This is a genomic window from Thioalkalivibrio sp. AKL19, from assembly GCF_000420165.1.
Taxonomy (GTDB): Bacteria; Pseudomonadota; Gammaproteobacteria; order Ectothiorhodospirales; family Ectothiorhodospiraceae; genus Thioalkalivibrio.
The window spans coordinates 1-54,623 of sequence record NZ_ATUK01000011.1; the positions used below are offsets into that span (position 1 = coordinate 1).

Here is a 54,623-nt window from a genome sequence, read left to right on the forward strand (position 1 = left end):
CTTGTATGTTTAACCCCGGCAGGCCTAGAAAGGGTCTGTCGGGGTGGAGGGACGAGGCCGGCATCTGGCCTGTGGCACAGACGGTAGGAGAATTCGTCCCACCCCTCACCTTAAACGCCGATAAGGAATCGATCGGCACGGGACCGACGATAGATGGCAAGCCAGCGTTCGGTGAGGCCCCGACAGACAACTCCAAGCTAGCTCGGGAGGTGTGATGATGGCAACGCATCGGATCGGGGTCGATGTCGGCAAGGCCGAGTTGTGGATCAGCATCGACGGTGAAACCGCACAGCCGTGTCCCAACGAGCTCCCGGCGATCCGCCGGTGGGTCCGTGGCTTGGAGGGTCCGGCCGACTTTGCCCTGGAAGCCACCAACGACTATCACTTGGCCCTGGCGCTGGAGGCTCATCATCAGGGCCACCGGGTGTATCTGATTAATGGCTATCGCCTCAATCGCTACCGCGAGAGCATCGGTGGCCGGGCCAAGACCGATGCCGGGGATGCTCGGCTTCTGGTGCGTTATCTGCAACGCGAACAGGACGAACTGCGCCCCTGGACACCGCCACCCGAGGGCTACCGGACCCTGCAAAAGCTGCTGCGCCGGCGTGCCACGCTGGTGCGGGCACGGGTCATGCTGGAGCAGAGCCTGCGAGGCGTACCCGAACTGCAGTCCAATCTGAAGGATCTGCTCCGGGAGATCGGTCGGCTGGACGCTGTCCTCCAGCGTGTGCTGCGCGAGACGGTCGGTCGCGCCGGCTGGTCGGATCACGCCCGACGCTGCCAGCAGATCGAGGGTGTGGGCCCGCTCACCGCCACCGGCTTGACGATGGCGTTCCATCGCGGCGCCTTCCGCAGCGGTGATGCGTTCGTTGCCTTCCTGGGGTTGGATGTCCGCATACGCGACTCCGGCACGAAACGGGGGCAGCGCAAACTCACCAAACAGGGCGATCCAGAGTTGCGACGGCTGCTCTATCTGGCCGCGATGCAGGCCAAGTCGAAAGCCGCCTGGAGCGACTACTACCAGCGCTGCCTGGACCGTGGCCTGGCGACGACCCAGGCACTGAACGCCTTGGCTCGAAAGCTGGCCCGCGTCGCCTTCGCCCTGATGAAAAATCAGACCGATTACCAACCTAAGATCCCTTGTGGAGAGACATAGAATCTCCTACAGGGTGGGGCCCTGGCTCGCCGGTGCGGCCGGATCAGCGCAGGGTGAGGAAGAGCGTCTGGTTGCCGCGACGCAGTTGCAGCTCCAGGGTCTGGTGTGCGGCCAGTTGTTGCGGCAGGTCGGACAGGCGCTGGATGCGCTGGCGGTTGATGGCCAGCAGCACGTCGCCCGCGCGCAGGCCGGCGCGCGCCCCAGGGGTGCCGGGCTCGACCGCGATCACCGCCACGCGACTGCCCCCGTCACGCCCGGTGGCCTCGGACAAGCGAACACCCTCCAGCCGCGGGTGCACGGCCGCGCCCTCGATGCGCCGCTCTTCGGGGCGATCCAGACGGGCCACGATCCGCTGTTCGGCCCCGTCGCGCAGGACATCCAGACGCACATCGGAACCGGCGCGCAGCAGGCCGAGCCGGTTGCGCAGGTCGCCGGCGCTGCGCACCGGCTGGTCGTCCGCCCGCAGCACGATGTCTCCGCTCTGGAGGCCGGCGCGTTCGGCCGCGGATCCACGCACCACGCGCGTGATCACGGCGCCCTGGGAAATATCCAACTCAAAGGCCTGGGCCAGCGCCGGGGTCAGATCCTGCATCTCCACGCCCAGCGCGCCGCGTTCGACACGACCCTCCGCCAGCAAATGGTCGCGAATCTGGCTGGCCATGTTGGCGGGGATCGCGAAGCCGATACCAATGTTGCCCCCGCCGCGCGCGAGAATGGCGGTATTGATTCCGACCAGCTCGCCACGCAGGTTGACCAGCGCCCCGCCGGAGTTGCCAGGGTTGATGGAGGCATCGGTCTGGATGAAGTCCTCGAAGCCGGCGCCGCCGAGACCGCTGCGTCCCAGCGCACTGACGATGCCGCTGGTCACCGTCTGGCCCAGGCCGAAGGGGTTGCCGATGGCGACCACGAAATCGCCCACGCGCAGGGCGTCGGAGTCCGCCAGCGGGATCGCCTGCAGGTCGTCCGCGTCGATGCGGATCACGGCGACGTCGGTGGCCGGGTCGGTGCCCACCACCTCGGCCTCGTACTGGCGCCCGTCATGGAGCGTGACCAGGATGGTGTCGGCGCGCGCGATCACGTGGCTGTTGGTCAGGATGGTGCCCGCCTCGGCGTCCACGATCACGCCGGAGCCCAGGCCCTGGCGCTCGCGTTCACGCGAACGCTCGGGGACATCGAAGAAACGGCGGAAGAAGGGGTCATCGAACAGTGGGCTGACGGACTCCACCACCCGCGCGCGGGTGGCAATGTTCACCACCCCGGGGATAGTGCGCTCGAGCATCGGCGCCAGCGAGGGCAGGGGCTGGCCATCGACCGCGGCCGGGAGCTGGGCGGTGGCCGGCGCGGCCCCGAGCAGGGCGAGGGCCAGGATCAGGAGGGGAATCAGCCGACGCATGGGCGCTCCTCGAGTTGAACGCGACGATCAGGGCGTCAGATTGGCGCGCGGAGCAAAGGAAGACTGCTCGGCCATCTTGCGGTACCAGTCACCGGCCTCGTCCTCCGGCGGCACCTGGACCATCAGCTTCAGGTAGAGATCGCCCGGCGGCTTGCCCGGAAGGCCCTTGCCCTTCAGGCGCATCTGCTTGCCCGACTGCGAGCCGGCCGGGATCTTCAGGTTGACCCAGCCATGCGGGGTGGGGACCTCGATGGTCGCGCCCAGCGCAGCCTCCCAGGGCGTAATCGGGATCTCGCGGTAGAGATTGCGCCCGTCCAGGGTGTAGCGATTGTCCGGCTTGACCCGAATCTCCAGCAACAGGTCTCCGGCGCCGCCACTGCCGACCCCCGGGTCGCCCTGGCCGCGCACGCGCAGGCGCGAGCCATCCTTGGCACCGGCGGGGATGCGCACGCGCTGAACCCGGCCCTCGGCATCCTGAACCGAGACCTCGGTGCCCTTGAGCGCCTGATCCAGGGTGATCTCCACGCGACCCTCGCGGTCGGCACCGCGCATGTTGAAGCCGGCACCGCCCGCGCGGCGGCGCCCGCCACCCATGCCGCCACCGCCGAAGATCGAGTCGAAGAAATCCGAAAAGCCGCCGAAGTCGGCCCCGGCCCCGGCACCCCCGCGGGCAGCGCCATGCTGGGTCCAGCCGTCCCAGCCGGGCGGCGGCCGGAAGTCCTGCCCCTGGCGCCAGTTGGAGCCCAGCTGGTCATAGGCCTTGCGCTTTTCCGGGTCGCCCAGCGCCTCGTAGGCCTCGTTGACCTCCTTGATGCGGGTCTCGGCGTCCGGGTCCTTGCTGACGTCCGGGTGATACTTGCGCGCCAGCTTGCGGTAGGCCTTCTTGATCTCGTCCTGGCTGGCGTCGCGGCTCACACCGAGGATCTTGTAGTAATCCTTGTATTCCATTGCGTTCCTCGAGCGGTTGCGGCTTCCTCGGGTGACACCCGGATCCCGCCACATGATAGCCGGGATGCGGCTGTCACCCCGGGAGACACGGGCCGCAGAAATAGATCCGTGTCTCCCAAGGCTTAAAAAGACGAGGCGCTACCGCGGGTGGCACCCGGGGCAGCGCCCGTGGCTGCGCACGCCGCGGGGATCCGCGACGCGCGACGGGAGGCCGGATCAGCTCTCGATCTCGATCCGGCGCGGCTGCACGCGCGCCTGCTTCGGAATGCGGACTTCCAGCACGCCATTCTCGCTGCGCGCGGAGATGTTGTCGGCGTCCGCCGTGTCCGGCAGGGAGAAGCGGCGGAAGAACGTGCCACGCACGCGCTCGATGCGCTTGTAGCCGTTCTTCTCTTCCTCGCTCTCGTGCTTGCGCTCGCCGCGCAGGGTCAGCACGCCGTTCTCCATGTGCAACTCGATATCCTTCGGGTCCACCCCGGGGATGTCGGCATGCAGCACGTAGGCATCGGTCTCTTCGCGGATATCCACCGCTGGAGCCCAGTCGGAGGTCGCGGCAGAGTCCTCGGTGCCGGGCATGTCCGGCATGCGGCCGAGTTCGCGCGACAGTTGACCAAGCAGGCTGAACGGTTCGTAACGGGTCATGGTCATGGCTTTCCCTCCTTGTGCGGGTGTCATCTGACTCATCCTTAGAGGTAGGGACACATCCCCCGTTTTCAAGGGCCTGGGGGGGGGACGCCCGTCATCGCAGACGGCGAAACTCGCGCAGCTTGTAGTCGTCGTCGGTGATCAGCTCGAACACGCCGTGCACGCCGCGCTGATCCAGGTGGCTGCGCAACAGCCGCGCGGGGAATTGCACGCTCTCGCCACTGTCGGCCTGCGCGAAGACCACCGCGGCGCGGCCGGTGTAGTAGTCCTCCATCTCCTGGCGCGATATCGCCAGGCGCAGGCGAAACCGGCGCATCGGCTATTCCAGATTCTGCACCTGCTCGCGCAGCTGCTCGATCAGGACCTTCATCTCCACCGTGGCGCGGGTGATCTCGAGGTCATGCGATTTCGACGAGATGGTATTGGCCTCGCGGTTGAACTCCTGCATCAGGAAATCGAGCCGCCGGCCACTGGGTCCGCCCAGGTCCAGGATCTCGTGCACGGCGGCCACGTGACCGTCGATGCGGTCCAGCTCCTCGGCGATGTCCATGCGCTGGGCCAGCAGCGCGACCTCCTGCTCCAGGCGCTTCGGGTCCAGGTTCAGATCCAGTTCGTGGATACGGGCGAGGATGCGGCTGCGCTGCTCGTCCAGCATTGGCTGGCGCCGCGCGCGGATCGACCGGGCGTGCCCGGCCAGCGCATCCAGCCGCGTGCGCATGCCATCGGCCAGGGCCGCGCCCTCGGTGGTGCGCATCCCGACCAGGGCGTCCAGCGCGGTGTCGAAACCGGCCAGCAGCGGCTCGGCCAGAGCCTCCCCGTCATCCGCCGCACCCTGCAGGACTCCGGGCCAGCGCAGCACATCCAGCGGCGATACCGGGGCCGGACTGCGCATCATCCGCTCGATCGCCATGCAGGCACCGATCAACGCCTGCGCCCGATCCGGGTCGAAGGCCTCCGGGCTGCTGTCCGCCTGACCGCGATCGCGCAATACCGCGTCCACCTTGCCGCGCGCCAGACGACCCTTGAGGCGGTTGCGCACCGCGCCCTCCAGCGAGCGCAGATGGTCGGGCAGGTGAATCCGCAGCTCCAGATAACGGTGATTGACGCTCTTGAGCTCCCAGTCGAACACGCCCGCGTCCAGCGTCATGGCGTGCCGGGAAAACCCGGTCATGCTGTTAATCATGCTTCCCCCCGTTGCGGTCCCTGCTGCGTATGGCGGTGGCGGCCCGTATACTGCGCCCCTCTCAAATCTAGCAAGGATCACAGCATGCGACCCAGTGGCCGAGCAGCCGACGCGATGCGCGACGTGCGTTTTACCCGCCATTTCACCCGGCACGCGGAGGGTTCCGTACTGGTGGAATTCGGGGATACGCGCGTGCTGTGCAACGCCACGGTGGAGTCGCGCGTGCCGCCGTGGCTGAAGAACAAGGGCCGCGGCTGGGTGACGGCCGAATACAGCATGCTGCCGCGCTCCACCCACGACCGCATGGTGCGCGAGGCCGCCCGCGGCAAGCTGGGCGGACGCACCATGGAGATCCAGCGCCTGATCGGCCGCTCGCTGCGCGCGGTGGTGGACCTGGAGGCCCTGGGCGAGCGCCAGATCATCGTCGACTGCGACGTCATCCAGGCCGATGGCGGCACCCGCACCGCCTCGATCAGCGGGGCCTACGTCGCGCTGTCCGACGCCATCCGCAAGGCCCGCGAGCAGGGCCTCATCCGCAAGGACCCGCTGCACGGTCAGGTGGCGGCGATCTCGGTGGGCATCTTCGGCGGCGAGCCGGTGCTGGACCTGGATTACGACGAGGACTCGCAGGCCGAGACTGACCTCAACCTGGTGATGAACGAGGCCGGCGGCGTGATCGAGATCCAGGGCACGGCCGAGGGCCACGCCTTCCGCCGCGACGAGCTGGACCAGATGCTGAACCTGGGCGAAAAGGGCATCCAGGAGATCTGCGAAGCCCAGCGCACCGTGCTGGCCGGGGGCTGAGCCATGGGCGAGGCTGGCCGCGTCGTTCTTGCTACCGGCAACCCCGGGAAGCTGCGCGAGATCCGTGCCCTGCTGGAACCGCTGGGACTGACGATCGAGGCGCAGTCGGAGCACGCCGTGCCCGAGGCCGAGGAGACCGGCCTGACCTTCGTGGAGAACGCCATCCTGAAGGCGCGCAATGCCGCCCGGCACACCGGGCTGCCGGCCATTGCCGACGATTCCGGGCTGGAGGTGGATGCCCTGCGCGGCCAGCCGGGGATCTACTCCGCACGCTATGCCGGCGCCGATGCCGACGACGCGGCCAACAATGCCAGGCTGCTGGAGGCGCTGGCCGGCATCCCGCCGGAGCGCCGCGGCGCGCGCTTCCGGGCGGTCGTGGTGTACCTGGAACACGCGGAGGACCCGGCACCGATTATCGCCGAGGGGGCGTGGCCCGGGCGGATCGCGGAGCAGGCCAGCGGTGCCGAGGGCTTTGGATACGACCCGCTGTTCTTCGTGCCGGAGGAGGGCTGCACCTCGGCCGAGCTGCCCCCGGAGACCAAGAACCGACTGAGTCACCGTGGCCAGGCCCTGCAGCAGCTCGTGGCCAGCCTGCGCAACCGCATGGGCAACCCGACGGCCTGAAATCCCCGGGCCCCATTCGGACCCGAGGCCCATCCAGGTTGCTCGCCACACCGCTGTGCGCCTCGCGATGACGGGGCCTTTGTGCCCGTCGTTGCGAGGCCCCACAGGGGCCGTGGCAACCTCCCGACGACACCCCGGCGCATGTTCGGGCCCGCGTCGGAGCCAAACCGGGGAGATCGCCGCGCGCCTGCGGCGCTCGCGATGACAGTGCTTCCTGTTCCCGTCATCGCGAGGCGCGCAGCACCGTGCCGGTCGGCACGAAAATCCAGACATCGCAGGCTGCAATGGCGGGACTGGGTGCTTTCGACGCCACCCGGAGCCTCGCCTATGCTTCGCACATGAACCCCGCGCTGACCCATCCGCCACCACTGGCGCTGTACGTGCACCTGCCCTGGTGCGTGCGCAAGTGCCCGTATTGCGACTTCAACTCGCACGAGCCCCGGGGCGAGGCGCCGTTCGACGACTACGTGGCGGCGCTGCTGAGCGACCTGGAAAGCCAGCTGCCGGACGTCTGGGGGCGGCGCCTGGAGAGCGTGTTCATCGGCGGCGGTACGCCCAGCCTGTTCCCGCCGGAGGCCATGGATGCGCTGCTCTCCGGCCTGCGCGCCCGGCTGCCGCTGCGCCCGGACTGCGAGGTCACCCTGGAGGCCAACCCCGGCACCGCCGATCGCGCCTACTTTCGCGGCTACCGCGAGGCGGGGGTGAACCGGCTCTCGCTGGGCATCCAGAGTTTCGACGACGCGATGCTCGCGCGCCTCGGCCGCATCCACGGGGCGGCCGAGGCGCGCAGCGCGGTGGAACACGCCCGCGCCGCCGGCTTCGAAGCGATCAATCTGGACCTGATGTTCGGCCTGCCGGGGCAGTCGGTCACGGCCGGGCTCGCGGACCTGCAAGCAGCGATCGAGCAGGATCCAGGGCACATCTCCTGGTATCAACTGACCCTGGAGCCGAACACGCTGTTCGCCGCGCGACCGCCCGAACTGCCGGAGGACGCCATGATCGAAGAGCTGTTTGCTCGGGGTCAGTCCGATCTGGCGGCGGCTGGCTATACTCGGTACGAGGTATCCGCCTATGCACGCGCGGGGCAGGCATGTCGGCACAATCGCAATTACTGGACCTTCGGCGATTATCTCGGTATCGGCGCAGGGGCCCACGGCAAGCTGACACAGGTGCACGAGGGCGCAATCCTGCGCCGGATGAAGCCACGTCAGCCCGAGGCCTACCTGGCGGCGCCCCGGCAGCACAAGGACCAGGCGGTGCCCCCGGCGGAGCGGCCCTTCGAGTTCCTGCTGAACGCGCTGCGCCTGGTGGACGGCGTGGAGGCCGCGAGCTTCGAGGCGCGCTGTGGCCTGCCCCTTACGGCGCTGGAACCGGCGCTTTCCGAGCTGCGCGCAGAGGGACTGCTGGTAGAAGGCACGGAGCGCCTGCAGGCCACGGAGCGGGGTTTGGCATTTCTCAATGACGTGCTGGAACGTTTTCTTCCGGAAGGGACTCCGCAGGAGTCGATCGCCACGCCGATAACCTGGCCCGCGGGCCGGGAGGAGAGTCGATGATGCGTCCCGTCGAGTTTGTCGGTTTTGCCTGCCCCTGGTGCGGCGAGCCCGGCGAGATCACGGTGGACATGGTCAGCAACGACCGCGAGTGGGTCGAGGACTGCGCGGTGTGCTGTGCCCCCATCGTGTTTCGCCGCGAGGATGCCGGCGACGAGGAGATCCCGCGCGTCGAGGCACAACGGGAGGGCGAGTGAGTTCGGCGCCGCCGTACACCCCGATCGCCTGCGAGCGCTACTCCGAGCTGGAGCTGGCGATCGTGCGCGGGCAGTTCCTGCGCACGCACTGGCGGCGCGGGGCGATGGACCGGATCGCGATCGTGCGGCCACTGGACCTGCGCACTCGGCGCGGCGCCGAGTACCTGATCCTGCGCGACACCGCGGGCCGCCGGCAGTGGTGGCGCCTGGACCGCCTGATCAGCTTCGAACCGGTCTCGGGCTAAAGCCCCCCGCAGTCAACACGCCCGCGGACGCGGAGAAAACCTATTTACAGGAAGATCGGAAGACTGGAAGCATGCCAGTGCAGTCGGCGTTTCCTGTGGTTCCGAACCCTCTTTTGCAGTCCCGAACCTTCCGTTCTTCCAGCCTTCCTTTGAACCGGTTTTCTCCGCAGTCCCGACGGCACAGGCCACCGGGCGCGAAGCGTGAAACGTCAGGCTGGGAGGCGCCGGGTCAGCTGCGCTTCATCTGGTCGAAGAACTCGGAATTGGTCTTGGACGACTGCATGCGGCCAAGCAGGAATTCCATGGCCTCGATGTCGTCCATGCCGTGCAGGAACTTGCGCAGGATCCAGAGCTTTTGCAGCTCGTCCGGCGCGGTCAGGAGTTCCTCGCGACGGGTACCGGAACGGTTCACGTTGATCGCCGGGTAGATGCGCTTCTCCGCGATGCGCCGCTCCAGGTGGATCTCCATGTTGCCGGTGCCCTTGAACTCCTCGTAGATCACTTCATCCATCTTGGAGCCGGTCTCGACCAGCGCGGTGGCGAGGATGGTCAGGCTGCCGCCTTCTTCCACGTTGCGCGCGGCGCCGAAGAACCGCTTCGGGCGGTGCAGGGCATTGGCGTCCACGCCACCGGTGAGCACCTTGCCGGAGCTCGGGGCCACGGTGTTGTAGGCGCGCGCCAGGCGGGTGATGGAGTCCAGCAGGATGACCACGTCGCGCTTGTGCTCGACCAGGCGCTTGGCCTTTTCGATCACCATCTCGGCGACCTGCACGTGGCGCTGGGCCGGCTCGTCGAAGGTGGAGGAGACGACCTCGCCCTGGACCATGCGGTCCATCTCGGTGACCTCCTCGGGGCGCTCGTCGATCAGCAGCACGATCAGGTAGCACTCGGGATAGTTGCCGGCGATGCTCTGGGCGATGTTCTGCAGCATCAGCGTCTTGCCCGCCTTGGGCGGGGAGACGATCAGCCCGCGCTGGCCCTTGCCGAATGGCGCAACGATGTCGATCACGCGGGCGGTGATGTCCTCGGTGGAACCGTTACCACGCTCCATGCGCATGCGTTCGTTGGCATGCAGCGGGGTCAGGTTCTCGAACAGCACCTTGTGCTTGGCGTTCTCCGGCGGCTCGAAGTTGATCTCCGAGACCTTCAACAGCGCGAAGTAGCGCTCGTTGTCCTTGGGCGGGCGGATCTTGCCGGAGATGGTGTCGCCGGTACGCAGACCGAAACGGCGGATCTGGCTGGGCGAGACATAGACGTCGTCCGGTCCGGCCTGGTAGGAGCTGTCGGCACTGCGGAGAAAGCCGAAGCCGTCGGAGAGGATCTCGAGGACGCCGTCGCCGTAGATGGCCTCGCCACTCTTGGCGTGGGCCTTGAGCAGGGCAAAGATGATCTCCTGCTTGCGCGCGCGGGACATGTTCTCGATGCCCTTTTCTTCGGCGAAGGCCACGAGATCGGCAGCGGACATCCGCTTCAATTCGGTCAGATTCATGCGTGGGATGCTGTGTTCAACGTGGATGATCGGCGACCGGGGGTGGTCACACGGATTGACTGGAAGGAGGCAGGGAATGACCTGGCGGCCACTCGAACTCGTTCGATGGTAAGCGAGGCAGCGGCCCGGGGCAAGCCCGGCGAACCCGCTCGCCTGCGAGGCCTGGCGGTTACCCGCCAGGCCCGGGTGTTACAGGTGCTGGTCCAGGAACGCCGTCAGCTGCGACTTGGACAGGGCACCGACCTTGGTGGCCTCGACATCGCCGCCCTTGAACAGCATGAGCGTCGGGATCCCGCGGATGCCGTATTTCGGCGGCGTGGACGGGTTCTCGTCGATGTTCAGCTTGGCGACCTTCACCTTGCCGGCGTATTCTTCGGCGATTTCGTCCAGAATGGGCGCGATCATCTTGCAGGGGCCGCACCATTCGGCCCAGTAGTCCACCAGGACGGGCTGATCGGCCTTCAGGACGTCCTCGTCGAAACCGGCGTCCGATGTGTACACAATTTTGTCGCTCACTCCGAGCCCTCATGACTTGGGTTGGGGGAGCAGCCCGCACCGCCGGCTGCACGGCCCTTACTATCGACCATCAGCGCCGGACAGTTCAAGTAACACGCAGGACCCGAGGAACCCCATGACCGAAACCGCGCAGGACACGACCCGCTTCGACCAGCTCGATCTGCCCGAACCCGTCCAGGCGGGCATCCGCGCGACCGGCTTCGAGACCTGCACCCCGATCCAGGCGCAGACCCTGCCGATCGCCCTGGCCGGGCGCGACGTCGCCGGCCAGGCGCAGACCGGGACCGGCAAGACCGCAGCCTTCCTGATCGCGACCTTCAACCGCCTGCTGCGCCAGCAACCCGCGCCGAACCGGCGGTCCACGGACGTGCGCGCCCTGATCCTGGCCCCGACCCGCGAACTGGCGATCCAGATCCACAAGGATGCCGAGTCGCTGGGTGCCGAAACCGGACTGAAGCTCGCACTGGCCTACGGTGGCACCGGCTACGACAGCCAGCGCGAGCAGCTGGAGGCCGGGGCCGACATCCTGATCGGTACGCCCGGGCGCATCATCGACTACTTCAAGCAAAAGGTCTTCGGGCTCGGGCACACCGAGGTGGTGGTGCTGGACGAGGCCGACCGCATGTTCGATCTCGGCTTCATCAAGGACGTGCGCTTCCTGATGCGCCGCTGCGCGCCGGCCCGCGAACGCCTTTCCATGCTGTTCTCGGCCACGCTGTCCTACCGCGTGATGGAGCTGGCCTTCGAACACATGAACAACCCGGAGAAGGTCCAGATCGAAAGCGAGACCCTGACCGCCGACCGCGTACGCCAGGTGATCTACTACCCGGCCAACGACGAGAAGATCCCGCTGCTTCTGGGACTCGCTCGCGACCTCGGGCCGGAACGCGCCATCGTGTTCGTGAACACCAAGCACGGCGCCGAGAAGGTCTGCGACTGGCTGAACGCGAACGACCAGAAGGCCGCACTGCTGTCGGGTGACGTGCCACAGAACAAGCGCCAGCAACTGCTGGAACACTTCACCGCCGGGGAGTACCGGTTCCTGGTGGCCACCGACGTGGCCGCCCGCGGGCTGCACATCCCGGCGGTCACGCATGTCTTCAACTTCGACCTGCCGCAGTCCGGCGAGGACTACGTGCACCGCATCGGGCGCACCGCCCGCGCCGGCGCCGAGGGCGACGCGATCAGCTTTGGCTGCGAGGACTCGGCCTTCTACCTGCCGGACATCGAGAGCTATCTGGGCGAACGCATCCCCACCGCGAGCGTGGACCCGGAACGGCTGTACCAGGATGCGGTGAAGCCGAAGCCGCGCCCGCGCAAGCCGCGCGATGACCGTCGCGGCGGTGGCCGGGGCGGCCCGCGCGCCAGCGGGGGCGGCCAGCCACAACGCGGCGGCAACCGGAACTGAACCGGGGCGGCAAGCCCCGCAGGAAAAGATGGTGCCGGCGAGAGGAGTCGAACCTCCGACCTATCGATTACGAATCGATTGCTCTACCAACTGAGCTACACCGGCGAAGCGCGACATGATAGCGGGGGCCGGGACCGACCACAATCCGGCGGGGCCGGACGACCGGATTCAGGAGCGGCGGCTGCCCACACGGATGATGACGTCCACCCCCTGCAACTCCTTGCCTTCCGGCAGGGGGGGCAGATCGGAGATGTCGATCCGCGCCGGGTCCACGTCTTCCAGTTCCCCGGTATCGGTGTGGAACAGGTGGTGGTGGGGATTCAGGTTGGAGTCGTAGAACAGCTTCGCGGGGTCGATCAGGACCTCGCGCACCAGCCCTTTCTCGGCGAACAGGTTCAGGGTGTTGTACACCGTCGCCTTGGAGACCCGCGAGGCATGCCGCATCAGCTGCGCGAGGATCTGCTCGGCGCTGAGGTGCTGATGGCGGGCGAACATCACGCGGGCAATCTCGACGCGCTGCTCGGTCGGGGAGATCGCATGATCGCGCAGCAGTTCGCGCGCCGCGTCGACCGACAGCAGTTCCGGATTGTGGGAGTCGAGGTTCATGTTTCCGACGATATAACAGGGGTCTGGAGCAAGTCCATATCCCGCCCCGGAGACAGGTCAGGGCGATCGATAGGGCCGGGAAGCCTGATAGAATAAGAAAAGATGGAGCGGGTGATGGGAATCGAACCCACATTAAGAGCTTGGGAAGCTCCCGTTCTACCATTGAACTACACCCGCTCGAGCCGGCGATTGTAGGCCTTGTCGGCCTCCGGCTCAACGGCAAACTGAGCAGTCGAAGAACCATGCAGATCCAGCTGAACGGCGAACCCTTCGAACTTCCCGGTGACCGCGAGGCGACCCTGGCCGCACTGATCGAGGCGCGCGGCCTTGGCGGCCGCCGTCTGGCGGTGGAGGTGAACGAAGAGCTGGTCCCGCGCAGCGAGCACGCGGCCCATCCCCTGAAACCCGGGGATCGCGTGGAGATCGTGCAGGCGATCGGCGGCGGATAGGAGGAAACCGTGCTCCCCAGCCGCACCGGCCTGCAATCACTTACAACGAAGGAAGCACCATGACCCAATCGGCCGCCGCAAAAGCCGACGACCTGTTCCGCGTGGGCTCGCGCGAGTTCACCTCCCGTCTGCTGGTGGGCACCGGCAAATACCGCGACCTGGACCAGACCCGCGACGCCATCGAGGCCAGCGGGGCGGAGATCGTGACCGTCGCGATCCGCCGCACCAACATCGGCCAGAACCCGGACGAGCCCAACCTGCTGGACGTGATCTCGCCGGAGCGCTACACCCTGCTGCCAAACACCGCGGGCTGCTTCAACGCCGAGGACGCGATCCGCACCTGCCGCCTGGCGCGCGAACTGCTCGACGGCCACAACCTGGTGAAGCTGGAGGTCCTGGGCGACGAGAAGACCCTGTACCCGGACGTCTTCGAAACCGTGAAGGCCGCCGAAACCCTGGTGGCCGAGGGCTTCGACGTGATGGTCTACACCACGGACGATCCGCTGCTGGCAAAGCGCCTGGAAGACATCGGCTGCCTGGCGATCATGCCGCTGGCCGCGCCGATCGGCTCCGGTCTGGGCATCCAGAACCGCTACAACATCCGCGAGATCGTCGAGAACGCCACGGTCCCGGTGCTGGTGGATGCCGGGGTCGGCACCGCTTCGGATGCCGCGATCGCGATGGAGCTGGGCTGCGACGGTGTGCTGATGAACACCGCGATCGCCGCCGCCGAGGACCCGGTGCTGATGGCCTCGGCCATGCGCCACGCCATCGTGGGCGGGCGCCAGGCCTTCCTCGCGGGACGCATGGCGCCGCGGCGCTACGCCTCGGCCTCCTCGCCGCAGACCGGCCTGTTCTTCAGCTGAACATGAACGACCTTGCCAACCGCGGGGCGGACGAGACGCCGTTCTACCGCCGCATCCGCAGCTTCGTGCGCCGCGAGGGCCGGCTGACGCCGGGCCAGCAGCGAGCGCTGGACGACCTGTTCCCGCGCTTCGGACTGCAGCTCCCGGACGCCGCCGAACCCCTGGACCTCAACACGGTCTTCGGCCGCACGGCGCCTGTGACCCTGGAGATCGGCTTCGGTGACGGCGAGAGCCTGGCCGAACAGGCGGCCCGCCAGCCGGAGCGCGACTTCATCGGCACCGAGGTGCACCGACCGGGCGTCGGCCACCTGCTGCGCGAGGTGGAGCAACGCGGCCTGACCAACGTGCGGGTCAGCGACGCCGATGCGGTGGAGCTGCTGGAGCACTACCTGACACCGGACAGCCTGGACTGCGTACAGGTGTTCTTCCCCGATCCGTGGCACAAGAAGCGCCACCACAAGCGCCGCCTGATCCAGCCGGCCTTCGTACAGCACCTGGCGACGCGCATCCGGCCGGGCGGACGCTTGCACCTGGCGACCGACTGGGCCGACTACGCCGAGCACATGATCGCCGTGATGGAGGAGTGCACCCCGTGGTTCGAGCCGGACGGTCCGGTTCCGGCACCCGGCCGGCCGCCGGATCGCCCGGAGACCAAGTTCGAGCGCCGCGGGCTGCGCCGCGGTCACACGGTCGCCGACCTGGTCTATCGCCGCACCCAGGCCCCGGCCGCCGCGGACGCGGGATCATTCGGGCGGGCGAGCCCGCAGGACGGAGAGCCGGTCAGACGTTCTTGACCACCAGCACCGGGCAGTCGGCGCCACCGATCACGCGTTCGGAGACACTGCCCATCAAAAGGCGCTTGAGACCGGTACGGCCATGGCTGCCGAGCACGATCAGATCGCGCTGGTCGCGATGGGCGATATCCACCAGCGCGAGTTCCGGGCGGCCTTCCTCGGTGGTGGCATCGGCCTTCCGCCCTTTCGCGCGGGCCTCGCCCTGCAGGCGCTGGACGGCCTCGACGCCCTCCTTGCGACGCTCTTCACTCTGGCCCGGAATCGCCACCGTGGCGATGGTGAGCGGCAGGTCGCAGTAGCCGGCCAGCTCGATGGCGGCCAGCACGGCCTGGTCGCCCAGTTCGGAACCGTCGGTCCCGACCAGCAGGCCGCGGTGCGGCGCCTGCGCCCCCCGCGGGACGACCATCACGTTGCAGGGCGCCAGCCCGATGACCTTGCGCGTGGCGTCGCCGACCATCAGGCGCGACAGGTCGCCACGATCACGGCGCCCGATCACGATCAGGCCGGCCTCGAACTCCTCGGCAATGGCGACGATTTCCTGATGCCGGTCGACCCCGTGACGCAGGATCATCGAGGCATCCAGCCCGGCCTCGCGGGCCCGCTTCTCCAGCGCGTCCAGGCCGGCCTGGCCGGCCACGCTCGCCTCGTGGCTGCGCGGCGGCGACAGGGCGTCGTGCTGGGTATCCGTGGGGATGATGCGGGCGACGACCAGACGCGCTCCGCAACGCTGCGCCAGGTCCAGCGCCACGTTCTCGGCGGATTCGCTGAATTCGGAGCCATCCGTCGCCAGGACGATGGTCTCGAAGCGGCACAGCGGGGCATCGGATTCGGACATGCGGGGTCTCCACCTAGGCTTTTTTTCAGCATAACCGAGATGCCGCGAAACGCCAGCAGGGATGGCCAGGATGAAACGCCGACGGCCCGTTTTTTGCGTCCGTGCCCGGGGGATGAAATAATCCCGCGCTTTCAAGGGAAAGGCGGAACCCGTTTCCTCCGACCCGCCTCGGCGCCCACGCCCGGCGCGCGTCCCCTTATCGGCTTCCGGCCACGTGCCGCCCGGCGCGGGTCTTCAGGACACGACTGGAACATGGAAAACCTTACGCTGACCACCGAGATGATCGTGGTGCTCGCGCTGCTCGCGTTCACGATCTTCCTGTTTGTTTCCGAGATCGTCCGGGTCGACCTCGCGGCGATCTCGGTCATGGTCCTGCTGGGCCTGCTGACCCTGGTGCCCGGGCTCGGGATGCTCGTCGGTCAGGAGGAGCTGTTCAGCGGCTTCGCTTCCAATGCGGTGATCTCGATCATCGCGGTGATGATCATCGGCGCGGGGCTGGACAAGACCGGGGTGATGCACAGGGTCGCGGCCTTCATCATGCGGGTGGGCGGCACCTCGGAGAAAACCATCATCCCGACCGTCTCCGGCACGGTCGGCGTGATCTCCAGCTTCATGCAGAACATCGGCGCCGCCGCCCTGTTCATGCCGGTGATGAGCCGCATCTCCAACCGCCTCAACATCCCGCTGTCGCGCCTGCTGATGCCGATGGGTTTCGCCGCGATCGTCGGCGGCACCATTACCCTGGTCGGCTCCAGCCCACTGATCCTGCTGAACGACCTGCTGCCTTCGGATATGGAGCCGTTCCAGCTGTTCGACGTCACCCCGATCGGCCTCGCCCTGCTGGCCACGGCCATCGTCTATTTCGTGCTGCTGGGTCGATTCGTACTCCCGTCGGTGAAGACCAAGTCAGCCCAGCGCGAGAGCGCCCAGGACTATTTCCAGCGCGTATACGGGTTGTCCTACGAGGTTCACGAGCTGTTCGTCCCGGAGAACGACCCGCTGGTCGGTCGCACCGTCGCGGAGATCGAGCGCGAGACCGGGATCGCGATCGTCGGGACCTACGCGCGTGACGAGCTACGCATGGCACCCTGGACCGGCTACGAGATCCAGGCCAACTCGCACCTGGCCGTGCTGGCCAGCCCGTCGCGCATGGAAAAGCTGTGCGAGGGCACGCGCAAGCGTCCCACCACCCGCCTGGACGTGTTCGCCAATGCGATGGATACCAGCCGCTCCGGGGTTGCGGAGGTCGCCATCGCCCCCGGCTCGAACCTGGTCGGCAAGACGGTCACGGAACTGGCGATGCGCCAGACCTACGGCCTGTCGGTCATGCGGATCCAGCGCGGCAACGAGATCTATGGCGAGGGGCTGCGGGAAATCCCGCTGGAGACCGGCGACATTCTGGTGGTGCACTGCACCTGGGAATCGCTGGCCCGCCTGGAGCAGGACCGCGACTTCGTGGTGATCACCTCGGACTACCCGCACGAGGAACTGGTGCCGTCCAAGGTACCGCACGCCCTGTTCTTCCTCGCGCTGACCGTGGGCCTGATCGTATTCACCGACCTGATGCTGTCGGTCGCGCTGCTCACCGGCGCGCTGGGCATGATCCTGACCGGCGTGATCAGCCTCGACAACGCCTATCGCGCGGTCAGCTGGAAAACGGTCTTCCTGCTGGCATCGCTGATCCCGCTGGGCATGGCCGTGGAGAACACCGGCACCGCCGCATGGATCGCGCAGAACACGCTGGAGATGCTGGGGACCGTGCCGCCCTGGGTGCTGCAGGCGACGATCTTTGCCCTGGCCACGTTCTTTACCCTGGTCATGTCCAACGTGGGCGCGACCGTGCTGCTGGTGCCACTGGCGATCAACTTCGCGATCGCCGCACAGGCCGCGGGCATGGATGCCGACCCGCGTGTGTTCGCGCTGACCGTCGCGATTGCGACCTCGAATTCCTTCCTGATCCCGACCCACCAGGTGAATGCCTTGATCATGGGCCCCGGTGGCTACCGGGTGAAGGACTACATGAAGGCCGGTGGCATCATGACCATTCTGTTTGCCGTGGTCGCCATGTTCATGCTCAACCTGATTTTCTAGACTCCCTTTCCACCACCTTTGCGCAACCCGTTTGCAAGGAGAAATCCCATGTCCCAGAAGCATCCCGTGATTGCGGTGACCGGTTCCTCGGGTGCCGGCACCTCCACCGTGAAGCGCTCCTTCGAGTCGATCTTCCGTCGCGAACAGATCAACCCCGTCGTCATCGAGGGCGACAGCTTCCACCGCTATGACCGCAAGGCGATGAAGGAGGCGATGCAGAAGGCCGCCGACGACGGCAACCACCACTTCTCGCATTTCGGGCCCGACGCCAACCTGTTCGAACGCATCGAGGGCCTGTTCAAGACCTACGGCGAGACCGGCCAGGGCGAGAAGCGCTACTACCTGCACTCCGACGAAGAGGCCGCTGCCCACAACGAGCGCCTCGGCACCAACCTGGGCCCGGGCGAGTTCACTCCATGGGAAGAGATCCAGCCGGGTACCGACCTGATGTTCTACGAGGGCCTGCACGGTCTGGTCGTGGACGGTGACGTGAACGCCGCGCAACACGTGGATCTGGGCATCGGCGTGGTGCCGATCGTGAACCTCGAGTGGATCCAGAAGATCTTCCGCGACAACGCCGAGCGCGGCTATTCCGCCGAGGCCATCGTCGACACGATCCTGCGCCGCATGCCGGACTACGTGAACTACATCACTCCGCAGTTCGGCTACACCGACATCAATTTCCAGCGCGTGCCGACCGTGGACACCTCCAACCCGTTTATCGCCCGCGCGGTCCCGACCCCGGACGAGTCCATGGTCGTCATCAGCTTCAAGGATCCGTCGAAGTTCGGCATCGACTTTCCCTACCTGCTGAACATGATCCCCGATTCCTTCATGTCCGACCCCAAGACCCTGGTGGTCCCGGGCGGCAAGATGAGTTTCGCGATGGAGGTCATCCTGGGCCCGATCATCCACGAGATGCTGTCGCGCCGCGGCTGATCGAGCAGCACGACGGAAGTTCCCCAGCCCCGCTCCGGCGGGGCTTTTTTCGTTCGGGGGCGAGCATTCGGCTAGGATTCGGGCTTTATCCGGATAAGGACGGAGTAGGCGTGTTGGGACTCTTCGGGCCACGGCCAGCCCAGCAGATGGAGCGCTTTCGCGGCCGCTATACCGGCCGCTCCCTGATCGTTCATCAGGGCTTCACCGGCGACTGGCTGGAGGAGCTCCTGAAGCAGCCAGGCGGCGGCGGTCACTTCCGCATCGACAGCCGGCCACTGCCACGGCGGCGGCCAAGCCCGGTGGAATGGCTGGTGCAAACCCACATCCTGGCCCTGGGACTGCCGCTACCCCTGTTTCTGGATGTGCGCGAGGAGGCGATCCTGATCCGTCACCTGAAGCGCGGAGAACATACGGTGCATCCCTCCGAGATCGCCTGGTTCCTGGAAGAACTGGACACCCGCCACCATGCCCGCCTGGTCTTCGCCGAAGACGGCGGCCTGAACGTGCACACCGGCCTGCCGGTCGACGACAACGAGGCCCTCAGCATGCTGGAGCATCTCGGTTTATGACCACAGCCTTTCGCAGTGCCACCGCCCGCGGCGACGAACCCCGGGCCCTGGCCGACGCCCTGATCGCCGAGCTGGGCGATCAGCCCGCGCGCGGCGAGGACCAGGTCCGGGTCGGCTTCATCTTTCTCTCCGACGCGCTCAGCCGCCACGCCCGCACCCTGCTGAACCACCTGCGCGCGGGGCTGGGCGTGGATCATTTCGTTGGCGGCATGGCCATGGCCGTCATCGGGCCGCACGACGAGGTCTACGAGCAACCGGGCGCGACCCTGATGGTCGGCGAGTTCCCGGCCAGCAGCGTCCGTGTCATCTACCACCCGGTGCGGAGCTTTGACGAACTGGCGAAGGTGCTGGACGGCTTTCTCGATCCGCAGACACCGGGCCGCCTGATCCTGAACGCCGATCCGCGCATGGAGGGCCTGGAAGACCTCCTGACCGAGATCGACCAACACACCGCCTGGTTTGCCACCGGCGGGGTCAACTCCGGCGACGACGGCGTGGTACAGATCGCCGACGGGGTCGCCGCCTCGGGCATCACCGGCCTGGCCCTGCGCGATGACGTCGGGATTGCCGCGCGCCACACCCAGGGCTGCACGCCGCTGCCCGGCCAGCACGAGCTGACCGAAACCTGGCGCAACATCATCGTGCGCCTGGACGGCCAGCAGGCCCTGCCGGCGTTCAAGGGCATCATTGGCGACGTCCTGTCGCGCGACCTGGAGCGGGCGCTGGGCTACATCCTGGTCGGTTTCCCCATTCCCGGCTCGGACACCGGCGACTATCGCGTGCGCAACATCATCGGGATCGACCTGGACCAGCAGGTGCTGGCGGTCGGCGAGATGCTGGAGCCGGGCTCGCAGATCCTCTTCGTGCGCCGTGACGGCCAGGCGGCCATCGAGGACCTGGAGCGCATGCTGGACCAGATCCGCACGCAGGCGCCGAACGGCATTCGCGGGGCCATCTACGTCTCCTGTGTCGGGCGCGGGCGCCACCAGTTCGCGCAGGAAGGCACGGAACTGGGTATCGTGCAGAAACACCTGGGCGACGTGCCGCTGGTCGGCTTCTTTGCCAACGGCGAGATCTTCGCCAACCGCCTGTACGGCTACACCGGGGTTCTGACCCTGTTCACCTGAACCATCAAGGGAACCGCGCATGCAATACCGCAGACTGGGACGGACCGACATCGAGGTCAGCCTGATCGGCCTGGGCACGATGACCTGGGGCGAACAGAACACCGAGGCCGAGGCCCACGAGCAACTCGACTACGCGCTCGAACAGGGCGTGAACCTGATTGACGCCGCCGAGATGTACCCCGTGCCCCCGCGTGAAGAGACCCAGGGGCTGACCGAGACCTGCATCGGGAACTGGCTGGCGGCACGCGGCAACCGCGACCAGGTCGTGCTGGCCAGCAAGGTCGCCGGCCCCGGCATGATCGACTACCTGCGCGGCGGCCCGAAGCTGGACCGCAAGCACATCGAGCAGGCCCTGGACGACAGTCTCAAGCGGCTGCAGACCGACTACCTGGATCTCTACCAGGTTCACTGGCCGGCCCGCTCCACCAACTTCTTCGGCCAGCTGGGCTATGTCCACAAGGCGGACGATGACGCGACCCCGATCGAGGAGACCGCCGAGGCCCTGAAGGCCGTGGTCGACAGCGGGCGCGTGCGCAGCATCGGTATCTCCAACGAGACCCCGTGGGGCTTCATGGAGTGGATTCGCGCGCATGACCGCGGGTTGTCCGAGCGCATCGTCTCCATCCAGAACCCCTACAACCTGCTCAACCGCAGCTTCGAGGCGGGCCTGGCCGAGATGGCCATCCGCGAGGACGCGGGGTTGCTGGCCTATTCGCCGCTGGCCTTCGGCATGCTCTCCGGCAAGTACCTGGACGGTGCCAAACCCGAGGGCGCTCGCCTGACGCTGTTCGAGCGCTTCCAGCGCTACAGCAACGAATCCGGTCTGGCCGCGACGGCCGAATACGCCAGGCTCGCCGCAGAACACGGCCTGACCCCGGCCCAGCTGGCGCTCGCCTTCGTCAACCAGCAGCCGTTCGTGACCAGCAATCTGGTCGGCGCCACCAACATGGAGCAGCTGCGCGAGAACATCGCGACCGTGGATATCACCCTGTCCGATGCCGTGCTGGAGGCCATCGAGACCATCCACGCCCGCTACACCTACCCCTGCCCATAGGAATCGGGAACCCCGGCGCCGTGTACCTGATCGACACGCATGTCCACCTGGACCTGGACGCGTTCGATCCGGACCGCCCGATGGTGCTGGACCGCGCCCGGGCCGCTGGCGTGGGTGAGCTGGTCCTGCCCGGCGTCACGCGCGCACGCTGGCCGGACCTGGACGCCCTGCACCGGCAGGACAGCGGCCTGCATGTCGCCTACGGTCTGCACCCGCTCTTCCTGCAGGACCATGCGGATGACGACCTCGACGCGCTGGAGGCCTGGCTGGACACACACCCGGAGACCGTCGCCATCGGCGAGATCGGACTGGATGGATACCAGGAGGGCCTCGACTGGGACCGCCAGTGGCGCTTTTACACGCGACAGCTGGCCATCGCCCGGGAACACGACCTTCCGGTGATCATCCACAGCCGGCGCGCGCTCGACGCGGTCCTGAAGGGTCTGCGCCAGTACCCCGGCGTAACCGGCATCCTGCACGCATTCATCGGCTCGCCGCAGCAGGCACAACAGGCCGTGGACCTGGGCTTTGCACTCGGCATTGGCGGACCCGTCACCTATGATCGGGCGAAGAAACTGCACCGCGTGGTGCGCGACGCGCCGCTGGCGGCCCTGGTGGTAGAGACCGACGCTCCCGATCAGCCGCTGGCCGGACACCAGGGCGAGCGCAACGAACCGGCCCGGGTGACCGAGGTCAACACGGCGCTGGCGACACTGCGGGACATGGCTTCGCAGGACATGGCTATAATAACCACACAAAATGCACGCCGGATCCTCCGGCTACCCAACGGCACCGCCCAATGAGCACGAACCCGCCCCCCGACTTCAACCCGTACACCGAGCGCACGGATCTGCTTCTGGGACGGGACGTGACCGCGCGCCTGCGCGACCGGCACGTATTCATCGCCGGGCTCGGCGGGGTGGGCAGCTACGCCGCCGAGGCGATCGCCCGGGCCGGGATCGGGCGCATGACCCTGGCCGATCACGACGTGGTCGGGGCCTCCAACCTGAACCGCCAGCTGGTGGCGCTGCGCTCCACCGTGGACCGGCCCAAGACCGAGATCATGACGGCCCGCATCCGCGACATTGATCCCGACATCGAGGTCACGATCCGCCACGACTTCCTTCAACCCGACACCATCGGCGACCTGGTGCCGGAGGATGCCGACTTCGTGCTGGACGCGATCGATTCCATTGTGTGCAAGGCCGCCCTGGTGGCAACGGCCCAGGCCCGCGGACAGGGCGTGATCTCGAGCATGGGGGCAGGCGGACGCATCGACCCGACGGCCGTGCGCGTCGGGCCGCTGGCCGAGACCCGCGTGTGCCCGCTCGCGCGGCAGATGCGCAAGCGCCTGCGCCGACTGGGCGCGCATCTCGACTACCCCGTGGTGTTCTCCATCGAGCAGCCGCGCAAGGGCACGGAGCACCGGCCGGTCGGCGATGGCGGACGCCCGCGCTCGGTCAACGGCACCATCTCCTACCTGCCGGCCATCTTCGGCCTGACTGCCGCCGGCCACGTGATCCAGAACCTGATCGCCCGCGCCTGACGCGCACGAATCCGCGCCGGAGAAACGGGCCAACTGGTCATTGCGAGGCGCAACGCGCCGCGGCAATCGGCGAGGGACACCCCTCTGCCGCGCCAGGCCGCGGGCACCCAACCCTAGTCGTCGAAGACGGCCTCGATACGGGCCTGGATGTGCTGGTCGGCGTCCGGGCCGAAGTGGGTGGTGGCGGGATCGAAGCGGTCGCAGAAGGCGTAGGCGAATTTCAGGTCCTTCACGCCCAGCGCGCCGAACAGGCGCGCCTCGAAGGAGTGATCCTCGGGGTTCTGGATCAGCGTGGGCCAGCCATCCGCGCCGGGGGACAGCGCGGGGCCGAAGAAGACCACGCCGGGCAGGTTCTTCAGGCGCAGCGCGCAGGTCCCGTCGGTCACGCCGGCCATCGGCAGAAAGTCGATGGTGCGCGACAGGCGCTGCTTGCGGTTGAAGGCGATGTCGATCTCGCCACCGGCGGCGCGGATTGCCGGGGCCTCGGCCTCGAACGCCAGGGTCTCGAGCCCCGCGGCACGCCAGGCATCCAGATCCTGCGCCCCGTGCCGGCTAGGCAGGAACAGGTAGGCGGGCTTGCGGATGGCCCGGATCGCCCCCAGGAGCGGCTCGGAGTAGACCGGCGCGTTCACCAGGATGCCGCCGAGCTCGAGGTCGTCGATCAACCAGACGGCCGGCTCCGAATCGCCGATCCGGTAGATCGTCCGGTCACGCAGCTCGACCAGCGGCGCGCTGATCACGGGTTCACTGGCCATTCGGCTTCTCCGCGGGCGTGCTGGCCGGGCGCGGCTCGATCCCGGCCATGGTGGTCTCGATCCAGTCCTCGGCCTCGCCGAGTACCTCGACCGGCTTGCGCCCGGCGGTCTCGATCGGCGGCCCGATCACCACCTCGATGGTGCCGGGGTAGCGCCGGATGCCCTTCTTGGGCCAGAAGCTCCCGCTGTTCAGCGCCACCGGCAGGACCGGATAGCCGGTACGTGCCGCCAGCATCGCGCCGCCCTGGCGATAGCGCCCGTGTTCGCCCGGGGCCACGCGCGTCCCCTCGGGGAACACGACCACCCAGCGGCCCGCGTCCAGGCGCTGCTGACCCTCGGTCACCAGGTTCTCCAGCGCCTGGCGCCCGCCCTCGCGGTCGATGGGCACCGGGTCGATCATGGACAAGGTCCAGCCGAACACCGGGATCCGCATCAGCTCGCGCTTGAGCACCCAGGTCTGCATCGGGAAGATCATGACGAAGGCCACCGTCTCCCAGGCCGACTGGTGTTTCGACAGCACCACATGCGGACGCGAGGGATCGATGTGCTCGGCCCCGTGCACCCGGTAGTCGATGCCGCAGGTGATGCGCAGCCACCAGACATTGAAACGCCCCCACTGGGTCAACACGCGGTAGCGAACCGGGCGCGAGAACGGCCAGATCAGCGGCGGCACCAGCAGCCCGAACACCAGCATCGAGCCGATAAACCCCGCCTGGAACAGCAGGCCGCGGATCAGGGGCAGCATGGAAGGGCCCTATCCAGTGGCCAAGCGGCCGATATCGGCCACCGTCTCGAAGGCGCGGCGCAACTCGCGCAGCAGGGCCAGGCGATTGCGCCGCTCGGTGGCGTCCTCCGCCATCACCATGACCTGGTCAAAGAAGGTATCCACGCGGTCGCGCAGGCCCGCCAGCTCGCCGAGGGCATGCAGGTAGTCGCCCGCGGCCACGGCCTGCTCGACGCCCGGGCGAACCGCCTGCAGCCCCTGGTACAGCTGACGCTCCTCGTCCAGCGCCAGGGTCTCCGGATCGAGTTCCGCCTCGGCCTCCTCGCCGGCCTTGCGCAGCAGGTTGTGGATCCGCTTGTTCGCGGCGGCCAGCGCCTCGGCCTCCGGGCGTTCGCGGAACAGGCTGACCGCGCGCACGCGGCGGGCAAAGTCCAGCGGGGCATCCGGCGCGACCGCGGCCACCGCCTCGATGGTCTCGTGCGCCTGACCCTGTTCCAGCAGGTACCCGCGCAGGCGCTCGAGGATGTACTCACGCACTGGCTCCACGGCCTGGTCGGCCTCCGGGACGCGTTCGCGGATGGGCTCGGCGGCGGCCTGCAGCAGCGGGGTCAGGGCCAGCGGCAGTTCGCGCTCGACCAGGATGCGCACCAGCCCCAGCGCGGCGCGGCGCAGGGCGAACGGATCCTTGGTGCCGGTGGGCTGCTTGCCGATGGCGAAGATCCCCACCAGGGTGTCGAGACGATCGGCCAGCGCCAGCGCCTGGGCGAGCGGGGCGTCCGGCAGCTCGGAACCGGACTGACGCGGCCAGTAGTGCTGCTCGACCGCGGCGGCGACGGTCTCGTCCTCGCGGTCGTGCAGGGCGTAGTAACGCCCCATGGTGCCCTGCAGCTCGGTGAACTCGAACACCATCTGGGTGACCAGGTCGCACTTGGCCAGTCGCGCGGCGCGCGCGGCGAGGTTCGCGTCCAGCTCCATCAGCCCGGCCAGGCGCTGCATCAGGGCCTCGAGGCGCGTGGACTTGTCGCGCAGCGTGCCCAGGCGCTTCTCGAACACGACCGAGTCCAGCGCCTCCAGGCGTTCCTCCAGGCGCTTGTTGCGGTCCTGCTGCCAGAAGAATTCGGCATCCGCGAAGCGCGGGCGTAGCACGCGCTCGTTGCCGTCGCGCACCGCATGCGGATCACGCGATTCGATGTTGCTGATCACGATGAAGTGCGGCTGCATGCGGCCGGCCTCGTCGACCACCGGGAAGTATTTCTGGTTGTCCTGCATGGTGGAGATCAGCGCCTCCTGCGGGACCTCCAGGAAGCGCGGGTCGAAACCGCCGGTTAGGGCCACCGGCCATTCGACCAGCGCCGTCACCTCGTCCAGCAGGTCCGCATCCACCAGTGCACGGCCACCCAGCGCCTTCGCCTGTTCGTGGACCTGTTCCAGGATGCGTTCGCGCCGCGCCTCGAACGACGGCTCGACGAAGCCCGGGCTGCGCAACCGCTCCGCGTAGTCGTTCCCACGCTTCAGTTCCAGCGCACCGGGCTGGTGGAAGCGGTGGCCGTACGTGGCGTGCCCGGCCGTTTGTTCCAGCACCGTCATCTCCAGCACCTCGGTGCCGTGCAACACCACCAGCCAGTGCGCCGGGCGCACGAACTCGGTGCGGCTGCTGCCCCAGCGCATGCGCTTGGGGGTGGGCAGCGCCTCCAGCGCGGCCTCGAGCATCTCCGGCAGCAGCTCGCCCAGCGCGCGGCCCGGCTGCAGTTGGCGAAACACCAGGTATTCACCCTTGTCGGTGGTCTCGCGCTCCAGGCGATCGACCTCGACCCCACAGGAGCGCGCAAACCCCAGCACTGCCTTGGTGGGCTCACCCGCATCGTCGAAGGCGGCGGCCACGGCCGGGCCGCGACGCTCCTGGAGCTGAGCCGGCTGCTGCGCCGGGACGTCCGGGAACAGCACGGCCAGCCGGCGCGGGGTGGCGAAGGTCTCGGGCGCGCCCGGCTCCAGCCCGGCCTCGCGCAGGCGGGTGGTCAGGCCCTCGGCCAGGGCATCGCGCAGGCGGGTCAGCGCGGTCGGGGGCAGCTCCTCGGTGCCGAGTTCGATCAGGAGTTCGCGGGCTTCAGCCATGTCGGGTCCGTGTCGGGTCCATCACGACCGCGCGGGTTGGCGCGGTCCGGGAAGAGAATTCAGGCGGCGTCGGGCTTGTTGCGGTCGTCGGCGGCGCACAGCGGGAAGCCCAGGGCCTCGCGCGACTCGTAGTACTTCTGCGCAACATTCCGCGACAGCTCGCGCACGCGCAGGATGTAGCGCTGGCGTTCGGTGACCGAGATTGCGCCGCGCGCATCCAGCAGATTGAAACTGTGCGAGGCGCGCAGCATCTGCTCGTAGGCCGGCAGGGGCAGGCCCAGCTCGATCATGCGATCGCTCTCGGTCGCGTGCTGGTCAAAGGCGGCGAACAGGGCGTCGCGGTCGGCGTGCTCGAAGTTGTAGGTGGACTGCTCCACCTCGTTCTGGTGGTAGACGTCGCCATAGGTGATCGCGCGGCCGTCAGGCCCGATCGTCCAGACCAGATCAAAGACGCTCTCCACCCCCTGCAGGTACATCGCCAGGCGTTCGAGGCCATAGGTGATCTCGCCGGACACCGGGTGGCAGTCCAGTCCGCCCACCTGCTGGAAGTAGGTGAACTGGGTGACCTCCATGCCGTTGAGCCAGACCTCCCAGCCCAAGCCCCAGGCGCCGAGGGTCGGGGACTCCCAGTTGTCCTCGACGAAGCGCACGTCGTGGGTCAGGGTGTCGAAGCCCAGCGCCTCCAGGGAACCGAGGTAGAGGTCCTGGATGTCCGGCGGCGAGGGTTTCAGCAGGACCTGGAACTGGTAGTAGTGCTGCAGGCGGTTGGGATTGTCGCCATAGCGCCCGTCGGTCGGGCGACGGCTGGGCTGCACATAGGCCGCGCGCCACGGCTCCGGACCGATGGAGCGCAGGAAGGTCGCCGGATGGAAGGTGCCCGCGCCCATCTCCATATCGTAGGGCTGCAGGACCACACAGCCGTGATCGTTCCAGTAATCCTGCAAGCGCCGGATCAGGTCCTGGAAGGTCGGGCTGCTGCTGGACGGGGTGCGTTCGTGCGACATGCGGGATCCCGGGTCAGGGCAAAGCCGACAGTATATCGGCCCGGCTTCGGCCGCGGCCACCGCCCGCGCGAAACGCGGGCCGACGGACCCGCTCGCCCGACCCCGTGTTAGCCGTGGCGCGGTGGGCGGTTTTGCACCGGGCGGGAAGGCGCCCATACTGGGCGCTTGATCCTGTTCGGGAGAGCGGCCCTGAGCGAGCCCCACGCCAATGCGGAACCGACGGTGACGGCGGCGAACGGCCAGCGCTATCGCGATACGCGCCGGGTCACGCTGGTGGGCGCGACCGTGAACAGCGTCCTTGCGGTCGCGCAGCTACTCAGCGGCTGGCTGCTGAACTCGCAGGCACTGGTGGCGGACGGCGTGCACACGCTGTCGGACCTGGTCACCGACGGGGTGGTGCTGTTCGCCGCGCGCAAGGCGTCCGCCTCCCCTGACCAGGACCACCCCTACGGGCACGCCCGGATCGAGACGCTGGCGACGGTGATCGTCGGGGTCTTTCTGGCATTCGCGGGCCTGGGGATCGCCTGGGCGGCCGGCAGCCGGCTGGTCGAGCCCGAGGCGATGACCGGTCCCGCGAACATGGCCATCTTCTTTGCCGCGCTGACGCTGGTGGCCAAGGAAGGCCTGTACCAGTACACCCACCGGGTGGCGAAGCGCCTGCGCTCGCGGATGCTGGATGCCAATGCCTGGCACCACCGCACGGATGCGATCTCGTCGCTGTTCGTACTGGTCGGGGTCGGTGCTGCGGTGGCCGGATTCCCGTGGGCGGATGCGCTGGCCGCGCTGATCGTGGCGCTGTTCATCCTGCATATCGCCGGGCGCCTGATCGTGCGCGCCGCGGCAGAGTTGATCGACACCGGGCTGGAACCGGAGAAGGTGGACCGCATCCATCGCACCATCACCGATGTGCCCGGGGTCAAGGATGCACACATGCTGCGCACCCGCCGCCACGGCAGCGACGTGGTGGCCGACGTGCATATCCAGGTCGCGCCGATGATCTCGGTCTCCGAGGGGCATCGCATCGCCGACGCGGTCTTCCATGCGGTGACCGACGAACATGACCGGATCAACGACATTACCGTGCACGTGGACCCGGAAAACGACGCGGAACAGGCGCGCAGTTCCGCCCTGCCACTGCGCCCGACGCTGGTCGAGGCCCTGCGCGAGGCCTGGGCCGACACGCCGGAACTGGACGCGGTGGAGCACTTGTCGCTGCACTATCTCGGCGGCCGGGTGCACATGACGGTGACGCTGCGCCTTGACGGGGCAACGGCTTCGGCAGACCTGGAGGCGCGCGCTCAGGCGCTCGCCGACCGGCTGCACGACCATCCTCGGGTAGGCGACATGCTGGGCGAGGTCACGCTACTCTATCGCCCATGCACTCATTAGGTGCGCACCCGTCCCGGACGCACGATCTTCGTGCACCCTGGGCACTACATTGGTGCAAAAAGGATGCGGCGGCGGGACACGGGTGCCCGTTTTTCGCGCGCCCGGGCCGGATCGGACCGAATGGCATGATGCCTGCATAGTGAATCGCGAAGCCGCGCTGGGACCGAAGAGCCGGCCGGCCACCATTGAAGACTTTATTAGTGAAGACCAAGGAGACCCCCATGTCCGCAGCCGACGTGCTGAACCAGATCAAGGAAAAGGAAGTGCGCTTCGTCGACTTCCGTTTTACCGACTCCAAGGGCAAGGAACAGCATGTGACCATGCCGGCCCACGACATCGACGAAGAGACCTTCGAGGAAGGCAAGATGTTCGACGGCTCCTCGATCTCCGGCTGGAAGGGGATCAACGAGTCCGACATGATCCTGATGCCGGACGCCGAGTCGGCCGTGATCGACCCGTTCTTCGAAGACATGACCATGAACATCCGCTGTGACGTGGTCGAGCCGGCCACCATGCAGGGCTACGACCGCTGCCCGCGCTCCCTGGCGCGCCGTGCCGAGGCCTACCTGCAGAGCACCGGCATCGCCGACACCGCGCTGTTCGGCCCGGAGAACGAGTTCTTCATCTTTGACGACGTGAAGTGGGGCACCAGCCTGTCCGGCTCCTATTGCCGCGTCGACTCCCAGGAAGCCTCCTGGAACTCCGAGCGCGTCTACGAGGACGGCAACATCGGGCACCGCCCGGGCGTGAAGGGCGGCTACTTCCCGGTCCCGCCGGTCGACAGCCTGCACGACATCCGCTCCACGATGTGCGAAGTCATGACCGAGATGGGCCTGGAGACCGAGGTGCACCACCACGAGGTGGCGACCGCCGGCCAGTGCGAGATCGGCGTGGGTCCGGCGACCCTGACGCAGAAGGCCGACGAGGTGCAGATCCTGAAGTACGTGGTGCAGAACGTGGCCCATATCCACGGCAAGACCGCGACCTTCATGCCCAAGCCGATCGTGGGTGACAACGGTTCCGGCATGCACGTGCACCAGTCACTGTCGAAGGATGGCAAGAACCTGTTCTCCGGCGACCTGTACGGAGGCCTGTCCGAGACCGCACTGTTCTACATCGGCGGCATCATCAAGCATGCCCGCGCGCTGAACGCCTTCACCAACCCGTCCACCAACAGCTACAAGCGCCTGGTGCCGGGCTTCGAAGCACCGGTCATGCTGGCCTACTCCGCGCGCAACCGCTCCGCTTCGCTGCGTATCCCGTTCGTGATGAACCCGAAGGGCCGTCGCGTCGAGCTGCGCTTCCCGGACTCCACCGCCAACCCCTACCTGGCGTTCGCCGCCATGCTGATGGCTGGCCTCGACGGTATCCAGAACAAGATCCACCCGGGCGACGCGATGGACAAGAACCTCTACGACCTGCCGCCGGAAGAGGAAAAGGGCATCCCGCAGGTCTGCCACTCGCTGGACCAGGCGCTGGAAGCCCTGAACCAGGATCGCGAGTTCCTGACCCAGGGTGGCGTGTTCACCGACGACATGATCGATGCCTACATCGACCTGAAGATGGAAGACGTCACGCAGATGCGCATGACCACCCATCCGATCGAGTTCGACATGTACTACAGCCTGTAAGGCACCCGCTTCCGGCCCCTCGGGGCCGCGAGGCCATCCGCCGCCGCGCCCGCCGGGCCGGCGGCTTTTTTGTGTCCGCCTGCCCGGCAGGCAGTCAGTCGGGAGCCGCAAATGAAAGGCCCCGCGGATCGACAATCCGCGGGGCCTGCGAGCGGGACAGGGGAGGAGTTCCCCGGACCCGCCTGGTCGTCGCCGGTGATCAGGCGTGCCAGCCGAACTCCTCGGCCTTTTGCTGCGCCAGCGCCGGGATGTCCGTGGCGACGAACTTCTCGTACAGCACCTGGACCCCGATCATGTGGTTGATCACCGCGTCCAGCTGGACCTGGGTGGCGGCCGGGGTATCCTCGGACTCGTGCAGCTCGAACACCTGGCGCACACCCTCCGGGTCGAGCAGGCCGGCCTGCTCGACCTTCTCCGGCGCGAGGTAGCGATCGGCGAGGGCCTTCATCGCGGCCCACTTCACCGGGTCGGTGTGCGCCGGCGGCGCCATGAACGCGAACTTCTCGCGCTCGTAGAGGACCTTGGGCAGCAGTCCCTTCATCGATTCGCGCAGCACGTACTTCTCGGTCTTGCCCTTGATGCGCATGGTCGGCGGCAGTTGGGCGGCGAACTCGGCCAGGTGGTGATCGAGGAACGGCGGACGCGCCTCCATCGAATTGGCCATGTCCATGCGGTCGCCACCCCAGGTCAGGATCTGGCCTTCCAGCATGGTCTTGATCCAGACGTACTGCGCCTTGTCCAGCGGATGCCGGCCTTCCAGCATGTCGTCGTCCAGGGCATCGGCGATGGCCTTGCCCGGCTGGTAGCCCTGCATGCGCGCGCGGCGCTTCGGATGCAGCAGGCCCGGGACGTGGTCGGCCGCGGCCAGCCACGGCTGCAGGCAGGACGGCGTGAACCCCATCATCTTCGTGAATTCGGGGTCATCCAGCTCGTTCTCGGCCAGCATCGCGCCGGATACCAGTTCGTTGGATTCGTTCAGCATCTGCTGCCAGGCCTGGCGATCGGCCTCCGGCAGGGTATCGAGGCCGTGCAGGAACATGTCGCGCCGGAAGGCCGGGTAGCCGCCGAACAGCTCGTCCGAACCCTCGCCGGTGACCACGACCTTGTAGCCGGCCTTGTTCACGTGGCGGCTCATCAGCAGCTTGGCCACGCCGAGCGTGTTGTAGATGGTGCGCTCGGCGTGCCACAGCGCCTCTTCGAAGTTGTCGTAGAGGTGGTCGGCGTTCAGGGTCATGATGTCCTGGTCGGCGCCGACGCTCTCGGCCATCTCGCGGGCGATCGCGGTCTCGTCGTAGTCGTCGTTGTCGAAGCCGATGGTGAACGCCTTGACCGGCGCCTGCTGGCTGGCCGAGGCGAGCCCCAGGGTGATGCAGGAGTCGATCCCGCCGGAGAGATAGCAGGCCACCGGCACGTCGGCCTCCAGGCGCAGCTGCACCGCCTCCATCAGCTTCTCGCGCACGCCCTCGATCCAGTACTCCTCGTCGGTCTCGCTCTCGGGCGGGCGCTCGGAGGCCAGCGGGAAGTCCATGTCCCAGTACTTCTCCTGGCGGATCTTCAGCTTCCCGTGGGCGCGCTCGACGATCACCATGTGCCCGGGCTTCACCTGGTGGATGTCCTCGAACGCCGTGGTCCCGGGCACCATCGTCTGCATCAGCTGGTGGTACAGGCCGTCGTCGGAGAACTGGCGCGGGACGTCGGGGTTGGCGAACAGCACCTTCAGCTCGGAGCCGAATACGAAGCTGCCGTTGGCCTCGGTGAAGTACAGCGGCTTGATGCCGAAGCGGTCGCGGATCAGTACCAGCCGGTCATGCTCGCGGTCGTACAGCGAGATCGCGAATTCGCCGCGGAAGTGCTTCACCGCGTCCTCCAGCCCCTCGCGCTGGTACAGGTGCATGACCATCTCGGAGTCACTCTTGGTGCGGAACTTGACCCCGCGAGAGGTGAGATCCGTGCGAATGCGCTTGTAGTCGTACAACTCGCCATTGACCGCGGTCATGATCTCGCCGTTGGTCATGCAGAACGGCTGGCGCCCGCGGTTCTCGTCCAGGTCGATGATCGACAGCCGCGCGTGGGAGAACCCCACGCCACGGTCATCCTGCGTCTTGTAGCCAAAGCCGTCAGGGCCGCGGTGATACTGGATCGCGGCCATGTTGACCAGGGTTTGCGGGTCGACCTTGCGGTTCGGGTCGGCGTGAAAGATTCCGGCGATGCCACACATGGCATGTCTCCTTGGTTATCCGTTCGGGGCGAGCGGGGCGCGGGCCGGACAGGCCGGCGCGCCACGCCGCTCGCGGTTCAGTGAAAAGGTTCAGCCTTCCGGGGTGTCCATCACCGCGCTGATGCGGCGCACCACCGTGGTCAGCAGCGCCATGCGCACGAACACCGCCCCGCGGGCCTGGGCGAAGTACCAGTTGTGCGGAGTGTCGTCGAGGTCGGTGGACAACTCGTTGCCACGCGCGAGCGGATGCATGACGATCGCGCCTTGCTTCAGCGGCGAGTTGCGATCCAGCTTCAGGCCCTCGCCCATGGATTCGAAGGTATCGCCGACCCAGGCAATGGCGTTGATGTAGACCACGTCCAGCTCCGGCAGCACCGGGTCCAGGTCGTGCACCACCCGCAGCGAAAGCCCGGCCTGCTCCAGCTCCTCGCGCTGGCCGGGGTCGAAGTTCTCGTCCTCGCGCGAGATGATCACCACCTCCTCGACCGCCTCCGGGAACAGGCTCAACAGGCGCAGCAGGGAACGGACCGTGCGCATCCGCGACGGCACTCCGATGATGCCCACCTTGACGCGGCTTTCCGGCGCGACCGTTTCGGCGAACAGCTCCGGGCGCCACTTGGCCAGGGTATAGACATCCGCCAGCGCCTGGGTCGGATGCTCGTCGATGCCGTTGCCGGCATTGACCAGCGGGATGCGCAGATTCTCCAGCATGTTGTGCGCGGCCTCGCCGTCGGAGGAGCGCAGCACCAGCACATCGCCGTAGTTGTTGAACATCTCGGCGATGTCCGCCAGCGATTCGCCCTTGGCAATACCGGTGCTCTTGGGGTCGGTAATCGACATGACCGACCCGCCCAGGCGGTGCCAGGCACTCTCGAACGACAGTCGCGTGCGCGTCGACGGCTCGTAGAAGGCGCTGATGAGGATTTTGCCCGCCAGCGGCAGGTGCATCAGCGCCGGGGTAGTCTCGTACTGCGCCGCCAGGCGGAACAGCTGCAGCAGCTCGTCACGCGAGAACTGCTGGCTGGAGACCACATGCGAGGCCGCCAACTTCAGCAACGGATCGGGGTCTTCCTCCACCGCGTCCAGCAGCGCCTTCGGCCGGTCGGTACCGGCGGCGCCGTCTTTCGGGTGGAGTACATGCAGGGGATCTTCGGTGTAGTTCACCAGAGGCATCCTTTTTTCCAGTCGCGGATGAACAGGGCAATCAGCAGGATCGGGGTCAGGGTCGCCACGCTGGTGGCGAGGACCACGATCACGGACAGTGCGGTAATCGAGATCGTCATGCCGGCACCTCGGCGTCCGAACGGGCCAGGCGGCCCCAGTCAAACGGCCGCGGCATCAGCCAGGTAGTCAGGACCATCACGGCCAGCGACACGGCGGCCCCGACCAGCGCGGCCACGTAGAACCCGATCAGGAAATAGCTGGTCAGCCCGATGCCGGACCCCAGTATCATCGACCAGGCGGCGCCCTGCGGGTTCGCCTTCTTCCAGTACAGCCCGGCGACGATGGGCCAGATCGCGGAGGCCACGAAGGCGCCGGTGAAGTACAGGAGCTCCGCCAGGGAGCCGACAATCGGGATCTCGCCGCGGTAGCTGGCCGCCAGCCAGGTCAACAGCCCCAGCAGCACGACGATCACCTTGGTCGCGTGGAACTGGTGTTGCTCGCTGGCCTGCGGGCGGATGTGCCCGCGATAGATGTCGCGCGTGACCAGGTCGGACGTGGCCGCCAGCAGCGAGTCGAGACTGGAGGCCAGCGCGGCGAACACCACGATGAACACCACGATCGCCCCGGTCAGGCCCAGCACCTCGGCGGCCACCAGCGGCCCGACCATGTCGGCTGCGGGCACGTTGATCCCCAACGCCGGCGTGGCCAGCGCGATGAAACCGGCGACGATCGGGATCGGCAGCCACAGCAAGCCGCCGAAGAGGTAGGCGCGAAAGCCCACGTTGCGGCCGAAGGCGAAGGCGCGCGACCACCAGACGTTGGAGTGGAAGATCTCGCCCACGCCGAACAGCAGGTTGTTGAACAGGAACATGATCGCGGCCGGGAACAGCAGGCTGAGCAGTTCCGGGCGCTCTTCCATCAGGTTGAAGTGGATTGCCTCGAAGCCGACTTTGTCGATGGTCAGCCAGGCGATGAACGCCGCGCCGGCGATGATGATGACGGTCTGGATGAAGTCGGTGCCGATCACCGCGCGCAGGCCGCCCAGCAGGGTGTAGAGCACGCAGACAGTCAGGATGACGGTCATGCCTACGCGGTAGTCGATGCCGGCCAGGGCGTTGATCAGCACGCCGCCGGCCATCGCCATCGAGACCAGCCAGCCGAAGGCGTAGATCAGTGACACCACCAGGAACACCCGCCAGGTGAATTTGCCGTAGCGCAGGCGGATGAAGTCGCCGGAGGTAAAGCCCTCGGGCATCAGTTCGCGGATGCGCCGCGCCAGCGGCGCGAACAGGATCAGTCCCAGGGCGCCCAGCGAGTAGCCGAGCATGCCCCAGACCCCCAGTTGCAGCGCCAGCTGCGGGGCCGTCATCGTGGTATTGGCAGTGACCCAGGTGGCCATCGCGGTGGCGGTGGCCAGCGCCAGACCGACGTTGCGCCCCGCCAGCATGTGATCCTCGGCGGTCTTGTTGCGACGACCCAGCCACCAGCCCAGCACGACCCAGAGGACGCTGAACGCCGCCAGCAGCCCCCAGGCGATGGAGGTCGGGAGGATCGGGTCATCGAGACCGGTCACGAAGCCTCCTGCACCTTCTTAATCTCGCGGATCGCCTCGTCGGTGGTCATCACGCGGGCGTAGCGGTCCTTGATGGTCGTGAGCGTGGCCTTCTGCATCTCCGGCGTCACCGTGGCCGTGGCGTCGTCCATCAGGGTGACATAAAAGCCCAGGTCACAGGCATCCCGCACGGCGGTGGAGACGCACTCGTTGGAATACACCCCGACGATGAACAGCGCGCTGATGTTCAGGTTGCGCAGGATGTAGTGGAGGTTGGTGGAATTGAAGACCCCGCTGGCGGTCTTGTCCAGCACGATCTCGTCGCCCACCGGGGCCACCTGCTCGACGAACTCGGCGTCCTTGGAACCGGGGGCCGCGTGCAGGTTCAGGCGCTTGTGGCCCGGGCTGCGGTCGCGGCCATCATGCGTCAGCGAGCGGATGCGGGTATGGATCACCTCCAGCCCCTCTTCGCGGAAGGCATCCTGCAGGCGGCGCACATTGGGCAGCACCGTCTGCTCCAGGCGATTGAAGTAATACTCCTGGGCCTCCAGCGGCACACCAGAGTCGGCGGAGTTCGCGAACACGCCGTGGCCGCGCGCGGCATCCAGATACTGCAAGTCGATGCACAGCAGGGCAACATGGTGCTCCCGCAACTCCTGACGCAGCACCGGCGTGGTGATCAGGCTTTCCTGGTACTGCTCGCGCAGCGGATCCAGGGAGTCGTAGTCGGTCAACTGGGTGACGTTGTCGTGTTCGGCCATTCCGGGCGCTTCCTCTCGTCGCGATTTATTGCCGAGCGGCCAACGCCAGGGCACTTTGCAGGGTCAGATTGGCGCCGGTCTCGATGTCTTCCCAGTTTGTCCATTCCGCGGCGGAATGGCTACGCCCCTGCAGGCTCGGCACGAAGATCATGCCGGTACGGGTGATGCGGCTCATGCTCTGGGTGTCGTGGGCCGCGCCGCTGGGCATGGTGATGTACTCCAGCCCCATGCGCTCGGCCTGCGCCTCGATGGTCTGGACGATGCCCGGGTCACAGCGCACCGGGTCGATCTCCGAGAGGACGTCGAACTCGAACATCAGGTCGCGCCGACGGGCCAGACTCGAAAGCGTGCGCCGGGCCGCATGGGCCAGCGCGGTCAGGACCTTTTCGTCGGTGTCGCGCACCTCGAAGGAAAAGGTCGCCATGCCCGGCACGGTGTTCGCCGCCCCCGGTGCCAGCTCCACGCGGCCGATGGTGGCGCGCGAGTTCGGGCTGCCATGCTCCTCGATCAGGCGATTGATCTCGCCGCCGAACTCCGCCAGCCCCTGGAAGGGATCGATGCGCATGTCCATCGGCGTGGTGCCGGCGTGGTTGGGCTGGCCCTTCAGGCGCACCTCCCACTTGAACAGGCCGGTGATCGCCTCGACCACGCCGACACTGAGGCCGCGGCGGTCCAGCACCGGGCCCTGTTCGATATGGGTTTCAATGAAGGCGTGCAGGGTGTGCGGGTCGCGCCGCGCGGCCAGGGCGTCATCGGCGTTCAGGCCCCAGTTGGCCATCGCCTCGACCAGGGTGACCCCTTCCAGGTCGCGGGCGTGGCTGATGCTCTCCGGGGTCAGCTTGCCGGCCATCGCCTGGGAACCGAACATGCCGCCGAACCGGCCTTCCTCGTCGGTGAAGTCGATCACCTCGAGGGGGTATTCGAGGTCGACCGCATTCTCCTTGGCAGTGCGCAGCACCTCCAGCCCGATCAACACGCCCAGCGCCCCGTCCAGCGGACCCCCACCGGGCACGGTATCCAGGTGCGAACCCATGGCCACTACCGGGCGCTTGCCGTCGTAGTCCAGGCGCCCATGCAGGTTGGCGGCACCGTCCTGCCAGACATCCAGGCCGGCAGCCTCGAGGCGCCCCCGAAACCACTCGCGCCCCGCGCGGTCGCCCTCACTGAAAGCGCGGCGATGCAGGCCGCGGTCGGCATCACGACCAATCTGCCCCAACTCGTTGATGTCCTGTTGCAGGCGCTGCATGTTGATCTTGAGATCCGTCATGGAAACCTCCTTTAGCGGGTCCACCCCGGATCAAGCGAAAACGTTCTACGCCAACACGGATCGACAGGACTGGACCGGGTGAATCAGTCGCGCGGACGGCCGCGCAGGATGGCCCCGATCAGGACCAGGAAGACGACTGCGCCCACCGCGAAAAAGCCGAAGGCGCGCGCCAGGCTGTGATGCTCGACCACGACCGTGGCCTCGTCGGCCCAGGCGTCGGCATCCGCGGCGCGCAGGCGGAAACGGTATTCACCGTCGGGCAGGCCGCTGATGACCGTGCTGGTATCACCGCCCTCGTAGAGCGTGCGCGCATCCCCATGATCCGGCCCGGTGGCCTGCTCCAGCACCACCGGCCCATCGGCCTCCCAGGCGAGTGTGAAGCCGCCATCCGTGGAGCGTTCGGGCGGTGCGTCGAATGCCGGCTGGGCACTCACGGCAAGCGGCAGCCAGAGCAGAAACGGCAGGAGGGGGCGAATGAGTCGCATCGGGGCCTCCGCGTCACCCCGGCTCAGGACTTGCCGTCGAACGGCTGCAGCCCGGCCTTGGGCTCGGTTGTATTCATCGCCTCGACCAACAGGTCCAGGCCCTGATCCAGTTCCTCGAGGCGGCCCTTCGGCAGCGACTGCAGGGCCCGGTTGAGCTCACCCTGCGGCGCGGCCGGTGCCTTGTCCAGCAACTCCATACCCGCATTCGTCACGTACAGGCGGACGATGCGCTGGTCCTTTTCCGGACGCCGGCGCTCGATCAGGCCACGGTGCTCCAGCTTGTCCAGCAGGTTGGAGGTGGTGGAGGCATGCACCGAGAGCCGGCGCGACAGGTCGCTGACGTTCAGCCCCGGTGTGCGCTGCAGCTCCCACAGCGCCCACAGCTGCGAGGCACTGATCCCGCAGGCTCGCTCCACGGTCCGCGAATGGCCCTGCAGGGCGCGGATGATCACGCGTAACTGGCGGATCACCGAGCGCGCGACATCCGGCTCGCCCTGGGTACTGGCCGCCGGGCCGCTCTCGTTTTCGGGTGCCTGGGGCACAGCCTGGGTGGATGCCATCAAAACTTCTCGCAATTGAATCACTCGGTTAGTTATTTTTGTACAAAAATAGTTCCATTGCAACTTACGCCCCGGCTGGCGAAATCGCGCCACGGGCTCTACACAAGTGGATTGGGGAGCCTGCTCCAGCGGAGAGCCCTTCCCGCTACGCCGGGGGAAGCCGGGCAGCTGCAGGCCCTCGAGCCAGAGAAGGAACACGGGGCGAGTGTCGTGGTCATACCACAGTGTGCGGGACTCACGTCGCCTGTTTACAACGCACCAGGAAGTGCTCATAAGCATTCCCCGCGTTGGATTCGGGAGGCCGGACGCACTGCGTGTCGGGCCGGAAGGCCACTGCGACACCCGACCCGCCCGACCAGAGAGGAATCGCAATGAAGAAGACGATGAGCTGGACCCTGGCACCCCTGTCCGGTGCCGTTGCCCTGGCCCTGTTCCTGGGCCCGAATGTCGCTGCCGCGGAATACGACAGCATCCAGGTTGGCAACCTGTCGATCGGCGGCGCCCTGCGCGCGAACTACGTAATCGGTGACTACCCCGACTCCGACCGCGAATCGTGGGACAAGGGCGGAAACTTCGTCCTCGACACCGCTCGCATCAACCTCGACTACGAGAACGGCCCCTGGCTCGGCAAGCTGGAGTACCGCTGGTACGACGGCTACAACATGCTGCACACCGGTTGGGTGGGCTACAACTTCGAGAACGAGAGCCAGTTGCAGGTCGGCGTGAACCGCGTGCCCTTCGGCCCGGGCCCCTACGGCGTCTCCCAGAGCTGGTTCTTCGACCAGCACTACTACGTGGGCCTCTCCGACGACATGGATCTCGGCGTCAAGTACACGATGCCGATGGGCGACTGGACCTGGGACTTCGGCTACTACGCTCGCGATGAGGGGCACTACTCGGGTGATACCCGGGACAGCGCCCGGTACTCCTACGATGTCGTCAACGAATCGGGTGACGGCTACGAAGAACGCAATCAGTTCAACGTGCGCGGGATCTACAGCATCCCGAATGCCGACACCGACGTCGGCTTCTCGGCCCAGTACGGCGAGCTGAAGAGCAAGGGTCCGCAAAGCGATGGCGACCACTACGCGGTCTCGGGCCACATGGTCAACAACTGGGGCAACTGGACCCTGGCCAGCCAGCTGACCTATTACAAGTTCGACGTGGACGCGAACCAGCCGCTTGGAACGGACACGCTCGTCCAGATGGGCGCGTATGACTTCCCCAATACCGTGGCAGCCGAGGGCTGGATTCCGGCCGTCTCGCTTAGTTACTACCAGGAAACCAGCAACATCCCGTGGCTGGACTACGTAATCCCCTACGCCGAGGTCTCCTCCATCGTGAAAAGCGAGAGTGACTTCAACAACAGCGACATGCTGGTGCTGGGCGCCGCCTGGGCGCGGGGCAACTGGTACATCTACACGGACCTGGCCTATTCCAACGGCAACGAGTTCGTGGGCGGCAACCGTCGCGGCGACAACCCGTTTGGCGATCGCCTTGGGGCCAACGAGGACGACAACTGGGAGGCCCGTTTCAATATTAACTTCGGGTATTACTTCTAAAGGCGGTCGCGGAAGGTCGTCGCCTGACGGCCTTCGGACGAATGGAGCCCGCACCATCCGGTGCGGGCTTTTTTGTGCTCGGGGCAGCGCCCTGGGTCAGGCGCTATTCGCGGCCTGCGGCTCGGGCACATCGGGCCGGCCGGGCTGGGGCATTTGGTCGGGGTTGGCCCAGCGCATCAGGGCAAGCGCCAGCAGGATGGTGGGGATCCCGATCAGGGCCGAACTGGCGAAGAACCAGACCCATCCGATGTGCTCGGCCAGCACGCCGGTGAAGCCGGCGAGGAACTGCCCCGGCAGGGTCATGATGGAGCTGAACAGGGCGTACTGGGTGGCGGTGTAGGCGCTGTTGGTCAGACTGGAGAGATAGGCGATGAACACCGAAATCGCCATGCCACCCGACAGGTTGTCGGCCATGATGGCGAACACCAGGCCGTAGGTCTCGGGACCGAGGGTCGCCAGCCAGGAGAAGGTGAGATTGGTCAGCGGCGCCAGGATCGCGGTCGCGATCAGCATGCGCATGATGCCAAAACGCACCACCAGCAGCCCGCCCAGGGCCGCGCCGGTCAGGGTCATGGCCAGGCCGAAGGCAGCGGCGATATTGGCGATCTCTTCCTTGGTGAATCCGATGTCCAGATAAAACGGGTTGGCCATCACCCCCATGAAGATGTCGCTGATGCGAAAGACCGCGATGAAGGCGATCACGACCAGGGCGATCTTCCCGAAGCGCTGCCAGAACTCGACAAAGGGGCAGACCACCGCGCCGATGGCCCAGGCCTTGAGGTCCCGCCACCAGCCGGTATCCGAGGTGCTGTTGAGGTAGTGGACCACGCGGTCCTCGAGCCGCGCCGTGGCGGAGTCGCGCCGGGCGACCTCGGGTTCGCGGACGATCAGGGTACAGACCACCCCCACGAGCATCAGCGCGGCCATGGCCCCGTAGGACAGGCTCCAGCTCCCGATGGCGGCGATATGCAGCGCCCCGGCCCCGGCGGTCAGCAGGGCCACGCGGTAACCGAACACGTAGGCCGCGGCCATCGCCCCCTGGCGCTCCTGGCTGACGGCCTCGATGCGGTAGGCATCGATGGCGATGTCCTGGGTCGCGGCGCCGAATGCGGTGAGCACGGCCCAGACGGCAACCAGCCAGAGGTGCTCGACCGGGTCGGTCAGGGCGATCCCGGCCAGGCCGAGGATGATCACCGCCTGGGCGAACAGCATCCAGGCACGGCGGCGGCCGAAGACCCGGGTCAGCACCGGCAGGGCCAGGCGGTCGACCACCGGCGCCCAGAACACCTTGATGCTGTAGGCCATGCCGACCCAGGACAGGAAGCCGATGGAGGCCAGCTCCACCCCGAGATCGCGCAGCCAGGCGGTAAAGGTCCCGCCGGTCAGCAGCAGCGGCAACCCCGCGGCGAAGCCGAGGAACAGCATCCCGATGACCCGTGGGTGGCGGTAGACCGCCAGGGCCGCGCGCCAGTCGCGGCTCGGGGGCCGTTGTGCTTCAGCGACTCCAGTCATGCGCCGACGTCACCGAATGCGAGGAACATGCCCCGATCAGGGCTGGTAGTCATAGTCGATCCAGAACGGCGCGTGGTCGGAGAAGCGATCGTCGGTATGGATGTACGGGTCATGCGCGGTGGCCGCGATGCCCGGCGTGGCGATCTGGTAGTCGATGCGCCAGCCCACGTTCTTGGCCCAGGCCTGGCCGCGGTTGGACCACCAGGTGTACCGCTCCGGGCGCTCGTCCAGTCGGCGGAACACATCCACCATGCCGATCTCGTCGAACAGATGGTCCAGCCAGGCCCGCTCTTCCGGCAGGAAGCCCGAATTCTTGCGGTTGGACTTGTAGTTGGTCAGGTCGATCTCCTTGTGGGCGATGTTCCAGTCGCCGCAGATGACCCATTCGCGCCCGTCCTGCATGCGCTCCGCCAGCCAGGGCCGGAAGAACTCCAGGAAACGCCACTTGGAATCCTGGCGATGATCGCCGGAGGAGCCCGACGGCAGGTACAGCGAGACCACCGACAGGTTGCCGAAACGCATCTCGGCATAACGGCCCTCGTTGTCCGCCTCCTCGAAGCCGATACGCGTGATGACCTCGTCCGGCTGGCGGCGGCTGTACAGGGCCACCCCGCTGTAGCCGGGCTTCACCGCATCGACATAGACACTGTGGTACCCGGGTGGATGGAAGGGCTCGCCCTGGATCTGGTGGATCTGGGCCTTGGTCTCCTGGATGCAGACCACGTCGGCCCCGGTCCCCGGGAGCCAGTCGAAGAAGCCCTTGCGGGCGGCGGCACGGATGCCGTTGGCGTTCATCGAGAGTATGCGCATGGCGGGGAACAATACCCGTGCGCGCGGGCGCGGAAAAGGGCCCCGACCGGCGCCGATGCCGGATTCGCGGGCGGGTGTGTCAGAATACGGCGTTTTATGACCGGAGCAGCCCGATGACCGCCCACGCCTTCCTGGAATATGCCCTGCAACGCGATGTACTGCGCTTTGGCGAGTTCACGCTGAAGTCCGGGCGGGTGAGTCCGTACTTCTTCAACGCGGGCCTGTTCAACCGGGGCTCCGACCTGGCGCGGCTCGGCGAATTCTATGCGCGGGCAATCAAGGACTCCGGCATCGAGTTCGACCTGGTGTTCGGGCCGGCCTACAAGGGCATCCCGCTGGCGGCGGCGGTGACCGAGGCGCTTTATCGCGACCACGGCATGGACCGCCCCTGGGCCTTCAACCGCAAGGAGGCCAAGGACCACGGCGAGGGCGGCAACATCGTCGGCGCCCCGCTGGAGGGACGGGTGCTGATCGTGGACGACGTGATCACCGCCGGCACCGCGATCCGCGAGTCGGTGGACCTGATCCGTGCCGCGGGGGCCACGCCGGTCGGGGTCGCGATCGCGCTGGACCGCGAGGAACGCGGCCGCGGCGAGCGCTCCGCCATCCAGGAGGTCGAGGCCGATCTTGGCCTGCAGGTGGTGCGTGTCGCCCGGCTTGGCGATCTGGTGACCATGCTGGAGGACACCGGCCGAGCCCCCGAACACCTGGAGGCCCTGCGCGCCTACCGCGCCGAATACGGGGTATAGGGGGCGCGTACCGCGGCATCCATGACCCCGTCATTGCGAGGAGTGCAGCGACGAAGCACAAAAGCAGCGAAGCTGCGTTGAACGGCCGCAGGCCGGCCCGCAGGGCGAGCGAAGCGAGTAACCTCCAGAAGCTGACAGGGGGCGGGCCGGGATCGGGTGGTTCCGGACGGAGGTTGCTTCGTCGGCTGCGCCTCCTCGCAATGACGGGAGGTCGGGGGATGCGGCGTGGTGCGGCATACGCCGCCCCGGACTACAGGAGCTCTGTGTCGTCGTGCGAGTATGCCGGCGAGCAGCTGCACAGGATGTGCAGCGGCTCGCTACCCGTGTTGCGGATGTTGTGCGGCGTGCCGGGGGCAATGCAGACGGTGTCGCCCACACTCACCGGGAAGGTCTCCTCGCCCAGACGCATCTCGCCCTGTCCGCGCGTGACGTGATAGAGCTCCTCGGTGCGGGCGTGGCGATGCAGGCGCGTAATCGCACCGGGTTCCACCACGGCCTCGGCCAGGCTCTGGGCGGCATTGCCATGCACGTCGGGGTGCATCAGCTCGCGGATCTCGGAGCCGTCCTTGGTGTCGTAGGCCGGGATGTCACTGTAGCGCGTGTGCATGGCTCCCCCTGCTCAGGCCGAGGCCGGCACTTCCTCGAGCAAAAGGCTGTGCCCGCCCATTGCGGCGGGCTTGGGCACCCCCATCAACTCCAGCACGGTCGGGGCCACATCGGCCAGCCCGCCGCCGGTGCGCAGGCGCCAGCGCTGCGAGTCGGTGATCATGCACATCACTGGATAGATGGTGTGCTGGGTATGCGGCGCCCCGGTCACCGGGTCGATGTATTCGTCGCAATTGCCGTGGTCGGCGGTCACGATCGCGGAGTACTCCAGTTCCTTGGCGGCATCCAGCACGCGACCGACCTCGCGGTCGAGGCTCTGGACGGCCTGGATCAGGGCCTCGCGCTTCGCGGTGTGCCCGACCATGTCGCCGTTGGCGAAGTTCACCAGGATGAAGCCGTAGCGCCCGCTCTCCATCGCCTGGATGGTCTCGTCGGCGACCTGCCTGGCGCTCATCTCCGGCTGTTCGTCATAGGTATCCACCGACGGCGAGGGCACCATCACGCGCTGTTCGCCGGCGTAGGGCTCTTCCTTGCCGCCGTTGAAGAAGAAGGTGACGTGGGCGTACTTCTCGGTCTCCGCACAGTGGAACTGCGGGATGCCGGCGGAGGCGATCGTGCTGCCCAGGGTCGTCGACGGGCGCTCCGGGGGAAAGGCGATCGGCGACAGGAAACGCGGGTCGTACTCGGTCAGGCAGGTTTCGGACACCGGATGGAAGTCGCCGCGATCGAAGCCGTCGAACTCGTCCATACCCAGGGCGGCCGTCAGCTGGCGCGGGCGGTCGTTGCGGAAATTGAACAGCACGCAGACCGCATCCCTCCCCAGCGGCGCGCCGCCGTTGATGATGCGCGGATTGATGAACTCGTCATCCTCGCCGGCGCCATAGGCGGCCTCGATGGCCTCGCGGGCGGATCCGGCGGCCTCGCCCTCGGCGTAGGCGATCGCGCGGAAGGCCTTCTCCGTGCGCTTCCAGCGCTTGTCGCGGTCCATCGCATAATAGCGCCCGCACACCGTGGCGATCGCGCCACCGGCATTCGCCAGCTCCTCCTCGAGCGGATCGAGGTAGTTGAGTGCGGAGCGGGGTGCGGTGTCACGGCCGTCGGTGATCATGTGCACCATCGGCCGCGCGCCCTCGCGCTGACAGATCTCGACCAGGGCGCGCAGGTGACGAATATGCGAATGCACACCGCCATCGGAGACCAGTCCGATCAGGTGGAGCGGCAGGTCGTTGTTGGCCGCCGCGCGTGCGGCGCTGACCAGGGCGTCATTCTCGTAGAAGCTGCCATCGGCAATGGAGTCGTCGATGCGCACCAGGTCCTGGTTGATCACCGTGCCCGCCCCCAGCGTGAGATGCCCGACCTCCGAGTTGCCCATCTGTCCGTCCGGCAGCCCGACGGCCCGGCCACAGGCGTCCAGCGTTGTATGGGCATGGGTGGAGAGGTACTCGTCGAGACGCGGTGTATTGGCCTCGGCGTAAGCGTTGTTCAGCTTGGAGGGGTTCACGCCCACTCCGTCCATGACGATCAGCAGGACGGGGCGGCGGGGGGTGGAACGCGGGTCTGCCATCGCGGGATCATTACCTGGGTCAATGGGTTACCCGGGTATTTTAGCAAGTTCCAATGCTTGGCGGGGCAGGGGCCGCACAAAACGTGCTTCGCACCGGAGGGTCAGCGATCCCGCCCGGCGTCGCGCCCCCCCGGTGCCGCATCCGCTTCACCCGGGGCGGCGGGCGGGCCGTCATCGCTCGGCGCACCGGAAGAGGCCGGCGGGCCGGCATCGGGTGCCGGATCTCCGCCGACAGCCTCGTCCGCATGCGCGGCAGGGTCACGCGGAGCCTCGCGCTGGCGCCGCAGCTCGGCCTGCTCTTCCTCGAGACGGTCGAGTTCGGCATCCATCTCCTCGTCCGTCAACGGAGTGTAGCCGGTACGCGCCGCCGCCGTGGTGCCTTCGCCACTGGCGGGCCCAGAGCGCCCCGATGCGGACGCCGTGGATGCCGCCGCGGCCTGCTTGCGCGAACCGCCGCCGCTGCCGCCACTACGCGGCGCACCACCGCCACCGCCCGGACCATCGTCGTCCGGCCCGTCATCATCGGCCCCGGCCGCATCGTCACCGCCCGCCGTGGCGCGGCGCTCGGCCTTCTTGCGCTCCATGATCCGCGACAGAATCAGGCCGATCTCGAACAACAGCCACATCGGAAGGGCCAGCAGCGTCTGCGAGATGATGTCCGGCGGGGTCAGCACCATGCCGACCAGGAACACGCCAACGATCACGTAGGGGCGCTTCTGCGCCAGCTTGGCCGGGGTCGTGGCCCCCATGGAGACGAGCAGGATGGTTGCGACCGGCACCTCGAAGGCGATGCCGAAGGCGATGAACAACATGATGACGAACGACAGATAACGCGAGATGTCGGTCATCACCGCCACGCCCTCGGGCGCCGTGGCCGTAAAGAACGCAAAGATCAGCGGAAAGACCACGAAGTAGGCGAACGCCATCCCCAGATAGAACAGCGCGGTGGACGACGCCACCAGCGGCAGCGCCATGCTCTTTTCGTGCGAGTAAAGCCCCGGGGCCACGAAGGACCAGACCTGATACAGCAGGTAGGGGATGCTGAGCACCACCGCCAGCAGCAGGGTCAGCTTGAACGGGATCAGGAACGGCGCGGCCACGTCGATCGCGATCATGCTGGTGCCTTCCGGCAGGTGCTGCATGAGCGGATCGGCCAGCCACGTGTAGATCGGGTTGGCGAACGGGAACAGGATCAGGAACACCACCAGGATGGCGATGAACATCCTGAGGATGCGGTCGCGCAGCTCGATCAGGTGCGTGAGCAGGGTCTCGGTTGCTTCCGGACTCGGCTCGACCCCCGGTTTGGTCTTGCTCATGAGTGCTTGTCAGGGGTCTGGTCGTCGTGAGTGGCGTCGCCGGCGGAATCCGGATCCTGGTTCGATGACGGGCTGGACGCATCCGGCGTGCGGCGCTCGCGCACGGCCGGCTTCTTGCGTTCCGGCCGCGGGCCATCGGCGCTGCGCGCCTTCTGCTCGGCGGCCAGGGCGGGATCGTCGGTCATCAGGTTGCCGTCCAGGTTGCCCTGGGTCGGCACGCGGCGAACCTCCGTGGGCTCCTCGGTCGTCGTCTTCTCCGACGTCTCCGGATCATCCTGCGCGTCGCCGGCAGCGGCCTCCGGGCTGCGCATGGAGGGCTTGTCCCGCACCGCGGGCTTGGACTTCTTCCCGGAGAGCGCCTCTTGCTCGCTGGAGGAGAGGTTCTTGCGCGTCTTCGGCGGGCCCTCGATGTCTTCCCGCAATCCGCGCTCGGTATCCTCGATATCCTCGCGCAGGCTGGTCTCGGTCTCGTCCATCATGTTCTTGAGCTGGCGGATCTCGCGGTCCTGGCTCTTCAGCATGTTGCGCAGCTCGTCGGTCTGCAGCTCCTGTTCGAAATCGGAGCGCACGCTGTGGACGAAGCGCCGGGTCTTGCCGACCCAGCGCCCGATCTCGCGTGCAAGACCGGGCAGCCGCTCCGGCCCGACGACCAGAAGCGCCACCAGCACGATGATGATGATTTCCCAGAAGCCGATGTCGAACATGGGCTACCGCCGCTCGAGCCGGTCCGTCGCGCCGGGCGCGACGTTCAGGACTTCTTGTCCGATTGCGAGGCGTCGGAATCCTTTTCGCTGCTCTTCTTGACCTCGGCGTCGACGACGCGGCCCTTCTCGTCGGTCTGGTCCTCGACCTCGGGCGGCTCGCCCTCTTCGCCTTCCTTCTTCTCTTCGGCGTCGGGATCCTTCACGGCCTGACGAAAATTCTTCATCGCCGAGCCGATATCCCCACCCATGTTGCGCAGCTTCTTCGTGCCGAACAGCAGCACGACGATCAACAGGATGATGAGGAGCTGCCAAATACTGATACCACCAATACCCATGGACTCTGTTCTCCAGTCATACAACTTTGGGGTTAGCCTGAACGGCGCCAGGCCCATAATCAACTCTGGGGCACACCCGCCACCGGGGACGTTCGTGCTGGAGTCGCTTTTTCTTCGCGGACAGGGCGCTGCGATTGCAGTGTAGCCGCGCCACATGAACGAACGCTTTACAGCCGGCGACTAAATGAGCCCCCGCGGGGAAACACCGCTTAATGTACACGCTACGAATGGTCGGACCGGCGACCACTGGTTTCGCGCGCAGCCTTCTCGGCGACGCCCGACAGGCCGAAACGCCGGCCCAGTTCATCGAGGACATCGTCCGGGTGTCGTCCGCGGGCCGCGAGCACTACCAGGGCATGAAACCACAGGTCGGCCATTTCTGACACCAGGGCGTCGGTGTCGTCATTCTTGGCCGCGATCAGCGTCTCCGCCGATTCCTCGCCCAGTTTCTTGAGCATCTCGTCCAGCCCGCGCGCGTGAAGCTTCGCCACGTAGGACTGCTCCGGGTCGGCCTGGCGGCGCTGCTCGATCACCTCGGCGAGCGCGGAAAGCACCTCGGCACCACCCGGACGGGGAGTCGAATCGGTCATTGCGCGGCGACCTCGGCGTCGTTCGGCCGCACCGGGACGCCGGCGGCCGCCATCGCGTCCTTGGCCTCGCCCACCGTGTGCTGACCAAAGTGAAAGATACTGGCCGCCAGCACGGCATCGGCATGGCCCTCGGTCACGCCCTCCACCAGGTGCCGCAGTTCACCGACCCCGCCCGAAGCAATCACCGGCACGCCGACCGCATCGCTGACCGCGCGGGTCAGCGGCAGGTCGAAGCCGATGCGGGTGCCGTCACGATCCATGCTCGTCAGCAGGATCTCGCCAGCCCCCAGGGACTCCATACGCTGCGCCCACTCGACCACGTCCAGACCGGTCTCGCGGCGACCTCCGTGGGTAAAGACCTCCCAGCGCGGTGGTTCATTCCCCGTGCTGACCTGCTTGGCGTCGATCGCGACCACGATGCACTGGCTGCCGACCCAGTCGGCGGCCTCGCGCACCAGCTCGGGCCGGTGCACCGCGGCGGTGTTGATGGAGACCTTGTCGGCCCCGGCGTTCAGCAGGCGGCGGATGTCCTCCACCGCGCGCACGCCCCCGCCCACGGTCAGCGGGATAAACACCTCGCGGGCCACCGCCTCGACCACGTGCAGGATGGTCTCGCGGTCGTCGCTGGAGGCGGTGATGTCGAGGAAGGTGATCTCGTCCGCGCCCTGGGCGTTGTAGCGCCGGGCGATCTCCACCGGATCGCCGGCATCGCGGATGCCCACGAAGTTGACGCCCTTGACCACGCGGCCGGCATCGACATCCAGGCAGGGGATGATGCGCTTGGCGAGCATCTCAGGTCGCGAGGGCCTTGCGGGCCTCCTCCAGGGTGAAGGCGCCGTCGTACAAGGCCCGGCCGACGATGGCGCCGGTGATGCCGTCCTCCTCGCGCGCGGCGAGGTTGCGCAGGTCGTCCAGCGAACTGATGCCGCCGGAGGCGATCACCGGCACCCGCACGTTGCTCGCCAGGCGCGCGGTGGCCTCCACGTTGGGGCCCTTCATCATCCCGTCGCGGGCGATGTCAGTGTAGACAAAGGCCACCACGCCGTCGGCCTCGAAGTGCTGGGCCAGATCGATCACGTCGTGGTGCGACAGCTTGGACCAGCCATCCACCGCCAGCTTGCCGTCCTTGGCATCCAGCCCGACGATGATACGGCCGGGAAACTCCAGGCACAGGTCGTTCACGAAGTGCGGGGCGCTGACGGCGCGGGTGCCGATGATCACGAACTCCACCCCGGCGTCCAGGTAGGCCTGGACCGTGTCCTCGTCACGCACGCCGCCGCCGATCTGGATCGGCAACTCGGGGAAGGCCTTGGCGATCGCGTGCACCGCCTGGGCATTGCGTGGCTGGCCGGCGAAGGCGCCATCGAGATCGACGATATGCAACCGCTCGGCCCCGGCATCCACCCAGCGCTTTGCCATCTCCACCGGGTCCTCGCCGAACACGGTGGAATCGTCCATGTTCCCCTGACGCAGGCGAACGCACTTGCCTTCCTTCAGATCGATTGCGGGAATGACCAGCATCTTCGACTCCTCACGACGCCCCGGGACCGTCTCCGTCCCAGCGCAGAAAGTTGTGCAGCAGGCGCAGCCCGCAGGCGGCGCTCTTCTCCGGATGGCACTGCATGGTGAACAACGAGCCCCGCGCCAGTGCCGAGGCAAAGGTCTCGCCGTAATCGGTGCGCCCGGCCACATCGGCCTCGCGCTCGGGCTGCACCCGGTAACTGTGGACGAAATAGAACCACGGGGTTTCCGGCAGGCCGTGCCACAGGGGATGCTCCTGCGCCGGCAGCACGCGGTTCCAGCCCATGTGCGGGATCTTCAGGCGCCGGCCATCCGCACCCTGCATGGCGGGGAAGCGCGCGACCCGGCCCGGCAGGATACCCAGCAGGTCGACACCGCCACTCTCCTCGCTGGCGTCCATCAGGATCTGCTGGCCCAGGCACAGGCCCAGGAACGGGCGGTCCGCCGCCAGCTCCGGCAGCAGCCGGTCGAGCCCGCGACTCGACAGCGCCTGCATGGCGTCCCCGGCCGCGCCCTGGCCGGGAAACACCAACCGGTCGGCCTCGCGCAGGGTCTCGGGGTCGTCGGTCAGCAGTACGCGCTGGTCGCCCGCGGCCTCGTGCTCCAGTGCACGCACGACCGAGTGCAGATTCCCCATGCCGTAATCGATGACGGCAACAGTTTCCATGGCCGGTTCTCGTCCGTTGGTCCGTTAAGGAAACACTGATCCATGTACACGCTCGCGCTCGAGTCGCTTTTGCGTGCGAACAAGGCGCGGTGACTGCCGTGCAGTCATTCTGCACAAAGGAACCGCAACGCCGTGCGCGCGCCCGTTTTTGATAACAACAGGCGGCCGAGCCCCTTGGGGTTGGCACCCCAGGTTCCCCGATCCGGCGTTGCGCCCCGAATCCATCAAGACCGGGCGGGTAGAACCACTACCCACTGCGCACCGCGCCTTGTCTCGGAAAACCTGGGGTACCAACGCGAGTGTGTACATGGATCAGTGTTTCCTTAGAGACTGCCCTTGGTGGACGGCGTGATCCCCGCCGAGCGCGGATCGAGCTCGGCCGCCACCCGCAGGGCGCGGCCAAGGGCCTTGAAGATGGTCTCGGCGACATGGTGCGCGTTGTCCCCGCGCAGGCAGTCGATGTGCAGGGTCATCCAGCCGTGGTTGACCAGCCCCTGGAAGAACTCGTGGAACAGATCAACATCGAACTCGCCGATGTGCGAGCGGCGGAAGTCGGCATGCATCTCCAGCCCCGGGCGCCCGGAGAAATCGATCACCACGCGCGACAGCGCCTCGTCCAGCGGGACGTAGGCATGGCCATAGCGGCGGATACCCTTCTTGTCTCCCAGGGCCTTCACCAGCGCCTGGCCCAGGGTGATCCCGATGTCCTCCACCGTGTGGTGGGCATCGATGTGCAGGTCGCCCTCGGCACGCACGTCGAGATCCACCAGACCGTGGCGGGCCACCTGGTCCAGCATGTGATCGAGGAACGGGATGCCGGTCTCGAGGTGGCTCTGGCCGGTACCGTCGAGATTCAGCTCGATGGCGATCCGGGTCTCCAGGGTGTCGCGGCGGACGGATGCGGTACGTTCAGTCATGTTCCGGTTCAGGCACGGTAAAAGGCCAGTGTAGCAAGGCTGGCGCCCGCCCGGTATGACCGCGGGCGTTATCCGCGCGGGCCCAGCTTCGGCCCCACCAGCAACGCCTCCGGGACAGCCTCCTGGATGGCGCAGGGCAGTTCACTGCAAAGCCCCGGCCGCGCGGTCAGCGAGACCCACAGGGTGTTCAGTTTCAGGTTCAGCTCGACGAACGCGATATCGGCGCCGTAGCCGTTCAACACCTGTTCGATGGCGCGGGCCCGGGCGTGGAGCTCGTCGCGCGGACGCTCGCGCAGGCCCGGGATCAGCATCATGAAGTCGGCCAGGCGGCGCCCTTCTGCATCGCGACGGGGCAGACGCTGCCACAGGGGCTGGTGGGGCTCGAGGAGCAGGGCCGGGCGCAGGGCTGGATCGGCCTCGCGAGGCGCGGGGGAATCGGGGGACATGGCGATTCTCGGCATGGACCTTTCCGGAGTCTAGCAGGCTGCCAGGCCAGAAGGTCCGCACCAGGACGGCTTTCCCGGACACAAAAAAGCCGGGGACAAGCCCCGGCTTCTACTAAAGAGAACTGAAGCTCTCTTTAATTACCGCACTTCGACCTCGGTCGAGTCGGATTCACCCTTGTTGTCCGTCCAGGAGATGGACACGGTGTCACCGGAAGAACCGTCGATCTCGGTCTGCAGGAACGGGTTGCGGGAGACGGTGTAGTTCCAGTTGGCGGTCAGCACGTTGCTGCCGTTACGGGCTACTTCCACGGTCTCGATGAAGTGCGGGCCACCGTCGTCATCGGGGACGAGCATGTCGTGGCTGATGAGCGCACGGATGTTGATTACGCCGTTGCTTTCCTGGGCGCGAACTCGAATAGACATATCTTAAACCTCCAGTAGTGTTCGGATCAGCGGTTGGGGGTCGGCGTTAGCCGCCGCAGCCACCGACCGTGACCTTCACTTCTTGAACCGTCTTGTACCAGGTGTCGCCCGACTTCACGGCGGCGACCACGTTGGAGGACTCGCCCATGCGGATACGGCCGGAGACGTTCGCGTGCGCGCCGTCAGCCAGGACGTAGTGGGCGGTCAGCGGCTGATTGTTCAGCTCGACGAACACGGCCATTTCGGTCACGTTGTCCAGGCCGGACTCGATCGACACCGGAACCACGGCGCCGTTTTCGGCGATTTCCGGGGCGCTCAGGGTGACGTCACCATCGGCGATGTCGCTGGAGCCGGTGACGGCTTCCATGGCGGCTTCGAGGCCTTCGGCGCCGAAGGCCTCGGACGGCCAGGCGGCGAGCAGCTTGCTCGGGGCGAGCAGACCGGCCCCGACGGCGACACCGACAGTACCGGCGGCGAGAGTGCCTTTCAGGAAGACACGGCGCTTGGTGCTAATCATGGATGATCTCCTCTCATCTTGTGGGTCAGTTCCGGATAATCCGGGGACGTCCTGGCGGCAAGCCGCGATGACGTCTGTTGCATTGGACGGCGACCTGCATGGGTCTATTCCCTGCGGATCGGGCTCCGCCCCCTGACCAGCTTCAGTGGTCTTTTGCTGGTCTCGCAGATGCATCGTCCCAAACCTGGCTGAATCATTGATGAACGAATCATCGCGATTCGTGATCGGGCGAATTTCGTCCGGGAGGACGCGGCGGCGTTGAGCCCTGCCACCTGAAGCCAGCGGCGTATCAATGGCACACTATCGCCCTTCAATGCAACGAAGACCCGGACCCGACCATGTTCTCCTGCAAGGCCCAATGGCTGTTGATTGCCGTGATCGTCGTGCTTGGCACGATGCAGATGCTCGCCTCCTGCGGCCAGAAGGGCGATCTCTACCTGCCCGATGACGAGGAAACCGAGGAGCGCTGAGCCCGTAATGATCCCACTGAAGGACCACTAGATGGACTATTTCGATTATCACGGCGACACCCTGCACTGCGAGGGGGTGGCCCTGGACGGCCTGGCCGATCTGGTCGGCACCCCCGCGTACGTGTATTCCCGCGCCACGCTGGAGCGCCACTACCGCGCGTTCAGCGAGGCCCTCATCGGGACCCCGCACCAGGTCTGCTTCGCCGTGAAGGCCAACTCCGCGCTGGGCGTGCTGAACGTGCTCGCGCGCCTGGGCGCCGGGTTCGACATCGTCTCCGGGGGCGAACTGGAACGCGTGCTGCGCGCCGGGGGCGACCCGGCGAGGGTGGTGTTCTCCGGGGTGGGCAAGACCGCCGCCGAGATGCGCCGGGCGCTGGAGGTCGGCATCCACTGCTTCAATGTCGAGTCCGCCCCGGAGCTGGACCGGCTGGAGGCGGTCGCCGCGGACATGGGGGTACAGGCCCCGGTGTCGATCCGGGTGAACCCGGACGTCGACGCCGAGACCCACCCCTATATCGCCACTGGTCTGCGCGAGAACAAGTTCGGCGTCGCCATCGAGGAGGCGCCGGCGCTGTATGCCCGGGTGCGTGACAGCGAACACCTGGAGGCAACCGGCGTCGACTTCCATATCGGCTCGCAACTCACGCGCATCGATCCGTTCACCGATGCGTTGAAGCGCGTGCTGGCACTGGTCGACCAGCTGGCTGCGGACGGTATCGAGCTGGAGCACATCGACGTCGGCGGTGGGCTGGGCGTGCGCTACCGCGACGAGACGCCGCCGGAACCGGATGCCTGGGCCAGCGCCCTGCGCGAGGTCCTGGACGATCGTCCGCTGAAGGTATTGCTGGAGCCGGGGCGCGCCATTGCCGCGAATGCCGGCGCATTCCTGACCCGGGTGGAATACCTGAAGCACACCGAGGCGCACGACTTCGCGATCGTCGACGGCGCGATGAACGACCTGCTGCGCCCGGCGCTGTACGGCGCCTGGCAGGAGATCGTGCCGGTGGTGCAGCGCCACGACACCGAGACCCGCACCTACGACATCGTCGGCCCGGTCTGCGAGACCGGCGACTTCCTCGGGCGCGAACGCGAACTGGCGCTGGCCGCCGGCGACCTGCTGGCGGTGCGCTCGGCCGGCGCCTACGGCTATGTGATGGCCGGCAACTACAACTCGCGCCCGCGCCCGCCGGAGGTGATGGTCGACGGCGACCACTTCCAGATCATCAACCGCCGCGAGCAGGTGGATCATCTGATGATG

At 67.1% G+C, this 54,623-nt stretch carries 58 protein-coding genes, 2 tRNA genes and 1 pseudogene (1 of these 61 running past the window's edge); 23 read left to right on the forward strand and 38 right to left on the reverse strand.

The window, feature by feature from the left end; all coding sequences use genetic code 11:
- Positions 1–214 precede the first annotated feature (214 nt).
- On the forward strand, positions 215–1,156 hold the full coding sequence (locus F817_RS0104955) for an IS110 family transposase (protein ID WP_018167930.1): 942 nt from the start codon (positions 215–217) through the stop codon (positions 1,154–1,156).
- A 43-nt stretch (positions 1,157–1,199) separates the two neighbouring features.
- On the opposite strand, the gene F817_RS0104960 is transcribed toward F817_RS0104955, so the two are convergent.
- From F817_RS0104960 to F817_RS0104980, 5 genes are all read right to left on the reverse strand, one after another.
- Positions 1,200–2,549, reverse strand: coding sequence for a Do family serine endopeptidase (locus F817_RS0104960; protein ID WP_024326609.1), 1,350 nt, complete (start codon positions 2,547–2,549; stop codon positions 1,200–1,202).
- A gap of 27 nt (positions 2,550–2,576) precedes the next feature.
- Positions 2,577–3,497 (reverse strand): DnaJ C-terminal domain-containing protein, encoded by a 921-nt coding sequence (locus tag F817_RS0104965; protein WP_024326610.1) that lies wholly within the window; start codon positions 3,495–3,497, stop codon positions 2,577–2,579.
- 216 nt (positions 3,498–3,713) lie between these two features.
- A complete protein-coding gene (locus tag F817_RS0104970; RefSeq protein WP_024326611.1) occupies positions 3,714–4,145 on the reverse strand; it encodes an Hsp20/alpha crystallin family protein in 432 nt (143 codons plus the stop codon).
- A gap of 91 nt (positions 4,146–4,236) precedes the next feature.
- On the reverse strand, positions 4,237–4,458 hold the full coding sequence (locus F817_RS0104975) for a DUF2835 family protein (RefSeq protein ID WP_024326612.1): 222 nt from the start codon (positions 4,456–4,458) through the stop codon (positions 4,237–4,239).
- 3 nt (positions 4,459–4,461) lie between these two features.
- Positions 4,462–5,325, reverse strand: a complete 864-nt coding sequence (locus F817_RS0104980) for a YicC/YloC family endoribonuclease (RefSeq protein ID WP_024326613.1) — start codon at positions 5,323–5,325, stop codon at positions 4,462–4,464.
- Between the two features lie 84 nt (positions 5,326–5,409).
- Between F817_RS0104980 and rph the strand changes: the two genes are divergently transcribed.
- The 5 genes from rph to F817_RS0105005 all read left to right on the forward strand — a co-directional run bounded on the left by rph (position 5,410) and on the right by F817_RS0105005 (position 8,745).
- Entirely contained in the window at positions 5,410–6,129 is a 720-nt protein-coding gene (gene rph, locus F817_RS0104985; RefSeq protein WP_024326614.1) for a ribonuclease PH, read from the forward strand.
- A 3-nt stretch (positions 6,130–6,132) separates the two neighbouring features.
- Complete coding sequence (gene rdgB, locus F817_RS0104990) at positions 6,133–6,753, forward strand: RdgB/HAM1 family non-canonical purine NTP pyrophosphatase (protein WP_024326615.1); 621 nt, start codon at positions 6,133–6,135, stop codon at positions 6,751–6,753.
- Positions 6,754–7,037: 284 nt separating this feature from the next.
- The gene (gene hemW / locus F817_RS0104995; protein WP_024326616.1) at positions 7,038–8,306 is read left to right on the forward strand and encodes a radical SAM family heme chaperone HemW; all 1,269 of its coding nucleotides are present in this window, start codon (positions 7,038–7,040) and stop codon (positions 8,304–8,306) included.
- Positions 8,306–8,500 carry a CPXCG motif-containing cysteine-rich protein gene (locus F817_RS0105000; RefSeq protein WP_024326617.1) on the forward strand — a complete coding sequence of 65 codons (195 nt, stop codon included), beginning with the start codon at positions 8,306–8,308 and terminating at the stop codon, positions 8,498–8,500. The genes hemW and F817_RS0105000 overlap by 1 nt, the downstream gene beginning before the upstream one ends.
- Positions 8,497–8,745 (forward strand): transcriptional antiterminator, Rof, encoded by a 249-nt coding sequence (locus F817_RS0105005; RefSeq protein WP_024326618.1) that lies wholly within the window; start codon positions 8,497–8,499, stop codon positions 8,743–8,745. Before F817_RS0105000 ends, F817_RS0105005 begins: the two co-directional genes overlap by 4 nt.
- 229 nt (positions 8,746–8,974) lie before the next feature.
- Here F817_RS0105005 and rho read toward each other — a convergent pair whose 3' ends face one another.
- Both rho and trxA read right to left on the reverse strand, forming a co-directional pair.
- Positions 8,975–10,234 (reverse strand): transcription termination factor Rho, encoded by a 1,260-nt coding sequence (gene rho / locus F817_RS0105010; protein ID WP_024326619.1) that lies wholly within the window; start codon positions 10,232–10,234, stop codon positions 8,975–8,977.
- Between the two features lie 189 nt (positions 10,235–10,423).
- A complete protein-coding gene (trxA, locus tag F817_RS0105015; protein ID WP_017941468.1) occupies positions 10,424–10,750 on the reverse strand; it encodes a thioredoxin TrxA in 327 nt (108 codons plus the stop codon).
- A gap of 115 nt (positions 10,751–10,865) precedes the next feature.
- Here trxA and rhlB point away from each other — a divergent pair, with 115 nt between their 5' ends.
- Positions 10,866–12,158, forward strand: a complete 1,293-nt coding sequence (gene rhlB / locus F817_RS0105020) for an ATP-dependent RNA helicase RhlB (RefSeq protein WP_024326620.1) — start codon at positions 10,866–10,868, stop codon at positions 12,156–12,158.
- A gap of 29 nt (positions 12,159–12,187) precedes the next feature.
- Here rhlB and F817_RS0105025 read toward each other — a convergent pair.
- From F817_RS0105025 to F817_RS0105035, 3 genes are all read right to left on the reverse strand, one after another.
- A tRNA-Thr gene (locus F817_RS0105025) sits at positions 12,188–12,263 on the reverse strand.
- Between the two features lie 63 nt (positions 12,264–12,326).
- Positions 12,327–12,764 (reverse strand): Fur family transcriptional regulator, encoded by a 438-nt coding sequence (locus F817_RS0105030; RefSeq protein WP_024326621.1) that lies wholly within the window; start codon positions 12,762–12,764, stop codon positions 12,327–12,329.
- A gap of 103 nt (positions 12,765–12,867) precedes the next feature.
- Positions 12,868–12,941, reverse strand: a tRNA-Gly gene (locus tag F817_RS0105035).
- A 65-nt stretch (positions 12,942–13,006) separates the two neighbouring features.
- Here F817_RS0105035 and thiS point away from each other — a divergent pair.
- The 3 genes and pseudogenes from thiS to trmB form a co-directional block, all read left to right on the forward strand.
- Complete coding sequence (gene thiS / locus F817_RS0105040; RefSeq protein ID WP_024326622.1) at positions 13,007–13,213, forward strand: sulfur carrier protein ThiS; 207 nt, start codon at positions 13,007–13,009, stop codon at positions 13,211–13,213.
- 59 nt (positions 13,214–13,272) lie between these two features.
- Positions 13,273–14,079, forward strand: coding sequence for a thiazole synthase (locus tag F817_RS0105045; protein ID WP_024326623.1), 807 nt, complete (start codon positions 13,273–13,275; stop codon positions 14,077–14,079).
- 2 nt (positions 14,080–14,081) lie between these two features.
- Positions 14,082–14,807 (forward strand): annotated as a pseudogene (gene trmB / locus F817_RS0105050) (tRNA (guanosine(46)-N7)-methyltransferase TrmB); the annotation flags it as partial.
- Between the two features lie 52 nt (positions 14,808–14,859).
- On the opposite strand, the gene F817_RS0105055 reads toward trmB, so the two are convergent.
- Positions 14,860–15,708 carry a universal stress protein gene (locus tag F817_RS0105055; protein ID WP_024326625.1) on the reverse strand — a complete coding sequence of 283 codons (849 nt, stop codon included), beginning with the start codon at positions 15,706–15,708 and terminating at the stop codon, positions 14,860–14,862.
- A gap of 252 nt (positions 15,709–15,960) precedes the next feature.
- On the opposite strand from F817_RS0105055, the gene F817_RS0105060 reads away from it, so the two are divergent.
- The 7 genes from F817_RS0105060 (at position 15,961) to F817_RS0105090 (ending at position 23,034) form a co-directional block, all read left to right on the forward strand.
- A complete protein-coding gene (locus tag F817_RS0105060) occupies positions 15,961–17,799 on the forward strand; it encodes an SLC13 family permease (protein ID WP_024326626.1) in 1,839 nt (612 codons plus the stop codon).
- Between the two features lie 48 nt (positions 17,800–17,847).
- On the forward strand, positions 17,848–18,738 hold the full coding sequence (locus F817_RS0105065; RefSeq protein WP_024326627.1) for a phosphoribulokinase: 891 nt from the start codon (positions 17,848–17,850) through the stop codon (positions 18,736–18,738).
- Between the two features lie 110 nt (positions 18,739–18,848).
- Entirely contained in the window at positions 18,849–19,307 is a 459-nt protein-coding gene (locus F817_RS0105070; protein WP_024326628.1) for a hypothetical protein, read from the forward strand.
- Positions 19,304–20,434 (forward strand): FIST C-terminal domain-containing protein, encoded by a 1,131-nt coding sequence (locus F817_RS0105075; protein ID WP_024326629.1) that lies wholly within the window; start codon positions 19,304–19,306, stop codon positions 20,432–20,434. The genes F817_RS0105070 and F817_RS0105075 overlap by 4 nt, the downstream gene beginning before the upstream one ends.
- A 19-nt stretch (positions 20,435–20,453) precedes the next feature.
- A complete protein-coding gene (locus F817_RS0105080) occupies positions 20,454–21,488 on the forward strand; it encodes an NADP(H)-dependent aldo-keto reductase (RefSeq protein ID WP_024326630.1) in 1,035 nt (344 codons plus the stop codon).
- 20 nt (positions 21,489–21,508) lie between these two features.
- Complete coding sequence (locus F817_RS0105085; RefSeq protein ID WP_024326631.1) at positions 21,509–22,291, forward strand: TatD family hydrolase; 783 nt, start codon at positions 21,509–21,511, stop codon at positions 22,289–22,291.
- Entirely contained in the window at positions 22,288–23,034 is a 747-nt protein-coding gene (locus F817_RS0105090) for a ThiF family adenylyltransferase (RefSeq protein ID WP_024326632.1), read from the forward strand. Before F817_RS0105085 ends, F817_RS0105090 begins: the two co-directional genes overlap by 4 nt.
- 113 nt (positions 23,035–23,147) lie before the next feature.
- Here the strand turns inward: F817_RS0105090 and F817_RS0105095 are convergent, their stop codons facing one another.
- Genes F817_RS0105095 through glyQ form a run of 4 tightly spaced genes read right to left on the reverse strand, consistent with a single transcriptional unit; the run spans position 23,148 to position 27,629 of the window.
- Entirely contained in the window at positions 23,148–23,789 is a 642-nt protein-coding gene (locus F817_RS0105095; RefSeq protein WP_024326633.1) for a hypothetical protein, read from the reverse strand.
- The gene (locus F817_RS0105100; protein ID WP_024326634.1) at positions 23,779–24,534 is read right to left on the reverse strand and encodes a 1-acyl-sn-glycerol-3-phosphate acyltransferase; all 756 of its coding nucleotides are present in this window, start codon (positions 24,532–24,534) and stop codon (positions 23,779–23,781) included. The genes F817_RS0105095 and F817_RS0105100 overlap by 11 nt, the downstream gene beginning before the upstream one ends.
- Before the next feature lie 9 nt (positions 24,535–24,543).
- Positions 24,544–26,625 carry a glycine--tRNA ligase subunit beta gene (gene glyS / locus F817_RS0105105; protein WP_024326635.1) on the reverse strand — a complete coding sequence of 694 codons (2,082 nt, stop codon included), beginning with the start codon at positions 26,623–26,625 and terminating at the stop codon, positions 24,544–24,546.
- Positions 26,626–26,684: 59 nt separating this feature from the next.
- Positions 26,685–27,629 carry a glycine--tRNA ligase subunit alpha gene (gene glyQ / locus F817_RS0105110; protein WP_024326636.1) on the reverse strand — a complete coding sequence of 315 codons (945 nt, stop codon included), beginning with the start codon at positions 27,627–27,629 and terminating at the stop codon, positions 26,685–26,687.
- A gap of 165 nt (positions 27,630–27,794) precedes the next feature.
- On the opposite strand from glyQ, the gene F817_RS0105115 reads away from it, so the two are divergent.
- Positions 27,795–29,018, forward strand: a complete 1,224-nt coding sequence (locus tag F817_RS0105115; protein ID WP_024326637.1) for a cation diffusion facilitator family transporter — start codon at positions 27,795–27,797, stop codon at positions 29,016–29,018.
- 221 nt (positions 29,019–29,239) lie between these two features.
- Complete coding sequence (gene glnA, locus F817_RS0105120) at positions 29,240–30,649, forward strand: glutamate--ammonia ligase (protein WP_024326638.1); 1,410 nt, start codon at positions 29,240–29,242, stop codon at positions 30,647–30,649.
- 199 nt (positions 30,650–30,848) lie between these two features.
- Here the strand turns inward: glnA and asnB are convergent, their stop codons facing one another.
- From asnB to F817_RS0105160, 8 genes are all read right to left on the reverse strand, one after another.
- Positions 30,849–32,867, reverse strand: coding sequence for an asparagine synthase (glutamine-hydrolyzing) (gene asnB / locus F817_RS0105125; RefSeq protein ID WP_024326639.1), 2,019 nt, complete (start codon positions 32,865–32,867; stop codon positions 30,849–30,851).
- 90 nt (positions 32,868–32,957) lie between these two features.
- On the reverse strand, positions 32,958–34,040 hold the full coding sequence (locus tag F817_RS0105130; protein WP_024326640.1) for an aspartate carbamoyltransferase: 1,083 nt from the start codon (positions 34,038–34,040) through the stop codon (positions 32,958–32,960).
- A complete protein-coding gene (locus tag F817_RS14740) occupies positions 34,028–34,150 on the reverse strand; it encodes a hypothetical protein (protein WP_255346991.1) in 123 nt (40 codons plus the stop codon). The genes F817_RS0105130 and F817_RS14740 overlap by 13 nt, the downstream gene beginning before the upstream one ends.
- Positions 34,147–35,604, reverse strand: a complete 1,458-nt coding sequence (locus F817_RS0105140) for a sodium:solute symporter family protein (RefSeq protein ID WP_024326641.1) — start codon at positions 35,602–35,604, stop codon at positions 34,147–34,149. Before F817_RS0105140 ends, F817_RS14740 begins: the two co-directional genes overlap by 4 nt.
- Entirely contained in the window at positions 35,601–36,344 is a 744-nt protein-coding gene (locus F817_RS0105145; RefSeq protein WP_018144911.1) for a cysteine hydrolase family protein, read from the reverse strand. Before F817_RS0105145 ends, F817_RS0105140 begins: the two co-directional genes overlap by 4 nt.
- A gap of 25 nt (positions 36,345–36,369) precedes the next feature.
- Positions 36,370–37,611, reverse strand: a complete 1,242-nt coding sequence (locus tag F817_RS0105150) for a Zn-dependent hydrolase (protein ID WP_024326642.1) — start codon at positions 37,609–37,611, stop codon at positions 36,370–36,372.
- 83 nt (positions 37,612–37,694) lie between these two features.
- On the reverse strand, positions 37,695–38,096 hold the full coding sequence (locus F817_RS0105155; RefSeq protein ID WP_024326643.1) for a hypothetical protein: 402 nt from the start codon (positions 38,094–38,096) through the stop codon (positions 37,695–37,697).
- A gap of 23 nt (positions 38,097–38,119) precedes the next feature.
- Positions 38,120–38,656, reverse strand: a complete 537-nt coding sequence (locus F817_RS0105160) for a MarR family winged helix-turn-helix transcriptional regulator (RefSeq protein ID WP_024326644.1) — start codon at positions 38,654–38,656, stop codon at positions 38,120–38,122.
- A gap of 371 nt (positions 38,657–39,027) precedes the next feature.
- On the opposite strand from F817_RS0105160, the gene F817_RS0105165 reads away from it, so the two are divergent.
- Positions 39,028–40,218 carry a hypothetical protein gene (locus F817_RS0105165; protein WP_024326645.1) on the forward strand — a complete coding sequence of 397 codons (1,191 nt, stop codon included), beginning with the start codon at positions 39,028–39,030 and terminating at the stop codon, positions 40,216–40,218.
- Positions 40,219–40,314: 96 nt separating this feature from the next.
- Here F817_RS0105165 and F817_RS0105170 read toward each other — a convergent pair whose 3' ends face one another.
- Positions 40,315–41,730 (reverse strand): AmpG family muropeptide MFS transporter, encoded by a 1,416-nt coding sequence (locus tag F817_RS0105170; RefSeq protein WP_024326646.1) that lies wholly within the window; start codon positions 41,728–41,730, stop codon positions 40,315–40,317.
- A gap of 36 nt (positions 41,731–41,766) precedes the next feature.
- Positions 41,767–42,540 carry an exodeoxyribonuclease III gene (locus F817_RS0105175; RefSeq protein WP_255346992.1) on the reverse strand — a complete coding sequence of 258 codons (774 nt, stop codon included), beginning with the start codon at positions 42,538–42,540 and terminating at the stop codon, positions 41,767–41,769.
- A 113-nt stretch (positions 42,541–42,653) separates the two neighbouring features.
- On the opposite strand from F817_RS0105175, the gene pyrE reads away from it, so the two are divergent.
- Complete coding sequence (gene pyrE / locus F817_RS0105180; protein ID WP_024326648.1) at positions 42,654–43,289, forward strand: orotate phosphoribosyltransferase; 636 nt, start codon at positions 42,654–42,656, stop codon at positions 43,287–43,289.
- 250 nt (positions 43,290–43,539) lie between these two features.
- Here pyrE and F817_RS0105185 read toward each other — a convergent pair whose 3' ends face one another.
- The 13 genes from F817_RS0105185 to soxY form a co-directional block, all read right to left on the reverse strand.
- Positions 43,540–43,896 (reverse strand): cupin domain-containing protein, encoded by a 357-nt coding sequence (locus F817_RS0105185; protein ID WP_024326649.1) that lies wholly within the window; start codon positions 43,894–43,896, stop codon positions 43,540–43,542.
- A gap of 12 nt (positions 43,897–43,908) precedes the next feature.
- A complete protein-coding gene (gene gpmI / locus F817_RS0105190; RefSeq protein WP_024326650.1) occupies positions 43,909–45,459 on the reverse strand; it encodes a 2,3-bisphosphoglycerate-independent phosphoglycerate mutase in 1,551 nt (516 codons plus the stop codon).
- Positions 45,460–45,560: 101 nt separating this feature from the next.
- Positions 45,561–46,775 carry a twin-arginine translocase subunit TatC gene (tatC, locus tag F817_RS0105195; RefSeq protein WP_024326651.1) on the reverse strand — a complete coding sequence of 405 codons (1,215 nt, stop codon included), beginning with the start codon at positions 46,773–46,775 and terminating at the stop codon, positions 45,561–45,563.
- On the reverse strand, positions 46,772–47,479 hold the full coding sequence (gene tatB, locus F817_RS0105200; protein WP_024326652.1) for a Sec-independent protein translocase protein TatB: 708 nt from the start codon (positions 47,477–47,479) through the stop codon (positions 46,772–46,774). Before tatB ends, tatC begins: the two co-directional genes overlap by 4 nt.
- A gap of 44 nt (positions 47,480–47,523) precedes the next feature.
- Entirely contained in the window at positions 47,524–47,814 is a 291-nt protein-coding gene (tatA, locus tag F817_RS0105205; RefSeq protein ID WP_024326653.1) for a twin-arginine translocase TatA/TatE family subunit, read from the reverse strand.
- Between the two features lie 221 nt (positions 47,815–48,035).
- A complete protein-coding gene (locus tag F817_RS0105210; RefSeq protein ID WP_019594633.1) occupies positions 48,036–48,404 on the reverse strand; it encodes a phosphoribosyl-ATP diphosphatase in 369 nt (122 codons plus the stop codon).
- Positions 48,401–49,195, reverse strand: a complete 795-nt coding sequence (gene hisF, locus F817_RS0105215; protein WP_024326654.1) for an imidazole glycerol phosphate synthase subunit HisF — start codon at positions 49,193–49,195, stop codon at positions 48,401–48,403. Before hisF ends, F817_RS0105210 begins: the two co-directional genes overlap by 4 nt.
- 1 nt (position 49,196) lies before the next feature.
- Entirely contained in the window at positions 49,197–49,925 is a 729-nt protein-coding gene (gene hisA / locus F817_RS0105220; RefSeq protein ID WP_024326655.1) for a 1-(5-phosphoribosyl)-5-[(5-phosphoribosylamino)methylideneamino]imidazole-4-carboxamide isomerase, read from the reverse strand.
- 10 nt (positions 49,926–49,935) lie between these two features.
- Positions 49,936–50,592 carry an imidazole glycerol phosphate synthase subunit HisH gene (gene hisH / locus F817_RS0105225; protein WP_024326656.1) on the reverse strand — a complete coding sequence of 219 codons (657 nt, stop codon included), beginning with the start codon at positions 50,590–50,592 and terminating at the stop codon, positions 49,936–49,938.
- 323 nt (positions 50,593–50,915) lie between these two features.
- Positions 50,916–51,509 (reverse strand): imidazoleglycerol-phosphate dehydratase HisB, encoded by a 594-nt coding sequence (gene hisB, locus F817_RS0105230; RefSeq protein ID WP_024326657.1) that lies wholly within the window; start codon positions 51,507–51,509, stop codon positions 50,916–50,918.
- Between the two features lie 68 nt (positions 51,510–51,577).
- Positions 51,578–51,955: a hypothetical protein gene (locus F817_RS0105235; protein ID WP_024326658.1), complete on the reverse strand. Its 378-nt coding sequence runs from the start codon at positions 51,953–51,955 to the stop codon at positions 51,578–51,580.
- Positions 51,956–52,093: 138 nt separating this feature from the next.
- A complete protein-coding gene (gene soxZ, locus F817_RS13725; RefSeq protein ID WP_042799094.1) occupies positions 52,094–52,378 on the reverse strand; it encodes a thiosulfate oxidation carrier complex protein SoxZ in 285 nt (94 codons plus the stop codon).
- 46 nt (positions 52,379–52,424) lie between these two features.
- Positions 52,425–52,895, reverse strand: a complete 471-nt coding sequence (gene soxY / locus F817_RS0105245; protein WP_024326660.1) for a thiosulfate oxidation carrier protein SoxY — start codon at positions 52,893–52,895, stop codon at positions 52,425–52,427.
- A gap of 338 nt (positions 52,896–53,233) precedes the next feature.
- On the opposite strand from soxY, the gene F817_RS14110 reads away from it, so the two are divergent.
- A complete protein-coding gene (locus F817_RS14110) occupies positions 53,234–53,365 on the forward strand; it encodes a lipoprotein (RefSeq protein WP_081644460.1) in 132 nt (43 codons plus the stop codon).
- A gap of 31 nt (positions 53,366–53,396) precedes the next feature.
- A protein-coding gene (gene lysA, locus F817_RS0105255; RefSeq protein WP_024326661.1) for a diaminopimelate decarboxylase crosses the window boundary here: on the forward strand, positions 53,397–54,623 show its 5' portion. The gene runs 63 nt beyond the window's last position; 1,227 of the gene's 1,290 nt are visible here — the first part of the coding sequence; its start codon is at positions 53,397–53,399; the stop codon falls past the right edge of the window.

What these genes read in the sequence shown, in the direction of transcription:
- F817_RS0104955 (WP_018167930.1), top strand. Translation starts at nt 215, where the DNA reads ATGATGGCAACGCATCGGATCGGGGTCGATGTCGGCAAGGCCGAGTTG.
- F817_RS0104960 (WP_024326609.1), bottom strand. Translation starts at nt 2,549, where the DNA reads ATGCGTCGGCTGATTCCCCTCCTGATCCTGGCCCTCGCCCTGCTCGGG.
- F817_RS0104965 (WP_024326610.1), bottom strand. Translation starts at nt 3,497, where the DNA reads ATGGAATACAAGGATTACTACAAGATCCTCGGTGTGAGCCGCGACGCC.
- F817_RS0104970 (WP_024326611.1), bottom strand. Translation starts at nt 4,145, where the DNA reads ATGACCATGACCCGTTACGAACCGTTCAGCCTGCTTGGTCAACTGTCG.
- F817_RS0104975 (WP_024326612.1), bottom strand. Translation starts at nt 4,458, where the DNA reads ATGCGCCGGTTTCGCCTGCGCCTGGCGATATCGCGCCAGGAGATGGAG.
- F817_RS0104980 (WP_024326613.1), bottom strand. Translation starts at nt 5,325, where the DNA reads ATGATTAACAGCATGACCGGGTTTTCCCGGCACGCCATGACGCTGGAC.
- rph (WP_024326614.1), top strand. Translation starts at nt 5,410, where the DNA reads ATGCGACCCAGTGGCCGAGCAGCCGACGCGATGCGCGACGTGCGTTTT.
- rdgB (WP_024326615.1), top strand. Translation starts at nt 6,133, where the DNA reads ATGGGCGAGGCTGGCCGCGTCGTTCTTGCTACCGGCAACCCCGGGAAG.
- hemW (WP_024326616.1), top strand. Translation starts at nt 7,038, where the DNA reads ATGGCGGGACTGGGTGCTTTCGACGCCACCCGGAGCCTCGCCTATGCT.
- F817_RS0105000 (WP_024326617.1), top strand. Translation starts at nt 8,306, where the DNA reads ATGCGTCCCGTCGAGTTTGTCGGTTTTGCCTGCCCCTGGTGCGGCGAG.
- rho (WP_024326619.1), bottom strand. Translation starts at nt 10,234, where the DNA reads ATGAATCTGACCGAATTGAAGCGGATGTCCGCTGCCGATCTCGTGGCC.
- rhlB (WP_024326620.1), top strand. Translation starts at nt 10,866, where the DNA reads ATGACCGAAACCGCGCAGGACACGACCCGCTTCGACCAGCTCGATCTG.
- F817_RS0105030 (WP_024326621.1), bottom strand. Translation starts at nt 12,764, where the DNA reads ATGAACCTCGACTCCCACAATCCGGAACTGCTGTCGGTCGACGCGGCG.
- thiS (WP_024326622.1), top strand. Translation starts at nt 13,007, where the DNA reads ATGCAGATCCAGCTGAACGGCGAACCCTTCGAACTTCCCGGTGACCGC.
- F817_RS0105045 (WP_024326623.1), top strand. Translation starts at nt 13,273, where the DNA reads ATGACCCAATCGGCCGCCGCAAAAGCCGACGACCTGTTCCGCGTGGGC.
- F817_RS0105055 (WP_024326625.1), bottom strand. Translation starts at nt 15,708, where the DNA reads ATGTCCGAATCCGATGCCCCGCTGTGCCGCTTCGAGACCATCGTCCTG.
- F817_RS0105060 (WP_024326626.1), top strand. Translation starts at nt 15,961, where the DNA reads ATGGAAAACCTTACGCTGACCACCGAGATGATCGTGGTGCTCGCGCTG.
- F817_RS0105065 (WP_024326627.1), top strand. Translation starts at nt 17,848, where the DNA reads ATGTCCCAGAAGCATCCCGTGATTGCGGTGACCGGTTCCTCGGGTGCC.
- F817_RS0105075 (WP_024326629.1), top strand. Translation starts at nt 19,304, where the DNA reads ATGACCACAGCCTTTCGCAGTGCCACCGCCCGCGGCGACGAACCCCGG.
- F817_RS0105080 (WP_024326630.1), top strand. Translation starts at nt 20,454, where the DNA reads ATGCAATACCGCAGACTGGGACGGACCGACATCGAGGTCAGCCTGATC.
- F817_RS0105090 (WP_024326632.1), top strand. Translation starts at nt 22,288, where the DNA reads ATGAGCACGAACCCGCCCCCCGACTTCAACCCGTACACCGAGCGCACG.
- F817_RS0105095 (WP_024326633.1), bottom strand. Translation starts at nt 23,789, where the DNA reads ATGGCCAGTGAACCCGTGATCAGCGCGCCGCTGGTCGAGCTGCGTGAC.
- F817_RS0105100 (WP_024326634.1), bottom strand. Translation starts at nt 24,534, where the DNA reads ATGCTGCCCCTGATCCGCGGCCTGCTGTTCCAGGCGGGGTTTATCGGC.
- glyS (WP_024326635.1), bottom strand. Translation starts at nt 26,625, where the DNA reads ATGGCTGAAGCCCGCGAACTCCTGATCGAACTCGGCACCGAGGAGCTG.
- glyQ (WP_024326636.1), bottom strand. Translation starts at nt 27,629, where the DNA reads ATGTCGCACGAACGCACCCCGTCCAGCAGCAGCCCGACCTTCCAGGAC.
- glnA (WP_024326638.1), top strand. Translation starts at nt 29,240, where the DNA reads ATGTCCGCAGCCGACGTGCTGAACCAGATCAAGGAAAAGGAAGTGCGC.
- asnB (WP_024326639.1), bottom strand. Translation starts at nt 32,867, where the DNA reads ATGTGTGGCATCGCCGGAATCTTTCACGCCGACCCGAACCGCAAGGTC.
- F817_RS0105130 (WP_024326640.1), bottom strand. Translation starts at nt 34,040, where the DNA reads ATGCCTCTGGTGAACTACACCGAAGATCCCCTGCATGTACTCCACCCG.
- F817_RS14740 (WP_255346991.1), bottom strand. Translation starts at nt 34,150, where the DNA reads ATGACGATCTCGATTACCGCACTGTCCGTGATCGTGGTCCTCGCCACC.
- F817_RS0105145 (WP_018144911.1), bottom strand. Translation starts at nt 36,344, where the DNA reads ATGGCCGAACACGACAACGTCACCCAGTTGACCGACTACGACTCCCTG.
- F817_RS0105150 (WP_024326642.1), bottom strand. Translation starts at nt 37,611, where the DNA reads ATGACGGATCTCAAGATCAACATGCAGCGCCTGCAACAGGACATCAAC.
- F817_RS0105155 (WP_024326643.1), bottom strand. Translation starts at nt 38,096, where the DNA reads ATGCGACTCATTCGCCCCCTCCTGCCGTTTCTGCTCTGGCTGCCGCTT.
- F817_RS0105160 (WP_024326644.1), bottom strand. Translation starts at nt 38,656, where the DNA reads ATGGCATCCACCCAGGCTGTGCCCCAGGCACCCGAAAACGAGAGCGGC.
- F817_RS0105165 (WP_024326645.1), top strand. Translation starts at nt 39,028, where the DNA reads ATGAAGAAGACGATGAGCTGGACCCTGGCACCCCTGTCCGGTGCCGTT.
- F817_RS0105170 (WP_024326646.1), bottom strand. Translation starts at nt 41,730, where the DNA reads ATGACTGGAGTCGCTGAAGCACAACGGCCCCCGAGCCGCGACTGGCGC.
- F817_RS0105175 (WP_255346992.1), bottom strand. Translation starts at nt 42,540, where the DNA reads ATGCGCATACTCTCGATGAACGCCAACGGCATCCGTGCCGCCGCCCGC.
- pyrE (WP_024326648.1), top strand. Translation starts at nt 42,654, where the DNA reads ATGACCGCCCACGCCTTCCTGGAATATGCCCTGCAACGCGATGTACTG.
- F817_RS0105185 (WP_024326649.1), bottom strand. Translation starts at nt 43,896, where the DNA reads ATGCACACGCGCTACAGTGACATCCCGGCCTACGACACCAAGGACGGC.
- gpmI (WP_024326650.1), bottom strand. Translation starts at nt 45,459, where the DNA reads ATGGCAGACCCGCGTTCCACCCCCCGCCGCCCCGTCCTGCTGATCGTC.
- tatC (WP_024326651.1), bottom strand. Translation starts at nt 46,775, where the DNA reads ATGAGCAAGACCAAACCGGGGGTCGAGCCGAGTCCGGAAGCAACCGAG.
- tatB (WP_024326652.1), bottom strand. Translation starts at nt 47,479, where the DNA reads ATGTTCGACATCGGCTTCTGGGAAATCATCATCATCGTGCTGGTGGCG.
- tatA (WP_024326653.1), bottom strand. Translation starts at nt 47,814, where the DNA reads ATGGGTATTGGTGGTATCAGTATTTGGCAGCTCCTCATCATCCTGTTG.
- F817_RS0105210 (WP_019594633.1), bottom strand. Translation starts at nt 48,404, where the DNA reads ATGACCGATTCGACTCCCCGTCCGGGTGGTGCCGAGGTGCTTTCCGCG.
- hisF (WP_024326654.1), bottom strand. Translation starts at nt 49,195, where the DNA reads ATGCTCGCCAAGCGCATCATCCCCTGCCTGGATGTCGATGCCGGCCGC.
- hisA (WP_024326655.1), bottom strand. Translation starts at nt 49,925, where the DNA reads ATGCTGGTCATTCCCGCAATCGATCTGAAGGAAGGCAAGTGCGTTCGC.
- hisH (WP_024326656.1), bottom strand. Translation starts at nt 50,592, where the DNA reads ATGGAAACTGTTGCCGTCATCGATTACGGCATGGGGAATCTGCACTCG.
- hisB (WP_024326657.1), bottom strand. Translation starts at nt 51,509, where the DNA reads ATGACTGAACGTACCGCATCCGTCCGCCGCGACACCCTGGAGACCCGG.
- F817_RS0105235 (WP_024326658.1), bottom strand. Translation starts at nt 51,955, where the DNA reads ATGTCCCCCGATTCCCCCGCGCCTCGCGAGGCCGATCCAGCCCTGCGC.
- soxZ (WP_042799094.1), bottom strand. Translation starts at nt 52,378, where the DNA reads ATGTCTATTCGAGTTCGCGCCCAGGAAAGCAACGGCGTAATCAACATC.
- soxY (WP_024326660.1), bottom strand. Translation starts at nt 52,895, where the DNA reads ATGATTAGCACCAAGCGCCGTGTCTTCCTGAAAGGCACTCTCGCCGCC.
- F817_RS14110 (WP_081644460.1), top strand. Translation starts at nt 53,234, where the DNA reads ATGTTCTCCTGCAAGGCCCAATGGCTGTTGATTGCCGTGATCGTCGTG.